Annotated in this window: 35 protein-coding genes, 2 tRNA genes, 3 pseudogenes and 1 riboswitch (1 of these 41 running past the window's edge); of the genes and pseudogenes, 27 read left to right on the top strand and 13 right to left on the bottom strand. The window is 45.7% G+C overall.

Annotated features, from left to right (window positions below):
- The 12 genes from RID53_RS29950 to RID53_RS29895 form a co-directional block, all read left to right on the top strand.
- On the top strand, positions 1-500 hold the 3' portion of the coding sequence (locus RID53_RS29950; RefSeq protein ID WP_446391565.1) for a two-partner secretion domain-containing protein. Its footprint begins 6,523 nt before the window's first position; the window shows 500 of its 7,023 coding nt (coding positions 6,524-7,023); the start codon falls outside the window, past its left edge; its stop codon occupies positions 498-500.
- A 710-nt stretch (positions 501-1,210) separates the two neighbouring features.
- Complete coding sequence (locus RID53_RS29945) at positions 1,211-1,471, top strand: DUF4278 domain-containing protein (RefSeq protein ID WP_446391564.1); 261 nt, start codon at positions 1,211-1,213, stop codon at positions 1,469-1,471.
- Between the two features lie 172 nt (positions 1,472-1,643).
- A complete protein-coding gene (locus tag RID53_RS29940; RefSeq protein WP_446391563.1) occupies positions 1,644-2,102 on the top strand; it encodes a helix-turn-helix transcriptional regulator in 459 nt (152 codons plus the stop codon).
- 43 nt (positions 2,103-2,145) lie between these two features.
- The gene (locus RID53_RS29935) at positions 2,146-5,754 is read left to right on the top strand and encodes a sister chromatid cohesion protein PDS5 (RefSeq protein ID WP_446391562.1); all 3,609 of its coding nucleotides are present in this window, start codon (positions 2,146-2,148) and stop codon (positions 5,752-5,754) included.
- Between the two features lie 451 nt (positions 5,755-6,205).
- A complete protein-coding gene (locus RID53_RS29930; RefSeq protein WP_446358732.1) occupies positions 6,206-6,421 on the top strand; it encodes a hypothetical protein in 216 nt (71 codons plus the stop codon).
- Positions 6,422-6,738: 317 nt separating this feature from the next.
- Positions 6,739-7,875 carry a trypsin-like serine protease gene (locus RID53_RS29925; protein ID WP_446391561.1) on the top strand — a complete coding sequence of 379 codons (1,137 nt, stop codon included), beginning with the start codon at positions 6,739-6,741 and terminating at the stop codon, positions 7,873-7,875.
- A gap of 310 nt (positions 7,876-8,185) precedes the next feature.
- Positions 8,186-8,344: a hypothetical protein gene (locus RID53_RS29920; RefSeq protein WP_446391560.1), complete on the top strand. Its 159-nt coding sequence runs from the start codon at positions 8,186-8,188 to the stop codon at positions 8,342-8,344.
- Positions 8,345-8,621: 277 nt separating this feature from the next.
- Positions 8,622-8,840 (top strand): hypothetical protein, encoded by a 219-nt coding sequence (locus tag RID53_RS29915; protein WP_446391559.1) that lies wholly within the window; start codon positions 8,622-8,624, stop codon positions 8,838-8,840.
- A 484-nt stretch (positions 8,841-9,324) separates the two neighbouring features.
- Entirely contained in the window at positions 9,325-9,561 is a 237-nt protein-coding gene (locus RID53_RS29910) for a bacteriocin (RefSeq protein WP_446391558.1), read from the top strand.
- Positions 9,562-9,685: 124 nt separating this feature from the next.
- Positions 9,686-11,131 carry an NHLP bacteriocin system secretion protein gene (locus RID53_RS29905; RefSeq protein ID WP_446391557.1) on the top strand — a complete coding sequence of 482 codons (1,446 nt, stop codon included), beginning with the start codon at positions 9,686-9,688 and terminating at the stop codon, positions 11,129-11,131.
- Positions 11,132-11,883: 752 nt separating this feature from the next.
- Positions 11,884-14,094: an NHLP family bacteriocin export ABC transporter peptidase/permease/ATPase subunit gene (locus RID53_RS29900; protein WP_446391556.1), complete on the top strand. Its 2,211-nt coding sequence runs from the start codon at positions 11,884-11,886 to the stop codon at positions 14,092-14,094.
- Positions 14,095-14,364: 270 nt separating this feature from the next.
- Positions 14,365-17,061 (top strand): NHLP bacteriocin export ABC transporter permease/ATPase subunit, encoded by a 2,697-nt coding sequence (locus RID53_RS29895; protein WP_446391555.1) that lies wholly within the window; start codon positions 14,365-14,367, stop codon positions 17,059-17,061.
- 172 nt (positions 17,062-17,233) lie between these two features.
- Here the strand turns inward: RID53_RS29895 and RID53_RS29890 are convergent, their stop codons facing one another.
- Positions 17,234-17,536, bottom strand: coding sequence for an STAS domain-containing protein (locus RID53_RS29890; RefSeq protein ID WP_446391554.1), 303 nt, complete (start codon positions 17,534-17,536; stop codon positions 17,234-17,236).
- A 306-nt stretch (positions 17,537-17,842) separates the two neighbouring features.
- On the opposite strand from RID53_RS29890, the gene RID53_RS29885 reads away from it, so the two are divergent.
- The 3 genes from RID53_RS29885 to RID53_RS29875 all read left to right on the top strand — a co-directional run bounded on the left by RID53_RS29885 (position 17,843) and on the right by RID53_RS29875 (position 24,247).
- A complete protein-coding gene (locus RID53_RS29885) occupies positions 17,843-18,016 on the top strand; it encodes a hypothetical protein (RefSeq protein WP_446391553.1) in 174 nt (57 codons plus the stop codon).
- Between the two features lie 42 nt (positions 18,017-18,058).
- Complete coding sequence (locus RID53_RS29880; RefSeq protein ID WP_446391552.1) at positions 18,059-18,781, top strand: peptidylprolyl isomerase; 723 nt, start codon at positions 18,059-18,061, stop codon at positions 18,779-18,781.
- Positions 18,782-19,594: 813 nt separating this feature from the next.
- Positions 19,595-24,247, top strand: a complete 4,653-nt coding sequence (locus RID53_RS29875; RefSeq protein ID WP_446391551.1) for a two-partner secretion domain-containing protein — start codon at positions 19,595-19,597, stop codon at positions 24,245-24,247.
- Here RID53_RS29875 and RID53_RS29870 read toward each other — a convergent pair.
- Positions 24,222-24,353, bottom strand: a complete 132-nt coding sequence (locus tag RID53_RS29870; RefSeq protein WP_446391550.1) for a hypothetical protein — start codon at positions 24,351-24,353, stop codon at positions 24,222-24,224. The genes RID53_RS29875 and RID53_RS29870 overlap by 26 nt on opposite strands.
- Before the next feature lie 825 nt (positions 24,354-25,178).
- On the opposite strand from RID53_RS29870, the gene RID53_RS29865 reads away from it, so the two are divergent.
- From RID53_RS29865 to RID53_RS29835, 7 genes and pseudogenes are all read left to right on the top strand, one after another.
- Complete coding sequence (locus RID53_RS29865; RefSeq protein ID WP_446391549.1) at positions 25,179-26,918, top strand: ShlB/FhaC/HecB family hemolysin secretion/activation protein; 1,740 nt, start codon at positions 25,179-25,181, stop codon at positions 26,916-26,918.
- Positions 26,919-27,324: 406 nt separating this feature from the next.
- The gene (locus tag RID53_RS29860; RefSeq protein ID WP_446391548.1) at positions 27,325-30,810 is read left to right on the top strand and encodes a caspase family protein; all 3,486 of its coding nucleotides are present in this window, start codon (positions 27,325-27,327) and stop codon (positions 30,808-30,810) included.
- Between the two features lie 115 nt (positions 30,811-30,925).
- Complete coding sequence (locus RID53_RS29855) at positions 30,926-38,044, top strand: nSTAND1 domain-containing NTPase (RefSeq protein WP_446391547.1); 7,119 nt, start codon at positions 30,926-30,928, stop codon at positions 38,042-38,044.
- A 46-nt stretch (positions 38,045-38,090) separates the two neighbouring features.
- Complete coding sequence (locus tag RID53_RS29850; RefSeq protein ID WP_446391546.1) at positions 38,091-38,336, top strand: hypothetical protein; 246 nt, start codon at positions 38,091-38,093, stop codon at positions 38,334-38,336.
- A gap of 127 nt (positions 38,337-38,463) precedes the next feature.
- A pseudogene (locus RID53_RS29845) lies at positions 38,464-38,919 on the top strand (filamentous hemagglutinin N-terminal domain-containing protein); the annotation flags it as partial.
- 125 nt (positions 38,920-39,044) lie between these two features.
- Positions 39,045-40,190 (top strand): annotated as a pseudogene (locus tag RID53_RS29840) (IS1634 family transposase).
- Positions 40,191-40,577: 387 nt separating this feature from the next.
- Positions 40,578-41,204: a type I restriction endonuclease gene (locus RID53_RS29835; protein ID WP_446391545.1), complete on the top strand. Its 627-nt coding sequence runs from the start codon at positions 40,578-40,580 to the stop codon at positions 41,202-41,204.
- A 218-nt stretch (positions 41,205-41,422) separates the two neighbouring features.
- On the opposite strand, the gene fba is transcribed toward RID53_RS29835, so the two are convergent.
- The 4 genes from fba to RID53_RS29815 form a co-directional block, all read right to left on the bottom strand.
- Positions 41,423-42,502, bottom strand: coding sequence for a class II fructose-bisphosphate aldolase (gene fba, locus RID53_RS29830; RefSeq protein ID WP_446391544.1), 1,080 nt, complete (start codon positions 42,500-42,502; stop codon positions 41,423-41,425).
- A 178-nt stretch (positions 42,503-42,680) separates the two neighbouring features.
- Positions 42,681-42,752, bottom strand: a tRNA-Lys gene (locus RID53_RS29825).
- Positions 42,753-42,820: 68 nt separating this feature from the next.
- Positions 42,821-43,690 carry an aldose epimerase family protein gene (locus RID53_RS29820; protein ID WP_446391543.1) on the bottom strand — a complete coding sequence of 290 codons (870 nt, stop codon included), beginning with the start codon at positions 43,688-43,690 and terminating at the stop codon, positions 42,821-42,823.
- A 358-nt stretch (positions 43,691-44,048) separates the two neighbouring features.
- A complete protein-coding gene (locus tag RID53_RS29815; RefSeq protein ID WP_446391542.1) occupies positions 44,049-44,264 on the bottom strand; it encodes a hypothetical protein in 216 nt (71 codons plus the stop codon).
- A 943-nt stretch (positions 44,265-45,207) separates the two neighbouring features.
- Here RID53_RS29815 and RID53_RS29810 point away from each other — a divergent pair.
- Complete coding sequence (locus tag RID53_RS29810; protein ID WP_006103541.1) at positions 45,208-45,519, top strand: DUF6679 family protein; 312 nt, start codon at positions 45,208-45,210, stop codon at positions 45,517-45,519.
- A 273-nt stretch (positions 45,520-45,792) separates the two neighbouring features.
- Here the strand turns inward: RID53_RS29810 and RID53_RS29805 are convergent, their stop codons facing one another.
- The 5 genes from RID53_RS29805 to RID53_RS29785 form a co-directional block, all read right to left on the bottom strand.
- The gene (locus RID53_RS29805; protein WP_446391541.1) at positions 45,793-47,430 is read right to left on the bottom strand and encodes an MBL fold metallo-hydrolase; all 1,638 of its coding nucleotides are present in this window, start codon (positions 47,428-47,430) and stop codon (positions 45,793-45,795) included.
- Between the two features lie 388 nt (positions 47,431-47,818).
- Entirely contained in the window at positions 47,819-47,968 is a 150-nt protein-coding gene (locus RID53_RS29800; protein ID WP_446391540.1) for a hypothetical protein, read from the bottom strand.
- 55 nt (positions 47,969-48,023) lie between these two features.
- A tRNA-Thr gene (locus RID53_RS29795) sits at positions 48,024-48,095 on the bottom strand.
- A 181-nt stretch (positions 48,096-48,276) separates the two neighbouring features.
- Positions 48,277-49,452: a cysteine desulfurase family protein gene (locus RID53_RS29790; RefSeq protein ID WP_446391539.1), complete on the bottom strand. Its 1,176-nt coding sequence runs from the start codon at positions 49,450-49,452 to the stop codon at positions 48,277-48,279.
- Between the two features lie 183 nt (positions 49,453-49,635).
- Positions 49,636-50,016, bottom strand: a complete 381-nt coding sequence (locus RID53_RS29785; RefSeq protein WP_006101069.1) for a DUF7682 family zinc-binding protein — start codon at positions 50,014-50,016, stop codon at positions 49,636-49,638.
- Positions 50,017-50,351: 335 nt separating this feature from the next.
- Here RID53_RS29785 and RID53_RS29780 point away from each other — a divergent pair, with 335 nt between their 5' ends.
- A complete protein-coding gene (locus tag RID53_RS29780; RefSeq protein WP_446391538.1) occupies positions 50,352-51,980 on the top strand; it encodes a phospholipase D-like domain-containing protein in 1,629 nt (542 codons plus the stop codon).
- A gap of 20 nt (positions 51,981-52,000) precedes the next feature.
- Positions 52,001-52,597, top strand: coding sequence for a tetratricopeptide repeat protein (locus tag RID53_RS29775; protein WP_446391537.1), 597 nt, complete (start codon positions 52,001-52,003; stop codon positions 52,595-52,597).
- Positions 52,598-52,651: 54 nt separating this feature from the next.
- Here the strand turns inward: RID53_RS29775 and smpB are convergent, their stop codons facing one another.
- Positions 52,652-53,119, bottom strand: a complete 468-nt coding sequence (smpB, locus tag RID53_RS29770) for an SsrA-binding protein SmpB (RefSeq protein WP_446391536.1) — start codon at positions 53,117-53,119, stop codon at positions 52,652-52,654.
- Positions 53,120-53,252: 133 nt separating this feature from the next.
- A riboswitch (Glutamine riboswitch) is annotated at positions 53,253-53,346 on the top strand.
- A 35-nt stretch (positions 53,347-53,381) separates the two neighbouring features.
- Here smpB and RID53_RS29765 point away from each other — a divergent pair.
- The gene (locus tag RID53_RS29765) at positions 53,382-53,726 is read left to right on the top strand and encodes a DUF4278 domain-containing protein (RefSeq protein ID WP_446391535.1); all 345 of its coding nucleotides are present in this window, start codon (positions 53,382-53,384) and stop codon (positions 53,724-53,726) included.
- Here RID53_RS29765 and RID53_RS29760 read toward each other — a convergent pair.
- A complete protein-coding gene (locus tag RID53_RS29760; RefSeq protein ID WP_446391534.1) occupies positions 53,723-53,926 on the bottom strand; it encodes a hypothetical protein in 204 nt (67 codons plus the stop codon). The two genes, RID53_RS29765 and RID53_RS29760, sit on opposite strands and share 4 nt — an antisense overlap.
- A gap of 142 nt (positions 53,927-54,068) precedes the next feature.
- On the opposite strand from RID53_RS29760, the pseudogene RID53_RS29755 reads away from it, so the two are divergent.
- Positions 54,069-57,092: pseudogene (locus RID53_RS29755) on the top strand (HEAT repeat domain-containing protein).
- Positions 57,093-57,671: the final 579 nt, after the last annotated feature.

Below are 57,671 nucleotides of genomic sequence, written 5' to 3'. Positions count from 1 at the left end.
ATGGCAAAGGGGGCGATATCACCTTCAATACTCCCGTCTTCTTCGGTTTTGCCTATGCTCCTGCCCCCAAAGGCACTGATCCTGATACCCTGGATCATAATGGTCGAGTGGATATCAATGCTACAGGTGCAGTAGAAGGCGTGATTACCCTACCCGACACCAGCGCAGTTCGCAACAGCCTCACCCCCTTATCGAATAATCAAATCGATACCGACAAACTAATTGCCGAAAGTTGCATCGCCCGTCGTCATGAACCAAAACGGGGTAGCTTCTTTATTACGGGTACGGGGGGTATCCCGTTTCGTCCTGGGGATCTTTATGTTACACCGTATCAGACCGGAACCGTGCGGTCAATTCCCAGTCAGGGAGATGGGGAAGCTGGGGAAGAATCTTCCTCAACTCGTCGCCCTTGGAAAATCGGTGATCCAATTATCGAGCCCACGGGGATATATCGATTAGCCAATGGGGAATTAATCATGGGTCGTTTATGTGGGGAGTAACGGTAAAAGGGTAGTAGTTCGGCACACCTGATTTGAGGAATTCCGAAACCGTAGGGGCGCACCGACGTGCGCCCGACACACCGACGTGCGCCCAACACGCCCCGTGCGCCCGATTCAATGGTCAAATCTGTTCCACAATTTTGGCTGTGTCATAGCAAATAAATACCCCCTGAAGAGAACTAGATCAGGGCACGATACTATCGTGCCCCTACCGAATCAATTATCCCTAAGCCGTGCCCGATTTATCTATCTCCGGCTAAATTTCACCAGAGGTTAAATTAGGGGGATAGGTAAATTTATCCAATCACAATTTATCACATTATGGTATTCCCCAATAAGATGAGGGCGCACGTCGGTGCGCCCCTACATCTTATGTGTATTTGTATAATCCAACCCACCCTGATTGCACCGCCACAAACATCCTTGCCCAATTTTTAACTGCCCAACCTCTCCAAACATTAATACTTGCGATCGCTCCTTCCTCAAACCTAGTGTTCAAGGTGCGTTACGCTGCGCTAACACACCCTACAAATAGAGGTTTGGCGTATTAATTTGCAGTTTTCGGCAAGGGCGGTGACAGGATTGCGCCATAATGTTGTCTAATTCTTACCATCAACTTGGCAGAAACAGTGAATGCATCGCTTCGTTTCTTTCCGTATCGTATTAATTAAAGAGCAAATTTTTAGCCATTCCCAGGAGAAACCAAGCCAATGCAACTCTGTTATCGTGGCGTTCCTTACCAGAAAAATCCCACTGCAATTCCTAGCACTGAATCCGCAACAATTGGCAATTATCGAGGGAAGCCTTGGCACAAATCTATCCTGAAAAACGCCCTTTCCGTGGCAGGATTTCGACAACTTAAGTATCGCAGCATTTCTTATATCAGCCCTGTCTGGGGCTTAAAACCCACGCCTTTACCCTTCAACCCTAAACCAAAACAAGGGGTTCAAAGTCGCGCATCATCTCGATGATATAGCAGTAGACACATCGATTAGGACAAGCGAACTGTTGTTCCAGACGTTCCGGCGGAACGTCTCTACGATCCGGATGTGTCCTAACCGCTATGGCGGTTGCTATAGCTGCTACCCATTCCCAATTTAAATCGTCCTAGACTTCAAATTAAAGAACAGGATCAGGTTTCTAATGAAAACCATTCTAATCATTGAAAATGATACCCAAACCCGAACTATTGTTAGAGAATTTACGGCACACACCCCTTCATCAACCAACCATTCAGTTGTCTTTCCCTCCATTCCCAAACTCAGTGAATGCTTTAACTTTATCGAAGCGAATTATCACCAACAAATTAGCCTGCGCGATGTCGCCCAAGCCGTGGGTTACTCTCCCGCTTACTTAACCGACTTAGTGCGACGCCAGACGGGACAGTCGGTATGTCGCTGGATTATCAAGCGCCGCATGGCAGAAGCCCGTCGCTTACTTCTCGTCACCAGTCAATCCGTGCAAGCGATCGCAGAAGCTGTGGGCTATTTCGATACTAGCTATTTTATTCGACAGTTTCGCCAACTTAACGGCATACCACCCCAAGCCTGGAGAAAAGCGCATCAATCCCATGGCAAACCCTATCAACTTACTTCTGATTAGGTTTTAGACGTTCAATAGTTTACCCTTAATTCATTGCTCTACCATGGAAAACTCAAAACGACTTCATGCTTCAGGGATTACACCCAATCCCTCCCTAGCCAAATCTCATCGCTTGGTTGTCAGCGACACCCCTAGTGCAGCGCTGCGGAAATACTTGAGCAGCTTCGTAGATACAATGAAGCAGGGGAAGCAGGGGAAGCAGGGGGAGATATTAGCTGTTCAGTTATTTCTGCCTTCTTGCACTAGTAATCATGAGAGCCCCCCACAAAATCAGATATCATTACCAGCAAGGCTTCAGTCGAACCAAGGATGGTGTTTCAGTGGAAAAAAAGCCTGGACAACCCAACTCGCGATCGCAACGACTATTCTCTGTCTTATTCCCCTATTCGGAGTAACCCGTAATACTTGGGCGCAAGAACCCACAAAGGCGGAAATTGCATCAGAAATTGAAAACTTAAAAAAAGCGGATGAATTTCTAGTTGAGGACGCTGTTGATGCGTTAAGAAAACTGGGTTCACCCGCTATCCCCCAACTCATTGAAGCCTTACAGTCAGAGAATTTGCAAGTTCGTCAAGGTGCCGTTAATGCCCTGGGAAGAATTGGAAAAGCAGCTATCCCGGATCTACTCGAAGGGTTAAAATCAGACAAAGAGCAAGTCCGTTGGAGTGCCGCGAATGGGTTAGGGAATATCGGTTCTCAGGCTCAAGATGCTGTTCCTGACTTAATCGTAGTGCTTAAAGACCCAGAGCCACGAGTTCGCAGCAGTGCCGCTGATGCGCTGGGGAGTATCGGTCATGACGCTCAAGATGCTATTCCCGATTTGATAGAAACCCTCCAAGATACAGATGCACGAGTACGCAGCAGTGCCGCTTCAGCACTGGGCAATATCGGTCATGATGCAAAAGACGCGGTTCCCGATTTGATCCAGGCACTCCAAGATACAGATGCACGAGTACGCAGCAGTGCCGCTGATGGGCTGGGGGGCATTGGTGCTGATGCCAAGGAGGCGGTTCCTGATTTGAGGGCAGCACTTCAAGACTCCGACAAGGATGTGCGTCGCAATGCAGCTTGGGCTCTGGGAAGGATTGGCAGTCATGCCAAAGAGGTAGTTCCTGATTTGATCCAGGCACTTCAAGACTCAGACAAGGATATTCGTAGAAGTGCGGCTTATGCTTTGGAAATGATCGGTCATGATGCCAAAGAGGCGGTTCCTGATTTGATAGTAGCGCTCAAAGAGGATAAGGAGGCGCAGGTGCGAAGCTGGGCGGCTGATGCGCTGGGAGCTATCGGCGCTAAAGAAGCGGTTCCCCAATTGAGAGTAGCGCTCAAAGAAGACAAAGAAGTACAGGTTCGTAGAAGTGCGTCTTTAGCTTTGTATACCATTGGTGTTGAGGCTCAAGAAGCTTTCCCCGACTTAAGAGCGGCTCTCAAAGACTCCGATAAATACGTGCGTGGAAATGCGGCTTATGCTTTGGGGGAAATTGGTGCCAAGGCAAAAGAGGCTGTCCCCGACTTGCAAGCCGCTCTCACAGACTCAGAGAAGTACGTGCGCGGCGGCGCCGCTTATGGTTTGGGAGGTATCGGTGCTGATGCCAAAGACGCTGTTCCCGACTTGCAAGCAGCACTCAAAGACTCCGATACAGATGTGCGATCAAATGCGGTTAGTGCTTTAGGGAAAATCGGTGCAGAGGCTAAAGAAACTGTTCCGGAGTTAAGAGCAATTCTCAAAGACAACGATGAGGATGTGCAGGTGCGTCGCTCTGCCGTTTATGCTCTAGGGCGCATCGGCGCTGATGCCAAAGAGACAATCCCCGACTTAACAGCAGCGCTCGAAGACCCAGATAAGGATATTCGTAGCAATGCAGCTTCGGCTCTGAAGCTGATGGCTGATAGCCTTCAGGACAACGTAAACACACTATCTCCGAAAGAATTAGCGTCTACAAGATCTGAATTGGAGAAAGCCCTAAAGATTCTGGAAGCCAATCAAACGGAGTTCTCAGAGGAAGAGACTAACGCTGTACGTCGGGCGATCGCAGACCTGAAAGACCAACAAAACGCTCACGTTTCCAATTTGATTCGCCAGAATCCCTGGGCAATGGGAGTAATAGTCTACCTGATCTGTGTTCCCTCCCTTTGGTCAATCCTCCTCTGGCTGCGCCCCTTGTGGTTGTTGAATCTCAACCAAATCCTGAAACACACCGATGTTATCGAATTGCCCCCAAACCTGGGCGGTTTTAAGATATCGCTTCGCACGGCTCTGATGATCCAGTTTTTTCATTATCACCCCAGAGTCCTAGATGCCTGGGTCAAAGCACATATCCAATCCGCTCAAGCTGAATTTCAGGACAAAGAAACCGTCAAAAACCGCCAAGTCTATATTTCCATGCCCGTTACTCTCAATGGTAAAACCCTCCCCAATCTCACCGGTAAAGAATTACGCTCCACCTTTAAAAAACAACGAGACTGCTTACTCATCTGGGGAGAAGGAGGAGCCGGAAAAACCAGCCTCGCCTGTCAAATTGCTCGCTGGGCAATGTCAGAGGATGAAACCGAACGTCTGTGCAAACACCAGATGTTACCTGTACTCATTGAACAGGATCTCAATGTTGAAGCCGCCGATAAATCACCGCAATCCCTACTGTTAGACACCATTAATGGGCAGTTGCAAGACCTAATCGACATCGAAGAAAAAATACCCGATAAACTCCTGGAACGTCTGCTACGACGTCGGCGGATTTTGGTGATTGTGGATCATCTTTCAGAAATGAACGAAGACACCCGCCGTGCAATCTGTCCGGCTCAGCCTGATTTCCCAATTAACAGTTTAATTGTCACCTCCCGATTTGCAGAAAAACTGGGTGGCGTGACCAAGACAAAAATTCAACCGATGCGAGTTGCTGGTAATCGCCTTTCCTCGTTTATGGAAGCTTACCTCACTCAACAGGGTAAGCGGGATTTATTTGACGATGCAGAATACTTTGATGCCTGTCGGCAACTTTCTCTGATGGTGGGACAACGTAATATTACAGTGCTGCTGGCAAGGCTGTTTGCTGAACAGATGATTGCGGCTAAAGAAGGCACAGGTAAACAGGATTTACCCGACAATATTCCTGAATTAATGCTTTCATACTTGAATGAACTCAACCAAAACGTTGTGAGCGATACATTGGATAACTGTACAGTACAGAAAGATGCCAAAATCATCGCTTGGGAATGTCTAAGACTCAAATATCGACCCACACCAGCCAAACGCCAAGATACCCTCAATGCCCTAGGAGGTGATGAACCCGAAATACACCTCAATTATCTTAAAGAACGTCTAGGTTTAATTCAAATTATTGGTCCGGCTCAAGACCAAATCCGTTTTGCGGTTGATCCCATCGCCGAATATTTAGCGGGTTTGCACTTAGTTGATATTTACGGTAGCGATGAGCAAAAATGGCGCAATTTCTTAAACAAAGCCGACTATGTGGAAGGAACCCCCGCTGCGATTCAAGGCTTCCTGCTGGCGGTGCGGGATTGTTGTCTGGCTCAAGGTGGAGTGCCTAACTTTGTGGTGGAGGAACTGAATCAACGAACGGGTGTGGCTGCAACTGAGATTCAAATAGAGAGCCAGTCTATAGCATTTCCCCAGCAGATACCATCCCATTAGAGTTGAGAGTTCAGATACAGCGCTTTTGGTAGTATAGCAACCGCCATAGCCGTTAGGACACATCTTATGGTAGAGACGTTCCGCCGGAACGTCTGGAACAACAGTTTGTTTGTCCTAATCGATGTGTCTACTGCTATAAGTGAACACAGACAGATCCCCGACTTTTTAGAGAAGTCGGGGATCTCTTTACCCACTTACTTGAAAAGCGCTGTAAACCGGATTGTCAATAATTGCGACACCCTTGTCGTGCGACCATCTTGGTCGCTACTTATACTTTTCTGCCAAGCTAGTTATCACTTTATGTAACTGAATAATCTGATTTCAGTCATAGAGTTTACCGAAAATACAAGTACATCATTTTTTTGTTTTTGTAGAGTATAAATCAAGTGGACATAACATAAAAATTGTTTCTAAAATCCAGCATCTGCTCATTTCAGGTTTAGGTGGTAATATGCTATCGATTCGTGATTTAGTTCAAAAGGCATTGACAATTGGTTATCTAACCTTAGCCGCTGAAGAACAACTGCGGCAGCGTTTACAAAGCAAAACTTATGAACCAGACGAACTCAATGCCTTCATGAAGTTGCAACAAGCCGCAATGGAAGGAGATGTACGACAAGAATCTCGCGAACTGTTCCAATTGGAATTACGTTCCCAAACCCTTTAATTGATAACAGTTTAACTAACTTGCGTGAAATCGTAGGTTGAGTTGACGCGCCGAAACCCAATCAATAGTGCCACAGTTCAGATGCAGAAAATCCTGATTGCTCTCCTCAAGTGTAGGGTTTGCAGTTTTCGGCAACGGTGGTGACAGTATTATGCCATTGACTTGTCCAGTTTCTACCATCACCTTGGCACAAACAGGGAATGCATCCTTAAGTTAGTTTCCTTATCGTATTAATTAAAGAACAGGTTTTCACCCGGATAGATTACCGCTCAAGGATAGGAACAACAGGAAATTGTCGTTTTGGAGATAAAGAATCAATGTCAATTCTCAAGCAAGCATCAATCGCTGTACTGGGAACAGCATTCGTCACCCTAGGCACAGGAGAAGTCGCCAAAGCCATTGTTACTCCGGATGAGTCAGTTAATGCTTTGGTTGATCCTTTCGATTTTAGTGGCGTTGCCGCTCTAACAGAAGCTGGAAAATTTTATTGTAGTAGTTCACTTCTACCTGGAGGGTTACACCTGCTCACAGCTGCCCATTGTCTCATAAACCAAGATGGAGAATTTTATCCAGATACAGTGGGAAGTACGACAGCAATTTTTAATCTTGATAACGAGCCAATTTTTTCTTCAGATTTTGCGATTTTACCCAATACAAATGCAATGTTTGAGGAAATCGCCGTTACTGATTTTTTTGTGTTTCCAGATTTTAATACATTCTCTGTAGAAGGTGACATTGCTATATTAAAGCTGGCAAAACCAGCTCCCACAAGTATTGAACAATATGATATTTATCGAGGGTCAGATGAAATTAGTCAGATTTTTACAATAGTAGGATATGGCAATACTGGCATTGGCTCTGAAGGATTCGATGAATCATTATTTGATGGCAGGAAACGCTTTGGACAGAATCAATTTGATGCATTTATTGATATTTTTCAAGGTGCTTCTCAGCTACCTGAAGAGTTCTTTCCTAAAGATACTACAAGCCAGTTGTTGTTTGATTTTGACAACGGCAATCCGGAAAATGATGCCTTTGGTGTCCACTTTGGTATCCATGACTTAGGGTTAGGATTCAACGAAGTTACTCCAGGACCAGGTGATTCAGGAGGACCCTCATTCCTCCTCGACGACGAAGGGAACAAGTTGATTGCCGGAATTACCTCTTTTGGTTTTTCTGACGTTTGGGATACTGATGGAGATGGCATTATTAACATTCGCCTGTTCCCAGACAATCCAATTACAGATGTTGTCATTGAAGGAGTCGCTAATGCTAGTTTCGGTGAATTTGCTGGTGTTACACGAGTATCCACTTATGCCAGTTTCATCGATGATGTGATGGCGGGTAAAGTTCGCCCTACGGCTTCGGTGCCAGAACCCTCTTCTATTTTGGGGATTCTTATCTTTGGTACTTGGGGAGCAAATACTCTGCGGAAACGCAAGAATAAGCAATAATCATGGACTTTAATCAACAACTTGATTTCTTGATCTGTTGAGATACTAAAAAATCAACTTATATCTGCATTACTCTTAAATGCCTAACTTCTATAAAAAGTTGGGTATTTTACTTTGTCAAAACCTTACATATAACAGGTATTTGTCTAAATTAATTAGCTAAATTTTGTCCTATTAAACCTGTACTTATAACCCTTAAGATTATTAATAGAGCAGAATTAAAGCAAAAATGAAAAGATTATCTTTTCAAAACCCAAGATAGCTTTAAGTTCCCAAATGCTCGATGCCAAACTACAAGAGGAAAAATATCATGTCTAACATCAATCAATTTTTGACCAATAAAGTCGCCATTACGGGCTCCAAAACAACAGTCTTTGCCCGACCTATCCAAGAGGAAAAAGCAAAAGAGTTATCCGACCAACAATTGGAGACTGTTGCCGGGGGTCTATTTTTCTGGTGGTACAAGTGAAGCTGTTATGACATTTTAATTGGTATACAGCTTAATCGCTTTAAAAGCGACTGAATTTTTGCAAAAGCAGAGGGTAGTTTATACCCTCTTTTTCTAGTTATTCACATTTGTTGAAAATTTCAACCCTAAAAAACATCCTATTTCACCGAAAAACAATACTACTCAATCAGACTAGATTACGATTAGTATTAATGTAGTAGGACGCCAATAGATAGAACAGTCTATCTTTTGTAATACAAGAGTCCTTATAAACCAAAAAAACAACGGAGAAAAGTAAATGTCTAACATCAATCCATTTTCTGCCAAGATGTCTGAATCTCAAACTCAGCAACAGTCGTTGTCATTAACAATGGGAGGAAAAAGCTTAGATGAAATCCAAGCCATGAAATCTACCCAAAATTTGACAGCTAGCCTTGGGGCGGAAGAACTATCTGATGAACAGTTGAAAACTATAGCTGGTGGTTCATCTTATCCTTATTGGATTGCCTTTTGGTAACCGAAATTTAGCCAAATTTAAACGAACACAATTAACGTATCTACGCAATCTATAACGGTAAGGTAATGATACGTTATGAGCCGCTAACAATGGACTATAGCTTAATGCATAATCCTGACCCTAACTAGATTGTAATTAACACTCCCCCGACCTCAAATCGGGGGATTCTTCTGAATCAATCATGCTGACTCAAAAACACACGCTATTTCAAAAAAAATTGCTAGAGCGTTTATAATTTTCTGAAAAATAAGCCAAGTTAGGGAAGTCGGCAGTTCCAGAAAATGATCGGCTTTTATTTTGTGTAATTTATTTTTTAAATCAATATATTTATTCAAATAAATATCCTATTTTACCAAAAAATAGTACTACTCAATTAGAATAGATTGCGATTAGTATTAATGGAGTAGGACACCAAAAAATAGACTGTTCTATTTTTTGTAATAAAAGAGTCCTCATAACCCGCAAAAATAACGGAGAAAATCAAATGCCTAACATCAATCCATTTTTTGCCAAGATGTCTGAATCTAAAACTCAGCCACAATCGTTGTCATTAACAACGGGAGGAAAAAACTTAGATGAAGTCCAAGCCATGAAATCTACCCAAAATTTGACGGCTAGCCTTGGGGCGGAAGAACTATCCGATGAACAGTTGGAAACCGTATCTGGTGGATGGTATATTGCAAAACCGCAGTTCAGTAAATACCCTTATACGCTGTTCTGAAGCCCAGACTCCTTCAAGATTTTCGGGTCAAAAAACTAAATGCATAACAGCTTAGTCCTGACACTAACCAGATTGTAATTAACACTCCCCCGACGTCAAATCGGGGGATGCTTCTGAATCAATCATGCTAACTCAAAAACAAACTCTATTTCGAGAAAAATCTCTAGAACGTTTATCCTCTCCCGAACGGCTAGACCAACTTATGGAAGTCGTCAACCCCAAAAGTTGGCTTCCTTTACTCTCCTTAACCTCTTTAGTCGCCGCTGCGGGATTCTGGAGTATTTACGGACGCATTCCCATCACGATTGAAGGGCGCGGTGTCTTGGTTTACCCTAGCAACGTTGTCCCACTTCAATCCAAAAATTCCGGGCAATTATCCGATTTAACTGTCGAAGTAGGAGATACCGTTAAAAAAGGTCAAATTCTGGGAACTATTAACCAAACTGAACTCCAAAAACAACTCCAACAGCAACGAACTAAACTCGCCCAACTCCAGTCCCAAAACCAAGCCGTTAGTTCACTGCAAGCCCTGCGAATTGAACAGGAAAAACACTCGATTCAACAGCAACGCCAATACCTCCAGCAACGGATTCAGGAACTCCAATCCTTAACCCCATTACTTAAAACTACCAGTAATGAATCTCTGAAACAACAACGCCAAAGCCTGCAACAAAGCTTACAGCAAGTTCAGGGGATGACTCCTATTTATCAACAGAGATTAGACATCCGTCAGCAACTTTTTGCCGAACGAGTGATTACTCATGATGTTCTGCTGGATGCTCAAGTGCAAGTTCAAGAGAACCAGGATACCATCTCTAAACTCCAAACCCAGTTAACAGAACTCGATGTTACAGCAACCGAGCAAGAAAAAGCCTATCGTGATAACCTAAGTACTATTACTAACTTGCGATCGCAACTCCAAGCCCTCGAGAGTCGCCAAGCCAATCTCGCCCAAGAAGACTTAGAAGCCGTCACCCTGCGCCAGAAAGAAATTCAAGCGGTTCAGCGCGACATTGCCCAACTGGAAGTACAATTAAATGAGAATAGCCAAATTATCAGCCCCCACAGCGGACGCATTGTCGAACTCGCGGTTAATCCTGGACAAGTGGTCAACCCTGGAACCCGTTTGGCAACCCTAGACGCGGCACATCCCGACAGCGAAATGGTGGGAATTACCTATTTCTCCGTTGGCGACGGCAAAAAAATTAAACCCGGTATGACGCTACAAATCACACCCCAAACCGTGAAGCGGGAACGCTTTGGCGGTATCGTCGGTACCGTTAAAGATATTTCCACCTTTCCCATCACCCAAGCCGCCGCCGCGAAGGTTGTCGGTAATCCAGAAATCGTCGCCGATTTGGTATCCAATCAGCCAGCAGGACTGATGCAAGTTGTCGCTGACCTCCATCCTGATTCTACAACATTTAGTGGTTACAAATGGTCATCTTCTAAAGGACCTGAACTCAACATCTCTTCGGGAACCACCACCACCGTTCGCGTGACGATAGAAGAACGAGCGCCAATTACGTTTATTCTACCGATTCTTAGGTCGAGTAGTGGCATTTATTAAAGAGAGTAATGGTGTGGCACACCTTATTTGATGAATTAACCATTAGCCCCGAAACCGTAGGTTAGCACCGACGTGCATCCGTGTCAACTTAAGGTCGAAAACCAATGCTGGCAAGGTTTTACACCGTGTCTATCTATTCCTCAACATTTCCCCCTCATCCCCTAACCCCTTCTCCACCCCCCTCGTTCCCCCCTACAAGAGGGGGGAGGACAGCAGATGCTTCGCTTTTGTTGCACGGGAGAAGGGGGATCGGATGCTCTTGCTCCCCTCTCCCCGGCGTGGGAGAGGGGCTGGGGGTGAGGGGTTAACCTTAAGTTGACACCAATGACCGACGTGCGCCCGATTCAATGGTGAAATCTATTCCACAATCTTAGCTGTATCAAGCCAGTAGGGGGATAAGAGGGGATGAGGGTATGAGGTCAATTGTAGGGGCGGGTTTAGCCATTTAATGTTGATATTGACCGATAACCTCTCAACAAAACCCGCCCTGATGGGAATCTTACTGTTACTGTGCCACACCATGACAAAGGTGACATAATCCCGACGTAAACGAGGGTGGCAGTTTTCGGTAAGGGCAATCACCGGATTGTGTAATTAATCTGTCCCCTTCTTACCATAACCTTGGCAGAAACTGGGACTGCATCGAAAAATTTATTGGCTTATTGTTTTAATTAAAGCCCAGTGATGAGTTATCCATCTGGCAACCGATTCGATAACCCAGGGTGAGACTGGTAGCCTATAAAATTGGAATCATGACGACTGTATTCGTGACATTCATTACCCCTTTTCAATCCCTTAAAAAACGGCTAAAACGTCGCCATAGGCGGGTAAAAACGCCCACACTTTTGCAAATGGAAGCCGGGGAATGTGGTGCGGCTGCTTTGGGTATTATTTTAAGTTACTATGGTCGCATCGTCCCCCTACCTGAATTGCGGCAAACCTGTGGTGTGTCTCGCGATGGTAGTAAAGCGGCGAATATTCTTAAAGCGGCTAGACTCTATGGACTCGACGCCCAAGGCTATAAACAGGAAATCCAAGACCTTCCAGATTTGCGCCCGCCTTATATTATTTTTTGGAATTTCAATCACTTTTTAGTTGTAGAAGGAATTGGTAAGCGACAGGTTTACGTAAATGACCCGGGTACAGGTCCACGAACGGTGTCTTTCTCGGAATTTGATGCCAGTTATACAGGTATCGTCCTGGTGATGACACCCAATTCTGATTTTGTCAAAGGGGGGCGCAAATTTAGCACAATTCTCGCCTTGTGGGAACGGCTACAAGGTACAGTGGGCGCTTTAATGTACTGCATAGTGGCAGGATTTTTATTGACCCTCGTGGGCATGGCAATTCCCGTCTTTAGCCAAATCTTTGTTGATGAAATCTTGATTCAGGGACGCCAACAATGGCTGCGTCCGTTACTTATTGGTGTAGGAATTACAGCGATTCTGCAAGGACTGTTGACTCAGCTACGCTTGCGGTATTTGCGCCGCCTGAAGGTGAAACTGTCTGTGGGAATGTCCAGTCGCTTTCTCTGGCATATCCTGCGCTTACCGGTTGATTTTTATGCCCAACGATTTGCTGGAGAAATTACTTATCGTAGTCGTCTCAATGACCAAGTGGCGGAGGTGCTGTCGGGACGGTTGACGACGACGGTAATTGATGCCGTGATGGTGATTTTTTATGGGCTAGTCATGGTACAGTATGACCCAATTATGACGGGAATTGTTGTTGGTTTTGCGGCGGTGAATGTTTTTATCTTACAGTCCGTCTCCCGGAAACGCAAAGATGCGAATCAACGCTTAATTCAAGAGCATGGTAAGGCAGCGGGGGCGTCTATTGCGGCGCTTCAAAGTATTGAGACGGTTAAAGCTTCGGGTTTAGAGTCCGATGTATTTTCTCGTTGGGCGGGGTACTATACGAAAGCGATTAATTCTCAGCAGGAATTGGATGTTACTAATCAGATTTTCTCGGTATTACCCACCGTTTTATCAGCGCTTTCGTCCCTAGTTTTATTAGTGGTTGGCGGGTGGCGGGTGATGGATGGATATCTGAGTATAGGGATGCTGGTGGCATTTCAAGGGTTAATGCAGAGCTTTTTGTTGCCTGTGAATAATTTAGTCAGTTTTGCTAGTATGCTTCAGGAACTGGAGGGGAATTTAATTCGCCTTGATGATGTTTTGTGTAACCCAATTGACCCCCAGGTTGCGCCAAAACCTGCTAAGTTCAAGAGTCAATATCCCAAGTTACAAGGTTATGTTGAGTTACAGGCGATTACGTTTGGCTACAGCCGAGTTGATCCCCCCCTGATTGAAAACTTTAGTCTCAAGGTTTTACCGGGACAGCGCATTGCTTTGGTGGGTAGTAGTGGTTCGGGAAAATCTACTCTGGCTAAACTGATCAGTGGACTGTATCAACCCTGGTCAGGAGATATTTATTTTGATGGTCAACTTAGAACTGAAATACCGGATCAAGTTCTCACTCATTCTGTAGCAATGGTTGAGCAGACGATTCAGTTATTTGGTGGCACGGTTCGGGATAATTTGACCCTCTGGAATCCCACAATCCCGGAAACAAATCTTGTTCGCGCTTGTCAGGATGCGGTTATTGATGATGTGATTGTCTCGCTACCTGGAGGATATGATGCTCAATTGATCGCAAATGCGGCTAATTTAAGTGGCGGTCAACGGCAGCGGTTGGAAATTGCTAGAGCGTTGGTGAATAATCCCTCTATTTTGATTATGGATGAAGCGACGAGTGCTTTGGATGCTGAAACGGAACGGATGATTGACGAGAATCTGCGGCGGCGTGGCTGTACTTGTTTGATTGTGGCACACCGATTAAGTACGATTCGAGATTGTGATCAAATTATTGTTTTGGAACGGGGAAAGGTTGTGCAACAAGGGACTCATCAAGATTTGTGGCAGGTGGAGGGTGTGTATTCAACCTTGATTCAAAATCAATAAGTTGGTCATTGGTCATTTGTCATTGGTCATTTGTCATTGGTCATTTGTCATTGGTCATTTGTCATTGGTCATTTGTCATTGGTCATTTGTCATTGGTCATTTGTAAAGGGTTCCTTCGCAACGCTTTTTGGGCAGGATGTATCTGTAGGGGCGGGTTTCACAACTATCTTTTTGGTTGCAACTAAATGCGACTAAACCCGCCCCTTTTGCCGAGTTTATGACTTGAATTTATTCAACCGTTAACTTTAAAATCAATTTACTTCAAAACCCATGATTTCACCAACCATTCGAGAATTACCGGGACAAGTTTACAAAATTAACGGAAATCAGCCATTCTTATTAGATGACCCGCAGACGGTTTGGCTGGTGCAGTCGGGTTCTGTTGCCCTATTTGCCGTTAAGGTAAACCAAGGTGTGATAGAAGGAATTCGGCGTTATCTATTTAGTTGTGACTCTGGCGCGGCACTTTTTGGCACCGCTTCTGGGTCTTTTCGCCAGTTGTTGGTTGTACCGATTGGGGAGACCGAGCTGCTAAAATTGGACGGGACATGGTTTCGCCAGTTAATTACCACGGGGGATGATAACGTCAGGAACTGGATAGCGGGTTGGCTTCAACAGGTTTATACGGTATACTGCGATCGCGAAACCGAGAGCCGATGTCAGGGAGTTGCCGAAATTACGTCTAAACCTGATGCGCTGGTGGAAACGTTATCCCAGGTTCATGGTCAGTTATTTGACCAGATTCAGCGCCAGGAAGAACGCGAGTACCGCGAACACCAGCAACGCCTGGAAGCCGAGGAATGTCTGAATCGTCAGGTAAATGCCCAAGCCATCGGGGAATTGGCATCAACCTTGGCAACCCCAGCCACCTCCGATTCCCTGAACCCTTCACCCTTGTTAGTGGCGGCGGGTGCAGTGGGAAAAGCGTTGGGTGTCCCCATCCGCCCTGGGAGTCAATCGGAAGATGTCCAGCGGCTGAGGGAACCGTTGGAGGCGATTATGCGAGCCTCTCGGATTCAGATGCGGCGGGTGTTGTTGCGAGAGGATTGGTGGAAAAAGGATTGTGGGGCTTTAGTTGCCTACAGACAGTGTGATAATCAGCTTGTTGTGCTGTTGCCCAGGAAAGCCACGGGCTATGATATCTTTGACCCCGTGCTGGGGACTCGTACAGCGGTAACTGCCCGGAATGCCTCAACCTTGACGGCTTTTGCCTGGATGTTTTATCGGACGCTGCCGGATAAGGTGCTGACGGCGTGGGATGTCTTGCAGTTTAGCATAAAGGGGCGGGTTCAGGACTTGCCCATGGTTCTTGGCACCGGTATAGCCGCAACGGTGTTGGGTATGCTGACGCCTCAAGCTACGGCTATTTTAATGGATCAGGCGATTCCGAATAGCGATCGCACTTTATTATGGCAAGTTGGGGCGGGACTGTTGGTGGCGGCGATGGGAATGGCGTTGTTTCTGTTTGCTCAAGGGTTGGCGCTGCTGCGAGTGGAAACGGTGGCTGATACCTCTACCCAAGCGGCTGTCTGGGAGCGATTGCTGAATTTACCGGTCTATTTTTTCCGCCGCTACAGTGCGGGGAACTTACAGTCTCGTGTCGCCTCCATTAGTCAAATCCGCCGCCAACTCGGTGGTACGACGGTGATTCATTTTATTGGCGCTGGGTTGGCATTGCTGAATTTGGCGCTGTTATTTTACTATAGTGTACCATTGGCTTGGGTGGCGGTTGTCGTGGCGGTGGTAGCAATTGCCTTGACTCTCATCGCGAGTTCCTTGCTGGTGGGTAAAACCTATCGACTGCTAACCCTGCAGGGGACAATTTTCGGACAGACGGTGCAGTTGATTAACGGTATGGCAAAACTCCGCATCGCCGGTGCCCAAGGGCGGGCGTTTGCGACGTGGAGTAACAACTATAGTCGCCAAGTGAAGCTGAATCTGAGTACGCAGCAGATTAAGGATAGTGTGACGCTGTTCAATACGGTCATGCCTACCCTAGCATCGGGATTACTGTTTGGGTTGACGATGCAACGGCTGGAGGCGGCGGAAACCCCAGGGAATGTGGGACTCTCCATTGGCACGTTTTTGGCGTTCAACACTGCATTTGGCACGTTTATTAAAGGGGTTACGGATTTAAGTAACACAACGCTGGACGTTTTGCAAGTGATTCCCCAATGGCAACGTCTCCAGCCGATTGTCGAGACGAGACCTGAGGTGAGTTTAAGCAAGGCAGATCCTGGTAAACTGATGGGTAGAATTAGGGTGAATCAGGTGAGCTTCCGCTACCGGGATGATGCTCCCCTGATCCTGGATAATTTGAGTATTCATGCCGAACCTGGGGAATTTATTGCCATTGTCGGGCGTTCTGGGAGTGGGAAATCGACGCTGTTTCGATTATTGCTGGGATTTGAAACCCCGGAGTCGGGAACGATTGATTATGATGGTCAAGCCTTATCGGGGCTAGATATTAACGCCGTGCGCCGACAGTTGGGTGTGGTGCTGCAAAATGGTCGGATTTTGTCCGGGAGCATTTTTGAGAACATTGCCAGTGGGGTTCAAATTACGTTGGATGAAGCCTGGGACGCGGCGCGGATGGCGGGGTTAGCGGATGATATTGCAGCAATGCCGATGGAAATGCATACGGTAATTAGTGAGGGGGGCGGGAATTTGTCGGGGGGACAACAGCAACGGTTATTGATAGCCAGGGCGTTGGTCTTGAAACCGCGAATTTTACTCTTTGATGAGGCGACCAGTGCGTTAGATAATCGCACTCAAGGGATTGTCAGTGCAAGTTTGGATCAGTTACAGGTGACTCGGCTAGTGATTGCCCATCGACTCAGCACGATTCGCCATGCTCACCGTATCTATGTTATTGAAGGGGGGCGGATCGTGCAACAGGGAACGTTTGAGGAGTTGGCGGCGGTGGAGGGGTTATTTGCTCAGTTGATGGTTCGGCAAATGGTTTAGGGCTGGTGGGGAGATGGGGGGAGCTGGGGGAGTAGGGGGAGTAGGGGGAGCTGGGGGAGATAGGGAAGTTAACTCAAAACTCTACCTTTTTCCCATTCCCTATTCCCCATTCCCCATTCCCTAACAAATGACGAATGACGAATGACGAATGACCAATGACGAATGACACTTATCAGCTTAAATTCTGCAATTGTTCTTCTAAAATCATCCGCGTCACGGCGTCCACAAATTCTAAAGATAGGGTTTTTCCCAATGCAGCGGCTTGTTTCATCCCTGCAATTAGGCTGCGAATTCCTTCGGCTTTAATTACGTTGACGGATAGTAAATCTACAATCACGGTATCCGTTGCTAATTCTAAGGCTTGTTCTAGAGACTTCCTAAACGCGGGACTGCGAGAACTATCTAGACAACCACTGGGTCTGAGTACTACGGTGCTGGGTCGTAGGGTTGAGGGAGTAGTGGGTTTAAATTGCATCATATATTTGGCTGAATGGTTGAGTTGGGTTTAAATTATTAGGATTCATTTGATAATTACAATAAACAACTCGTTGAGGTAAGGGATTAAGGTTTTCTACCAGGTTGAATGCCAGGTTGAGAACCAGTAATTACAGGATTTAGCCATGGCTATTGCAGTTTTCGGCAAGTCGGTTAACACAATTGTGTCAGGAAGTTGGCAGAAGAGGGGGGTGTCTAATCCAGCTCTTTTTTTTATTGTGTTAAGTAATGAACGCTGTTGAAAGCCGGAAACGCAGGAAGCCAGGGAGTTGAGGAGACAAAAGCCATGCACATTCATTGGAAGAAGCTCGTTTTTACTACCACACTCTGGCTAGTCACGGAAATTATTCTCAACCTTTTAGGACTTGATAATTTAGCTGATTACAGTGAATTTGTGTTTGGGCGAAACGGGAATCTAGGACAGTCTTTGAATTCAGCCTTGATGATTCTGATTCGTTAAATACTTTGTTAATTTTACCTGTTTTTTTAGGGTTTAAGCAAGATGATGACCACCTTTTTACACCACCCAAACCGCCGCAGTACGGATAAAAAAGTTACGCCTATGGTTGTTCGTGCATCGCTGATTCCGCCAGGGTTACGGGAGAGTTTGATTAATCAGGCGATCGCGCCCTTTGATTGTACGGATGAGGATGTCCGTAAGGCTTGTCAGTTATTCTGTCAACGCAATAATTTGAAGGGGGAAGATGAATTCCAAGCGTGGTTAAAGCGTTGTGGGATGGGTCAGACTGAATTAGAAGCGGTGTTCAAGCAGCGGATTCGATTGGAAATGTTTAAACAAGCCACTTGGGGACATCAATTGGAGTATTATTTCCGTCAGCGGAAACGAGAGTTAGATCGAGTGGTTTATTCCTGTTTAAGGACGAGAGAGTTTGCGGTGGCGTTTCAACTTTATTTGAGTCTGAAGAAAGGGGAACAAATCTTTGCTGAATTGGCTCGTGAATTTTCTCAAGGGTCAGAGGCGAAATGGGGGGGATTGATTGGTCCGGTTGAGTTGGGTAGTCTGAGTCCTAATTTAGCGGGATTACTTCGCAGTAGTCAATCGGGTCAAGTTTGGTCGCCTCAACCGGCAAGAGATGGGTATACTGTTGTCCGATTAGAGAAGTTGATTCCAGCACAGTTGAATGAAGCGATGCGCCAGCGGTTGCTGAATGAATTGTTTGAGGCGTGGTTATATGAGCAGTTGAATCAAGCAGGATTGACGTGAAAGGATGCTTCGCTTTTGTTTTATGGGAGAAGGGGAACTGTTAAGGGAAGTCTAGAAACCTGGGTCGGGGCGGGTTTAGTCACATCTGGATGAAACCGACAAGATAGTCGTGAAACCCGCCCCTACACAATCTCCCACTCTCCCACTCAAAACTTACCTCCCTTCGTTACGCCACATACTGTGAAAGTTAGTTAAATAAAGACGTTTTTGGTATCACGCAAAGGAAAGCAACATGGTTCCCCTCTTGCTCCCCTCTCCCGTGCAAAAAAAGCGAAGCATCCTCTGTCATCCCCCCTCTTGTAGGGGGGAACGAGGGGGGTCGGGAGAGGGGCTGGGGGTGAGGGGGTTGTGGCTTAAGTTGAGTGGTGTTGTTATTTTATACCTGTGGGTATTGGTGTGGGAAAATTGGGTTATTGAGGTGGATTTTATTCGTAGCTACTTTTTTTGTCAAACTATGGGATAATTCGGTTTATAGTATAAAAATCTATATCAACAGGGCTTGGTTCCCTTAATTTGTGTCAACTCAACCTTGCTGGTTTGCCCACTGTTGGTTTTGGGGTTATTTGGTAGTATCCGATACCTAAGCTGTCATGCATTTAAATTGGGTATTAGTAGCGAGCAAGATGCTCAATGTAGCGAGCAAGATGCAAAGCCTGCGGCATGGCTTCGCTAAAGCCTGCGGCATGGCTTCGCTAAACGCACTACGGCAAGGATTTCGTCATGATTGACATTAAGGTTTAAATGCCGAACAGCTTAATTTTCCCTCGGCTGAAGTTGATAACAATCCCCTTACTCGCTCAGGAGACGTTTACTATGATTACTCTAGACTGGTTCACTCGCCGTTGGCAGTCTTTGGTTGTCGGTAGTGTGGTGTTGGTGGGGATGTTCTCAACTGGGGGAAATGAGGGAGTCGTCGCCCAGGTGATACCGGATGATACCCTGGGGGCGGAAAGTTCTGTGGTTACCCCTGATGTAATACGAGAGATACTCAGCGACAGAATTGATGGGGGCGCCACTCGCGGCGCGAATCTGTTTCATAGTTTCTTAGAGTTTAATATTGCCGAAGGCAGAGGGGTTTATTTTGCCAATCCTGATGGGATAGAAAATATCCTCTCCCGTGTTACTGGGGATAATGTCTCGACTATATTGGGCAGGTTAGGGGTATTGGGTGAAGCGAATCTATTTTTACTCAATCCCAATGGGATTTTATTTGGGGAAAATGCCAGTTTAGATATAGAAGGGTCTTTTGTCGCCACCACAGCATCAGGGATAGAGTTAGGGGAGGATGGGGTTTTTAGTGCGACTCAACCGAAGAGTAGTCGTTTACTCTCAGTAAGTCCTGGGGCGCTATTTTATAATGCGGTAGAAGCGGCGGGGGGTAAGATTACGAATCGGGGGAATTTAACCACGGGACGAAATCTGACCTTAGATGGGGAGAATTTGGATTTACAGGGACAGTTAGGTTCGGGGAGAGATTTAACCCTACAAGCACAGGATACAGTAACGATTCGGGATAGTCAGACCAATCCGTTTATCGCCGATGCTGGGGGAAATCTGCTGGTAACGGGAAATCAAGGGATTGATATTTTTGCCTTGAATCATCCCGATTCGGGGTTGTTTTCCGGTGGGGATATGGTGCTGCGAAGTGCGGCTGATGTGGGCGGGGATGCTCAGTATTGGAGTGGGGGAAGTTTTCGGATTGAACAGTTGAATGGGAATTTGGGGCGTTTATTTAGTCCTGGAGATCCCATTATTCGTGCCAGTGGGGATGTAAGTTTTGATAGTTATCAAGGAGCTTCTCTGCATATTTTAGCGGGGGGGAGTGTCAGGATTACGGGGGATGTGGAGATTACGGGGACAGATACTTCTGATAATTCGATTCAGGAGACGGTGATTTTATCGGATGAGACACGTATAGAGATTGATGGTTCAAAACAGCCAACCCTGGATATTCGGGCGGGGACAACTGCTTTTGATACAGTGGGGGTGACAGGGGAAACGGCTGGTTTTTCGCCCATGGTTCCCGGTACAGGGGGGATGGGGATGAGGGGAGATATAAGGATTGATGGTAATGTGACGAATCCTGGGGGAGTGGTATTTTTAACCAATCAGTATCAGTCGAATTTAGCGGGGGATATTCGAGTTAGCCGGATTGATACGATGAATAGAAGCGGGGATGGGGGCGCGATTACGATTGATAGTCGGGGGGATATTTTTAGTACAGAACTCTTGTCCGCATCCGGTGCTGTTGTTAAAGATGAATTTGGTTTTATTGAGCCTGAACCCAATTTTAATCAGAATGCCGCTAATGGGGGAGCAATTATTCTGATGGCACAGGGGAATATTGTTTCCCAAGAGATAGTTTCTGGTTCCTACTCGGGTGGGGGTGATACCGGAAATGGGGGAGAGATTCGCTTGAGTGCAGGTAACGATATCACGTTTGGCGATGACTCATGGGTTTTCTCCTACTCTTTCTCTATTGAAGGCAATACTGGAGATGGGGGAGATATCAGCTTCATCGGCGGCGATATCTCTTTTGGCGATGACTCATGGGTGATCTCCGCCTCTGCCTCTTTTGATGGCAATGCGGGAGATGGGGGAGATATCAGCTTCATCGGCGGCGATATCTCTTTTGGCGATAACTCATGGGTGGACTCCAGCTCTTTCTCTTTTGGTGATGGCAATGCTGGAGATGGGGGAGATGGGGGAGATATCAGCTTCATCGGCGGCGATATCTCTTTTGGCGATCGCTCATGGGTGTACTCCGGCTCTTCCTATCGTTCTGGCAATGGAAATGGGGGAGATATCAGCTTCATCGGCGGCGATATCTCTTTTGGCGATCACTCAGGGGTGGACTCCAGCTCTTCCTCTTTTGGTGATGGCAATGCAGGAGATGGGGGAGATATCAGCTTGGGCGGCGGCGATATCTCCTTTGGCGATGACTCACTGGTTGACTCCAGCTCTTCCTCTGATTCTGGCAATGGAAATGGGGGAAAAATCAGCTTGAGCGGTGGCGATATCTCTTTTGGCGATGATTCACGGGTGAACTCCTACTCTTACTCGAGGGAGGGTGATGCCGGAAATGGGGGAGAGATTTCCCTCATTGCTAGAGATGGCGATATTATCGGCACTTCTGCTAACTTACTCCTAGCTTCCTTTGCCCTTTCAGAAGCAGGAGAAGCCGGAAATGGTGGAAATGTCACCTTAAAAGCTGGAAACGCTATCACCAACCTGGAAATTTTAACCCTATCGTCTTCAAATCAAGCTGGAACGGTTGAAATAACAGGGTTTGGGGATTTATCCGTGACCAATACCCGCATCCTCACTAGCAGGCGGGTGGAAGTAGATGTACCATTTTCTAGTGTATCCACAATCTTAGATGTTGGCGGTGAAGGACAATCCGGCGATGTCACCGTCACCAGTTCAGGCAATCTCACCTTCAACAACAGTTCTATTGAAAGTGACACCAATGGTAGCGATAATGCTGGTGAAGTCAAGATTACTAGCCCAGGTCGAGTCACGTTCAATAATAGTCAAATTATCAGTAACACCAGCAATAGCGGAGATGCAGGAGATATCTTCATCAATGCCGGAAATGGCATAACGTTCCAAGGCTTATATTCCTACCAAGACACACCTCAACGCGGCGGTTTATTTGCCGAAACCATCCCAGAAGAAAATAGCGATACCCAAACCCCCCCAGAAACCTTTGGCAATGCTGGAAACATTACCCTCACCACCCCCGAATTAACCCTAGAAAACGGCGCTCAAATAGCCACCACCACAGAAAGTTCTGGCAAGGCGGGGAATATTACCCTTCAATCCCACCCCACCCAAGAAAACCTCACGATTAACCTGGCACCAGAAACCTCTATTTCGGCTTCCACTAATTCCCCCTTCACCCAAGCCACCGGGGGAGACATCCAGATAAAAGCGCCAGATGCGATCACAATCCAGGGAGAAGGCAGGATTACCACAGAAACCAGAGGAACTGGAAACGCCGGCACGATTACCCTAGATACCTCCACCTTAACCATTGCCCAGGGAGCAGAAATCTTCGCCTTCACCGAGGGGAGTGGCGATAGTGGCACCATCACCGTTAATGCTACCACCGCCGTAAATCTCGGTCTGGGTGTGGATGATTTTTCCCCGGTTCTGTCTGTAGAAACAAGTAACACGGGCAAAGCCGGCAATATTATTGTGAATACCCCCAGCCTCACCCTCTCCGACACCGCCCGCATCACCGCCACCGCCACCCAAGACGCGATGAATCCCGAAGGCGGGGGTAGTATCACCTTAAACGCCTCCACCATGAATTTAGCCGGAATCGTCGGTGTCTTTGCCGACACCCAAGGACAAACCCCCGCCGGCACTTTAACCCTGAAACCTTATGAGAATCAATCCACCCTAGACATTACCCTAGCGCCCCAATCCCGCATCTCTGCCTCCACCTCTGGCAGTGGTAGAGGTGGAAACCTGGAAGTAAGCGCACCGGAAGCCATCACCATTCGCGGACAAGGTACACTTGCGGTGGAAACCACGGGTGAGGGTGCAGCAGGAAACCTGACGATTGATACCAAAAATCTCACCATTGCCGATGGTGCAACCATCTCAGCTTCCACCGCCTCCCCTAACTCATCTGGCTTAGGCGGTAATCTCACCATCAACGCCACAGAATCCTTTACCCTGAATCAAGCCCAGTTATCCGCCCAATCGACGGGTGTTGCTAAAGCTGGGAATATCACGATTAATACCGGACAACTCACCGCCACCAATGGCACCATTGCCACCTCAACCGAACAGTCGGCGGGGGGGGCGATTACGATTACCGCTGCGGATATCCACCTGTTTGAAGATAGCGATATCACCAGCCGCGTTGCCTCAGGTGCTGGCGGTGGCGGTAATATTACCCTCACGGCTGACTCGATTATCGCCCTGAATGACAGCGATATCCTGGCATTCGCCCAGGATGGAAAAGGCGGCGATATCACCCTCACCACTCCCGCTTTCTTTGGTCAAAACTACAAACCTGCGCCCAAAGGCACTGATCCTCGTACCTTAGATCATAACGATCGCGTGGATATCAATGCCACCGGTGCTGTTGAAGGCGTCATCACCATCACATCCGACACTGGCTTTATCGAGAACAGCTTCATTCAGTTATCGGGCAATGGAATCGACACCGACGAACTAATTGCCGAAAGTTGCATCGCCCGTCGCCATGAACCGCAACGGGGTAGCTTCTTTATTACGGGTACGGGGGGTATCCCGTTTCGCCCTGGGGATGCTTATGTTACACGGTATCAGATGGGGACGGTGCGGTCAATTCCCCGTGAGGGAGATGGGGAAGACTCTTCCTCCTCAACTCGTCGCCCTTGGAAAATCGGTGATCCGATTATCGAACCCACAGGGATATATCGACTCCCCAATGGGGAATTGATCATGAGTCGGGAATGCGATCAATAATATTGGCAACAGATTTTTGCCGTTTATCCACGTAGGGGCGCACCGACGTGCGCCCAATCCCCACCGACGTGCGCCCAATCCCCACCGACGTGCGCCCAATCCCCACCGACGTGCGCCCGTCAACTTAAGGTGAACCCCTCACCCACGCCAGCCCTCACCCCCAGCCCCTCTCCCAAGCTTGGGAGAGGGGAGCAAGAGGGGAGCAAGAGGGGAGCAAGAAAATCTGCTTCCCCTTCTCCCGTGCAACAAAAGCTCTCGCATCCTCGCGCGATCGCACCACCCCACCAACTCTGATAATTTAGTTTGTTGGGGCGCTGTCTTCCTTTTTAACTTAGCTTCATGGTGACGAAGCCCCTCTATATAAGTAAAACTTTTAATTTTGACGTTTAGGTTTTAATAGTCTAAAGATAAGCGGAATTCGGGCAGGCAGAAAATGCCCCAGGCAAATCCTGATTTGACTTGGGTTTGAGGGTGTAGTATAACGTTATTGTTATGCTGTATTGGGTTATTTTTGTAACCATTTTTAACCAACTATTCCGGAAACGCCTTGATCATGCGTTATTTTATTATCCCTAGCGCCGGAAAAATTAAAATACTACAATCAGGTTTCATTACCCAATTTGATCGACTCATTTCGAGGCATATTTGACAAAAAAGCTGTTTAATGCATCTACTTCCGGCTCAAAAGGGAATGGGGATGCAATTATCCACCCGTCATATCAAAATTGTTCCCATCAGACAGACAGGATGTCATGTGGGTGATTACTTTGTCCAATTGAGACCAGTACTTTGGCACAAACTATTTATCATTGAATGACTTAACGGGATTATCCTGATAGTAGAGTTCAGTGCGATCGCGCCGTTACCGTTTTGCCCGATTCCACGGAAAAACAAGAATACAGAAGCTGACGCCTTTTATTAGGAGGCTTTTATGACGGTCAATTCAACAGTAAGATGGATACTTATACCAATCTCGATCCTGACTCTCTCAACCTGCCTAACCCAGAATACCCTAGCCCAATCCCTACCGCCACCGGGCGTCACCCTTCCCCCAGAAACACCCGAAACCATCGAACAAATCCAACCTCAACCCCCCGCCTCACCCTTCCCCTCAGAACCCCCGACACCCCCTCCCCAACCGCAACTGCAAACCCCACCCTCCCAACCCCCACCAGATATTACCTCCCCAGAAAGCGATCGCGATCGCATCTTGATCAAAACCATAGAAGTTCTTGGCAATACCGTCTTACACCCAGAAATTACCGCCTTAATCGAACCCTATCAAAACCAAGAAGCCAGCTTCGAGGACTTACTCAACCTCCGCTCAAGAATCACTCAACTCTACATTGAAAACGGCTATGTCACCTCTGGCGCCTTCCTCGTCAATAATCAAGAACTTAGCCAAGGTGACGTTCAAATCCAAGTCGTCGAAGGGGAAGTCGAACAGATTGAAATCACTGGATTAAACCGCCTCCGAGAAGGCTATGTCCGCCGTCGCCTAGAACTTGCTACTCGTCCCCCCTTAAACCAAAAACGCCTCGAAACCACCCTGCAACTGTTGCAACTCAATCCCCTCTTCCAACAAGTCAACGCTGAATTAACTGCTGGAAGTACCCCAGGGCGAAATATCCTCCAAATCCAACTCCAAGAAGCCCCCACCTTTGGCGCTGGTATAGCTACCGCCAATACCCAATCTTCCAGCCTGGGTTCTGTGCAGAATAGTATTAACGCCAGTCATAATAACCTCTTAGGATTTGGCGATCGCATCAGTGCCACCTACGGCATCACCTCAGGAGTCAACCTCTACAACCTGAACTATACCCTACCCCTCAATGCCCGCGATGGCACTTTAACCCTAAGTTACAGCAATACCAACAGCCAGATTATTGAAGAACCCTTCGAGGACATAAAGATTAGAGGCGAAAGCCGCAACCTTTCCGCCAATTTCCGCCAACCCCTGATCTACACCCCAGAACGAGAATTAGGGATTGGTGTAGCCTTCGACTTGCGTCGCAGCCAAACCTATATCCTAGATGATATTCCCTTTTCCTTCTCCGAAGGTCCCGACGATGGGGAATCGAAAGTAACGGTGATTCGATTTTATCAAGATTGGGTCAATCGTAGTCCTGGACGAGTCTTAGCCGCGCGATCGCAATTTAGTTTTGGCATTGATGCCTTTGATGCCACGATTAATGATATCGGCATTGATGGGCGATTTTTTACCTGGATTGGACAATTTCAATGGGTTGAACAATTATCCCCCCGCGCCTTACTCGTCGCCCGAATCAATACCCAACTCACCCCCGATGCTTTACTTCCCCTAGAACGCTTCACCATCGGCGGTGTGGATACCGTCAGAGGCTATTCCCACAATCAACGGGTGGGCGATAATGGGATTATGGGTGCTGTGGAGGTTCGCCTGCCTGTGACCTCAGATCCTAATATACTCCAATTCTCCCCATTTTTTGAAATTGGCACCGTTTGGAATAACCAAGGCATTACCCTTGAACCCGCCACGATTGCTGGCTTGGGACTGGGGTTAAACTGGTTAATTACACCCGATTTATCGTTACGTCTCGACTATGGCATCCCGTTAATTGACGTTGATGACGAAGGGGACTCGCTGCAAGACAATGGACTCTACTTTTCCCTGCGTTATCAACCCTTTTGAGATATCGAGAACTGCCAACGATAGGTAGGGTTAATCAGAATAGACTTTACCCTTAAATCGGGCGCAACGCTTTGCACCCCTACAGTTTTCGGACATAAGCTTAATTCATCAAATCAGGTGTACTATGCCACGACTGGCGCGTCACCCTATTTTTTTGTCTTCTGTCTTGCAGATTTCTGCAAAGACAACTGTATTAAAAAGAAACACAAAATACAGAATTAAGCAATTTTGTTTACACAAAGCAGCATGATGTTAGAGATTTTCTAAATTATTGTAGTAATTAAGTGGCTAATGAGGTGCAATATTAGCTAGACAAAAAAATACGAGCTTGATTCATTTGTTTAAGCAAAAACACTAATTTTTGTGTTTTTCTAATACTCTGTATTTTTGATAAGGAGAAATTTAAATGAGTCGCCATCTTTATGCGCTGCTAGTGGGAATTAACGAATACCCTAAACCCATCTCTAGCTTATCTGGCTGTGTGAATGACATTAATGCCGTAGAAGAGTACTTGAAAGAGCGGATTGCTCAACCAGACGGATACAAGCCTCATATACGCAAGCTCTTAAACCAAGAGGCTACCCGTAAAGCAATTATTGATGGCTTTCGACAGCATTTGTGTCAAGCAGGAAGCGAAGATATTGTTCTGTTCTACTACAGTGGTCATGGTTCTCAAGCAAAAACGCCCAAAGAGTTTTGGCATTTAGAGCCAGACCGACTGGAAGAAACGTTAGTTTGTTATGACAGTCGTGCTGAAGGTTGCTGGGGTTTAGCGGATAAAGAATTGGCATACTTGATTGCTAAAGTTGCCGAGAAAAATCCCCACATTTGTATTATCTTGGATTGCTGTCATTCCGGTAATGGAACAAGAGACTTGTTGCAAGAAACGGGGGTGCGTCGCTTCTGCAAAGATGAGCGCGAACGCCCACGGGATAGCTACATCTTTTCACCAAAAGAGTTAGAAAGTTTATCAGTGAATCGTGGTGACGCCAAAGATCACCTGAGTGGTTGGAAGATACCCAAAGGACGCCACATTCTCCTAGCCGCTTGTCAGGACTGCGAAACAGCAAGTGACGCCGTAGATGGCAAACAGCAGGGAGCCTTTTCCTATCTCTTGATGGAAACCTTGCGAAACAATGGCAAGTTGACGTATCGGGACTTATTTAAGCAAGCCAATGCCTTAGTCCGCAGCAAGGTTTCAGCTCAATCCCCTCAGTTTGAAGTAACCCATCCAGAGGATGAAACCCGATTTTTCCTAGATGGTGCGATCGCAGAACGTAAACCCTACTTCACAGTTCAGTATACCAAAGACCATGGTTGGGTGATTGATGGGGGGGCTGTCCACGGTGTTAAAGGTTCTGCTAAAGGGGAAACAACTCTCCTAACCCTGTTTCCACTTGATTGTCAAGACTTGCATGATCCGTCACAATCTGTTGGTGAAGCTAAAGTAACTCAGGTGTTGCCATCGCTGAGTAAGGTGAAAATCAGCGGTATTGAAAACTTGACCAAAGAGCGAACGTTTAAAGCCGTTGTTACCAGCGTACCACTACCACCTTTAGGCGTTTATTTTCAGGGAGAAGAAGCGGGAGTTAATTTAGCACGTCAAGCTTTGCAGTCAGCAAGTTTTGGCAAGCCCTCAGCCTATGTGCGTGAAGAACAGGAACTCGCTGAGGCAGAGTTTCGCCTGCTGTGCTGTAATGAACAATATTTAATTGTTCGACCCACCGATGATCGCCCTCTAGTAGAGCAAATTGACGGCTATACGAGTGAGAATGCAGAAAAGGCAATTCAACGCCTCGAACATATTGCCCGATGGAATGCAATTGTTAAACTTCACAGTCCTCCTACCAGTTCAATAAAACCGGATGATGTAAAGATGACGTTCTTGTCAGAGGAGGGTGAGGAATTATCTCAATCCAAGGAAATTCGTTTGGAATACAAGTACAGTGACAGCTACGGTGAGTGGGAACAGCCTGCATTTAACCTCAAACTCACTAATACAAGTAAGAAAACACTTTACCTTACCTTAGTTGATCTTACAGACCTTTTCGCTGTTCAAGCCCTGTTTTCTGACACAGGTAGTGTGCGGCTTCAGCCGGAGGAGGAAGTTGTGGTTCTAGAAGAATACGGTGGTATAGCGCCCAAAGTGCCAGACGAGTTATGGGAGCAGGGGATTACCGAATTCAAAGATATCATGAAATTAATTGTCAGCACCACTGAGTTTGACGCCCGGTTAATGACTCAGGAGGCGCTTGACACTCCTCGACTGACAAAAAGAGATGTATCATCTCCGAATCAAAGTACTCTTGATCGTTTGATGAATCGGGTTCAAAGTCGTGATCTGGAACCCAGAAGCAAAGGAAGGTTTGACAATTGGTACACAGAGGAAGTTGTTATCACCACAGTTCGTCCCCTGGATGCGATTAAAGTTTTTAGTAAAAAACCGCAAGAATTAAAGACAGGTGTCCAATTGCAGCCGCATCCTAGCTTACAAGCTAATGTGCGTTTAACCACCGCACCTCAGGTAAGTCGGGATGTGGGAAATAAGATTGTGCCACCTATCTTTCAAGACGATCCCCATGTGACTCAATCCTTTAAATTTGCCGTTAGTCGTGGCACGGCTCCAGAGTTGAGTATCCTGGAACTAGATAATGTAGAAAACCATACAGTTGTTACCCCTGATGCCCCGCTGAAATTAGTTGTTGACACTCCATTACAGGACAATGAATATGTTTTGCCAATTGGCTATGACGGTGAGTTTTTTATGCCATTAGGTTTAGGAAAAACCACTCAAAATGGCAAGACAGAAATTGAGCTAGAGCGATTACCAGAACCCGTGAGTCAAGGAAAACGCGATCTAAAAGGGGCGATTCGGATCTGTTTTCAGAAAGTGGTGCGAGAGCAGCTAGGTTTGGAATTTCAATATCCTCTCCTCGCCATAGCTGAAGTCGGAGATGATCAGAAAGTAACGGATGAAACCGATGTCGCTGAGGTTAAAAAGCGAGTTGCCCAATCCGAGCGAATTGTTCTCTACATTCATGGGATTATTGGCGATACGAAAAGTTTGGTATCTAGCCTGCAACAGACCCTAAAAGTAGAGGATAACAACCGTTCTATTCGGGAGCTTTACGATCTCGTTCTAACCTTTGACTATGAGAACCTAAACACGCCAATTGAAGAGAATGCTCGATTGTTGAAAAAGCAACTGGAAGCTGTCGGTTTAGGAGCCAACCATGGTAAAGTTCTGCACATTGTTGCCCATTCTATGGGCGGATTAGTGTCCCGTTGGTTTATTGAACAAGAGGGAGGCAATAAAGTTGTCCAACATTTGATTATGTTGGGGACACCAAATGCTGGTTCTCCTTGGGCAACGGTGAAAGAATGGGCAACAATGGTTATGGCTGTAGGTATAAATAGTCTTTCCCAAACACCATTGCCAGTGAAAGCGCTGGGTAGTCTGAGTGAGGCGATGATGAACACCGTTGAGGTAGCGCTCGATCAAATGCAGCCCAACTCTCAATTTATTCAGGCTCTAGCTACCAGTAACGATCCAGGTATTCCCTATTCCATTATTGCCGGGAATACATCGATTAGTCCAGCAGCGTTGCAGGAAGACGGGGAAAAAGCGACTCTGCTCAAACGGTTAATGAAAAAGCTATTTGATAAAGCCGTTGCTTTACCGTTCTTGGGTGAACCGAATGATATAGCCGTAACGGTGCATAGCATTAAGTCTCTTCCAGATGGATGGAGTGTTTCTCCCTTTATCCAAGAAGTCGCTTGTGATCACTTGACGTATTTCAATCATCCAGAAGGCTTAAAGGCTTTACTGACAACTTTGACGCAAGAGTCTAAATCTCACATCTTGCCAAATTTAATGGTAACCCAAAGGTAGCCAAATGTAACCAAATGTAGGGTGCGTTAGCGAAGCGTAACGCACCATTCCCAAGCTCAGAATGATACGTTAGAGGGCGAGCCGAGCAAATTGAGTGAAATAGAGTTTCTAATTAGTGCAAGCGGCTCGCCCCTACACAGATCCCACAGGTGTTTATTTTATCCGTAACGGGTGTGATATCCGTGGGCAAATCTTAATTTATTGGCATTCTTATCAGAGGGCTGTACCCATGCCGAAATCGAAAAATTTTCAGCGGAATTTTGCTATCGTTATCGGAATCAATACCTATCACAATCGCATCCCACCCCTACAGACTGCCGCTCCTGATGCTGAAGAACTTGCCCGCATTCTCAAAGAACAACATGAGCGGCTTACTGAAAAGTATCAAAAGCAACAAAAGTATGAAGTTTTGCTTTTGTTAAACGAAGATGCAACCCTTGACAAATTCAAACAACTTCTTGAGGACTTTAAACGTAAACAAATAACGCTTCCTCAAGGGAAAGTAGATGTTAGTGAAGACGATCGCATCCTTTTCTACTTCGCTGGACATGGAATTGCCTCAGATGCTCTAGAAAGTCAGGATGGACCAGCAGGCTACCTGATTCCTCAAGATGCCATCTTAGACCAAAACAACACGTACTTACCCATGCAGGAGTTACACGATGCTTTACTCGAACTTCCCTGTCGGCATTTGCTAACCATTCTAGACTGCTGTTTTGCTGGAGCATTTCGCTGGGCAAGCCTCAGTCGCGATCTTGAGCCGAGAGTCAAAATCTATAAAGAACGTTTTGATCGCTTCATTAGCGATCGCGCATGGCAAGTCATCACCTCAGCCGCAGACGATCAAAAAGCCTTGGATTCCTTGGCGCGACGCGGTAAAACCTCAGATGGCAAACATTCTCCCTTTGCTCAAGCTCTGTTTGAGGCTTTACAGGGAACCACTGATGAAAATTCTAATCTGAATTTTGATCTCAATCAAGATCACATCCTCACGGCGACTGAGATTCATTATTACCTACGGGAAAAAGTTGAGACAACCACAGAAGAACATTACCAGCGCCAAACCCCAGGATTGTGTCCGCTGAAAAAACATCAAAAAGGAGAATTCTTTTTCCTTTTGCCCGGATTTAACCGAGATAATTTAGAGGATGCACCACCCCTTAATCTAGAAAATAATCCCTACCGAGGATTGGAATCCTATGACCAAAAAGATAGTAAATTATTCTACGGCAGAAGCAAACTAATCGATAAACTTTGCGCTCACGTTGCTTCTGAAGAGCAAGCCTTCACCGTCATCTTAGGGGTTTCTGGCACTGGGAAATCCAGCTTAATGAAAGCTGGATTATTACCGCGTCTGGTGGCGGATCATAAGTATAAAATTTTAGAGATGCGCGTGGGGGACAGTCCCCTAACTGCTTTGGCAAAGGTTTTGCCAACTCCCGATAAAACGAGTCAAAATGCAACTCAAATAGCTGAAGAGTTTGCCAAAGACTCACAAGCTCTAGTAATTTGGATTAAAGACTGGCATAAAAGGTATCCAAACGACCAATTATTGCTAGTCATTGACCAGTTTGAAGAGTTGGCAACTCTTAGTCAAAGTGATAGTAACCCAGAAAACAAAACGGGTGATAGTCACACAGAACAACAGCAATTCCAGGAACTCCTCAAAGAAGCGATTAAACAATGTCCAGATTGCTTCGATGTCGTGGTTACATTGCGGCTTGACTTTGAAGCACAGTTTCAAGAGGGTATCCTCAAAGAATTCTGGGAAAATGCCAGGTTTGTCGTGCCACCGATGACTCAGGATGAATTGCGGGAAGTCATTGAAAAACCTGCATCGGAAAAAGTATTATATTTTGAGCCTCCCAGTCTGGTTGATGATCTGATTAACGAAGTTGTACAGATGCCAGGAGGATTACCCTTACTTTCCTTCACGCTCAGTGAATTATACCTGAAGTCTGTGAAAGAAAGAAGAGAAAACCGAGCCTTAACTGATGCGGATTATAAAGCATTAGGAAAAGTCATTGGTTCTGTAACCAAGCGTGCCGATGAGGAGTATAAAACTCTGGTTAAAAAAGATAAAGCCTACGAAAAAACAGTGCGTCAGGTGATGCTACGGATGGTTGCTGTGGGTGATGAAGCTCGCCGTCGGGTACTTTTATCGGAACTAGAGTATCCAGATGAGGCAGAACATCAACGTGCGGAAAATGTGATTGACAAATTTTGTGAGGTACGTTTATTGGTTCAGGGAACGAATTCTGAAGGTAAATCCTATGTTGAGCCAGCACATGATGCTTTAGTACAAAACTGGGCTCAATTGCAGAAGTGGAAAAATGAACAGGAAGAAAATTTAATTTTACAACGCAAGTTAACTCCTGTAGCGAATGATTGGCATGAAATCAATCAGCCAGAAAAAGATAGCAAAACTAAAGCTAAATTTAGAATAAAATACTTTTTTTATTGCTTGGAAAAAGTTGAAGCTTTTCTCATTGCTCAAGCCCAGCATCCAATCCGCAAGGTTAAAAAGGCTCGTCTAGCTAAACAGCAATCCAGTGGGCTCTCAAAAAATTACCTTTGGCACAATGATCCTCGACTGGCTCAGTTGGATTTATTCCTGGATTCCCAAGACAATTGGTTCAATAAAACCGAAGATGAGTTTGTACGGGAAAGTGTCATCCACAAAGGGAGAAATACGTATCGGGTTTGGTGTTCTTTTGCTTTGATAGGCGCAGGATTATCCATTTTAACCATTGTTGCAGTTTGGGGACAAAGACAGGCGAAAATTGAAGAAATGCTGGCGTGGAGAGAATCCGCAGAAGGCAATTTAAAATCCGATCGCGATATCCGCGCCTTTCTCGATATTTTACGGGCAGTCAAGATTTCTAAACACCCACTGCTGTGGCTTCCCTCACCTGATACCGCGTTAGCCGAAGTTCAAGAAACAATGTACAAGGCTTTTTATACGGTAAAAGAACGCAACCGCATAGAGAGCGATCGCGCGACGTTTGAGCAGGTATCTTTCAATCCGAAAACTAACCAATTGGTAACCATTGGTGATGGCGACACAATTCGACTTTGGGATAAATCAGGCAATCAAGTTGACCAATTCTCAACAGGTCAAACTCGGCTCTATAGTGTAGCATTCAGTCAAGATGGCAAACGATTAGCAACGGGGGGCGGAAATGGTACAGTTAAGCTGTGGAATCTGAAAAAAGATGGCATCGTAGATTACAATTCAAACAATACAATCTGTTCAATTGCGAACCAAGCCAATTCTTCTGGAACTAACCCAACCAATACTTCTGAAGCTAATCCAACCAATACTTCTGGAACTAACCCAGCCAATCCTTCTGGTGCTAACCTAGGGAATATCTCTGGTGTAGCCTTTAGTCATGACAATAAGCTATTGGCAACCCTTATAGAGAGAAAAGACGCTCAGAACAATCCAACCACCACCGTTAATCTATGGGATATTAAACAGGGTAAGTGTATCCCAAGAAATATCGCCAACACACCACTGGGTCAAGAAGGTCAACTTCCAAACAACCAACAGACAGCAACTCGTCAAAAAAATCAACTCACAGTACCTACTCAAAACAACCAACTCACAGTACCTATTAAAGACATAGCATTCAGTCCTAATAAGAATATTATCGCCACTGTTGGACAAAACAATACTGTCAGATTATGGGACATCTCAGGCAACAAACTGGGAGAATTTCCCACTGATAAAAGAAATGTCTATAGCTTAGCCTTCACCCCTGACGGGAAATTGGCAACCAGTGGTGATGGCGGCACAATTAAACTATGGACAATTCAAACGAATGGTAGAACAGCTACCCTCGCCAACCCAACGCCGCAGGAAATTCAAACAGAACAAACCCTTGTCTACGATATCGCCTTCAGTGAAGATAAAAACTGGTTAGCCACCATTGGTGAAGATAGTACGATAAGGCTACACGATAGAACTTGGCAGTCATTCATCAAACGGATTTTTGACAAGCCTATTGTAGAAATACCACCAATTGAAGCCAGTAATCAAAGGATAACCGCTACGAGTGCAGTTTTTAGTCCTGATGGCAAGACAATGGCAACTATTGCAGGAGACGATACTGTAAAATTTTGGAATAATTTGGGTCAACAAACTGCCCGATTTAAAACAGATGCAGGAGATATTAAAAGTATCGCCTTTAGTCCAGAAGGGAATCTCTGGCTAACCAGTGGAGAGAATAGTGAGATCAGTATCCGAGATACATCAGGTGAGGAAATTGATACAATTTCACTGCCAGATATGCCAGTCTGTGATGAGGAAAACAACAATACGGATGAGAACACCGAATCATTACCCAATCCTATCACTCAGATTGTGTTCGCCTTCATCGATACCAATGATGGGACTGAACCGGATGAAGACAACTGGCGATATAATAAACTTGAAGACGACGAATATGCTGGAATGATGACTATTTTTGAAGATGGCACGACGCGCTTTTTCCCCCTTCACGAGGGAGACTTCAAAAAAACAGCATCGGGTAAACATTGTACCGAATCTTTTCCCAAGGATTTAGGACTGATTAAAGGTTTAGCCAGTAGTCCCGATGGGGAACATCTCGTCACCGTGGGAAAAGACGGTGACACTATCAATCTTTGGGATGAAGAAAGTGATCAATTTCAGCAACTTCCCATTCCAAAAACAGACAATGAGACATTCACCAGCGTAGCATTTAGTCCAGACGAAAAACGACTCGCGATCGCAAGTGCAAGTGCAGCGGAAGATGAGACGGGGTTAGTCCGGATATGGGATATCACCCAGAACGCCATTGTCGAACAATTTGACACCGGACAAGGACAACTTTATAGTGTAGCCTTTAGTCCCTTAGACAGCAGGCAATTGGTGACCGGGGGAGGAGATGGTACGGTCAAGGTATGGGACATATCTAGTAACCGTCCGGCTCAATTCTCGACTACACAGGGGACGATTCAACGTATGGAGTTTAGTCCGAGTCAGGAACTCCTCGCCACGATTAGTAAAAACAATCAACTCAATCTCTGGAATGTCCGAGAGGATGGTACAGTAAGCTTAAATCCGGCTACTGAAATCGTCCAACAGCAACAGGGAGGGGTGAAGAATGTAACCTTTAGTCCGGATGGTGAGACGTTGATTATTGTGGGCAACGATGATACGATAAAATTCTGGACTATCTCCACTAACCAAATTAAGTCCTTTGCCACTCAGCAACAACAAATCCAGAGTCTCGCTGCTAGTCCCAATAAGCGGAAATTAGCCACAATTGGCAGTAATGGTAAACTCAAGCTGTGGCAAATTCAGAATGACACTCTCAATCCTATAGATATCTCCAATAGCCAACTAAGTCGAACACAAATCAATGGTTTAGCGTTTAGTCCAGACGGGAAACAACTGGCAACCGCACAAGGTAATATCCTGAACCTGTGGACTGTCTCATGGGGTAAACTATCCAATCAGTCAGTGGATCAATTCCAAACCCAGCAACCCATTCAAAGTGTAGCGTTTAGTCCCAACAATAAGAAAATAGCAACGGCTGGAAATCAAGGGTTGCTAAAACTGTGGGACACAAAGGGGAACTTACTTGACCAAATTCCCACACAGCAAACCAGTATTACCCGTTTAGTCTTTAGTCCCAATAGTAACATCATCGCTACCATTGGTCAGAATGGCACACTCAATCTATGGGATACATCGGATAAATCTGAAGCGAAACTGTCCCTAATTTCCACCCATCAGGCTCAAGGTGTTGCAAATGTTGCCTTTAGTCAGGATGGCAAATTCCTAGCAATTGGTCGAAACAATGGCTCGATTGAACTGCGGCAAATAGGTAATGTAGACGCTCTCAAGGCAGGAATCTGCAATACAATCGGAGATTATTTTCAGAATAACCCTAATCGCCAACTTTGTGGTGGAATTGCTGTATCCACCCAGAGAATCCTAAGTCGGGGGGGTGATAAACTCTTAGTTCCCAGCCTCACCAATCGGGACAAGCAAGCCGGAGTGCAAGGAATCGCCGCTGGTGCTTTTCCCACCGCGATTGATGAACTCACCACATCCCTACGGGAAAACCGCAATGATCCCGAAGCTTTAATTTACTTGAATAATGCTCGCATTGGCACTCAAAAATCTTACACTATTGCCGTATCGGTTCCCCTAGGGAATACTGTAAATCATGGATTGGAAGTCTTGCGCGGTGTGGCTCAAGCTCAAGATGAAATTAACCGAGAAGGGGGGATTAATGGTGTATTCTTGCGGGTATTAATTGCTAATGATAATAACGATCCCAAAGTCGGGAAACAAATCGCCCAAGAATTGAGCAAAAATCCGGACGTGCTTGGGGTTGTCGGACATTTTGCCAGTGATGTTACTCTAGCGGCGGGAAAGGTTTATCAAGCCCAAAAATTAGCCGCCATTTCTCCAGTTAGTACCTCGACGCAATGGTTTAAACCCCGTTGGTATTCCGATCAATATAGGTTCCGCACCGCACCCGACGATAATACCACGGCGACAACGTTGGCTAAGTCTATGCTAAATAAACTCCAGGAGAAAAACGCGGTTGTCTTCTATAATTCTCAAAGTCAGTATAGCCAATCCCTGAAGTCAGCATTTGGTGATGCTGTGCGTTCAGCAGGAGGGCAAGTTTTGCAAGACTTTGACTTGTCTGATCTTAATTTTGATGCCCAACAAACGGTTCAAGAATCCACGCAGCAAGGCGCTAAGGTGCTGGTATTGTTGCTCGACAGGGAGGAAATCGACGACGCGATTGAGATCATTAAACAAAAGCGGGGGAACCAAATTATTTTAGGGGGAGATGCGTTCTATGGTACGAAACTCTTGGAGGTTGCTCAGGACGAAGAAAATGTCAAAGATATGATGATTGCCGTTCCCTGGCATATTAGCAATTCTCAGTCCAATTTTGCAGAAACATCAAGAAAGCTTTGGTGGGCAGATGTAAGCTGGCGCACCGCCTTATCTTATGATGCCACCCAAGCCCTGATTGCGGCACTGAAGCAGAATCCGACTCGCCAAGGGGTGGCTGAAACCCTACGTTCAGAAAGTTTTAGTGTTGATGGGGCAACGGGTAAGGTACAATTCTTACCATCAGGCGATCGCAAAAATCAGTTAACCAATCCTTTGAGTCAACTTGTCACGATTGAGCCAGGTTCTCGTTCCGGTTACGGCTATGATTTTGTTGCTGTACCTTAACCACTGGACTTTAGAGTACGACAAATTAACCTAGCTACAACCTGAAGTGGAGAAAGAAGGAAAATTACTGGGTAAAGGTATCAGATTATACGTAAAATTAGCCAATGATTTTGATCAGATTCTGGAACTAGCTCAACCGAAAACGTTTCGCTCTCCTGAATCCAGCCAGGGGGGATGTTGGGGAAAGTTGGCAGACTGTTTAATTATAGAAACTCATGTAGCACAGAAGACAGAAACAGGTAAACAACGCGGTAGGATTAAGGTTTATGAAGTCAGTTATTCCCTATCTTAAAGTCGTCAGTCGCATGGTCTTAGAGTGTCTAGGGCAGCGCGGCTTCAACCACCCAACTGTTAAGAATAGATTAAACGCCAACACCAGAAACCAAAAAGCCTTCTGTTCTCTACCTTCTGCCTTCTGGCTGCTTGTACTCATCACCCCAAGCGCGGTGCGGGCGCAAATTGTCCCGGATAATACACTCCCGGTTAATTCTCAGGTGACGGGATGTCCGGTTTGTTTGATAGAAGGGGGAACAGTGCGGGGAGTGAATCTGTTCCATAGTTTTGAGGAGTTTTCCGTACAGACGGGGGGTGAGGCGTTTTTTAATAATGGGTTGGATATTGAGAATATTTTGGGGCGGGTGACGGGGACTAATATTTCCGATATTGATGGCTGGATTTGGGCAAATGGTACAGCGAATCTGTTTTTAATTAATCCCAATGGGATTGTGTTTGGTGAGAATGCGCGGTTGGATGTTGGCGGTTCGTTTGTGGCGAGTACGGACAATAGTTTTACGTTTCCTGATGGGAGTGAGTTTAGTGCGACGAATCCGCAAGCGCCGCCGTTGTTGACAATTAACCCACACTCCGCACTTCAAAACGTAGTACGATAGGTTACAGACTTGTCTCTGAGAACACTAAGCATAAATACTTACTTTACTAAGAATTGATACCTTGAGATAATTAGCCAGTTACCTGTGGCTATTTAAAAGAGAGATTTACCTTGTCTACATCAACAACAATAGAAGTCAAAAACCTAGACCATTTGGGGATTATAGCTGGATTAATTGATGAAATAGGAATAGTGGATATCATCAATGAAAAATTAGGAATAGACAAGCGAGAAAAAATCTCATCGGGACAAGTCGTTAAAGCGATGATTCTCAATGGTTTAGGGTTTGTCTCTAAGCCTTTATACTTATTTAGCAATTTTTTTGAAGACAAAGACATAGAAAAATTATTAGGAGGTTCAGTCAAGGGTGACTATTTAAATGATGATAAACTCGGTCGAGTGATGGATGAAATCTATAAATATGGATTGACTCAACTCTTTCTAGAAATAGCAATTGCTTTAACGAAAACATTTAAGATAGAGGTAAATTTCAATCATGCAGATATCACATCATTTCATCTTCATGGGGAATATAATTATAAGTATGGGGAGTTAGGCAATCCTTCAGAAGGTTTAATTAAAGAAATAAAAAAAGAAGAAGAAAAAGCCGCTAAACTCATCAAGCAATTAGAGAAAGAAGAGTTTGAGCATCCCAGTCAAGCCAAGTATAAGTTAAAAGAATTAAACCGAAAACTGAAACTGTTTAAATTAGCTGAAGTCCAGATCGGCAAGGAAATAATTAAGTCGGGTCAAACCGCTTATAAAATCAAAGCCAAGCCAGAAAGATAGGAGCAAGAAATTACCGCGAGAGAAAAACAAGCCGGAAGATTTATCCTAGCGACGAATGTTCTCGAACAAGACGTTCTGAATTCAGCCGAAATCCTTTTAAATTACAAAAATCAACAATCTTGTGAAAGAGGATTTAGATTTTTGAAAGACCCGGTATTTTTTGCCGATAGTCTATTCGTCGAAAACCCCCAAAGAGTAGAAACGATGCTCTTTGTTATGACCTTGTGCCTCTTAGTCTACAACTTAGGACAAAGAGAAATCAGGAAGAATTTACAAAGAGCTAAAGTTGGGATAAAAAATCAAGTGGGTAAATTGATTAATCGCCCAACATTACGGTGGATATTTCAATGTTTTCAAGGGATTCATGCAGTAGTTATCGATGGAGTCAAACAGATAGTTAACTTGACGGACGAACGTCAATTTATTTTGGAATTCTTGCCATCTTCTTGTCAAAAATATTATCTGTGATTTTTTCTTGACTCACATTCGTGGCAATTGGGGGATTTTTGGATAATGGATAAATCCGTGTCAGGAGAGTAGATACTCTTCAATTTCTGCTGCTTAAAAAAGCTCATAAGAATCTCCCAAACAATTACGGTTTCCTGAAAAGATATTCAAGTGTTTAATTTTTCAGACTTTTTCCCTTGATTGGATATGTAGCTTCTTGTACTTCAAGTTGAAGTGCGGAGTCTAGGCAAGTTAAGGTGGATGTCATGCTCCTTAAGGCTGGTGGGTTTCGACTTCGCTCAACCCACCCTACGGTATATTAAGGGTTTTGATGCTCCCTAAATGCTTATTTCAGTGTCATCCAAGTTTATGACGCGATACAATAAGAAATCTCTACAGGGTTGATCCATGATCAGAAGTCTAGCCATTGGAGACGATATTACGACATTCCGTCAAGTCCAGGAAAAACTGGGGTTAACCTTGACAGAAGATAGCCAGTTTTTTACCGAATGGATGGCTGAATTCCCTGCATTGAGCGAGGTAGAACAATCTCGTTTAGATCAGGTACGTCGCAACTATCTCTACCAAATATCCGATGGTATTCTGCTGGAAGAAACAATTAAAATGGTTGTCCTGTCGCCATTGCTGGAGTTAGCAGGTTTCTATCAATCACCTTACAAATTCAAGACAGAAGTTTCCGTAGAAATTGAGGCAGAAGGAGACAACGAAGAAATTTTACGAGGACGAATTGATGCGCTGGTATTGCAGAGTAAACTGTGGATTGTTCTCATTGAATCCAAAAAGACGACGTTTGATTTAGAACTAGCGATTCCGCAAACATTGGCTTACATGGCAGCACATCCAGAGCCGGAACAACCGCTCTATGGTATGGTAGCCAATGGTAGCAGCTTTTTGTTTATCAAAACATTAGGCAAACAGTATGGAATTTCGGATTTGTTCGCCACGCGATCGCACTATCGTAACAATCTCTATGAAGTGTTGAGAATCTTGAAGCACTTGGGGTGTTTAATTTAGGAAACCTTGACAAAATGAACAGAATGTGTAGGTAAAGGCAAAATCGTGATGATGACGCGATCGCATGGTGATTCATCCTGCGATTATTCCCTTCCCAGTAGAAGATTTCCTCTTGTTTTCTTCCCCAGCTTCCCCTGTTCTCTCAGCTTCCCCAACCAGCAAAATCCCCCGCCTATTAACGGGGGATTCGCTATAAATGGGTGTTACCCGGTTAACGATTAAGCCTTTACAGTTTGCTTAGTAACAGCCGCTAACTCGCCCTTGGCATACTTAGCCGCAAACTCATCCAATGTGATTTGCTTAATCTTGCTCGCATTACCAGCCGTACCGAATTGCTGATAACGATCCGAGCAAACCTGCTTCATGTACTTAATAGAAGGCTTCATGAAATGGCGCGGGTCAAAGTTTTTGGGATCTTTGGCAGCCGCTTCACGGATTGCTGCTGTGATTGCCAAACGGTTGTCGGTATCAATATTAACCTTACGCACACCGCTCTTAATGCCCTTTTGAATCTCTTCTACAGGCACACCGTAAGTTTCTGGAATTGCACCACCATATTGGTTGATCATATCCAGCCACTCTTGGGGTACAGAGGAGGAACCATGCATTACCAAATGAGTATTAGGTAGACGGTTATGAATTTCCTCAATCCGACTAATGGCAAGAATTTCACCCGTGGGCTTACGGGTAAACTTGTAAGCACCGTGGCTTGTGCCAATGGCTACAGCGAGAGCATCAACTTGGGTGCGCTCAACAAACTCAACCGCTTGATCCGGGTCAGTCAACAATTGTTCGCGGGACAGCTTACCTTCTGCACCGTGACCATCTTCCTTGTCACCCATACCCGTTTCCAAAGAACCGAGACAACCCAGTTCCCCTTCAACGCTGACACCGACAGAGTGAGCAACTTTTACCACTTCAGCCGTGACATTCACGTTGTACTCGAAGCTAGCTGGAGTTTTGGCATCTTCCTCCAGTGAACCGTCCATCATCACACTGGTGAAACCATTGCGGATAGCTGAGTAGCAAGTCGCTGGACCATTCCCATGGTCTTGGTGCATAGCAATGGGGATATGGGGATAAGTTTCCACTGCTGCCGTGATCAAGTGGCGCAGGAAGTTCTCACCTGCATATTTGCGAGCGCCGCGAGAGGCTTGTAGGATCACGGGGCTGTCAGCTTCATCAGCAGCCTGCATAATTGCCAGGATCTGCTCCATGTTGTTAACGTTATATGCTGGAATGCCATAGCCATTCTCTGCCGCATGATCTAAAAGCAGCCGCATGGGTACGAGCGCCATAAAAAAGTCCTCCTAACTTTAGGTGTTTTGTCAGCTAGTCGTTTCTAGAAACTTAATTCTTAGAATAATCTTAAGATATTTTTCAGTTTATAGGAAATTATCTTGTCAAGATTCTAAAATTAGTCTTCTTGATCAACTCCACAGTGCCTGACTATAAAGAAAAATAAATATGACAGAATGGGTCGCCTGGGATTCGAACCCAAGACCAATCGGTTAAAAGCCGAGTGCTCTACCGCTGAGCTAGCGACCCAAAGTCATGCGCGTTTTCAAGCGCCGTTTTCTACAATAGCAGAAATCACCAAAAATGTAGAGGGTTTTTCAAAAAAAAGTGGCGCTGAGTTGGATCGAAGTCTCCAAACTCTCTCCAGGAGGCAATTTGGTGAGATGGTCTCCTGTGTTTAAGGCGTTACGGGGAGCGCTCCAGGGTTCCAAACAGTAGTAGTCTTTGCCTTTAACCGTCCAGAAGACGAGAGTTGAGTAGGGTTCACCGTAGGTCAGGGTTAGTTTTAACCGCCGTTGCTGGTCGGTCACCGTTGCTGATTGACCCGTGAGTGGGCGAAAGGCGACATCAATTTCATCCTTACTCCAATCAAAGCCGCCCGTGAAGGGGGAAACTTGTCCAGTTAGCTGATCCTGATACTCTGAAGCCGGAATCTCAAATTGGAGTTGGGTTTTATCTGAGGTTAAGAAGTACGGATGCACTCCTGTCGAAAAGGGCATCACCTCAGCCGACTGATTCGTATAGCGCTGGATTAGTGTCAAGGTATTGCCCTGAAGTTGGTACGTGAAGGAGAGTTGCCAGTCGAAGGGATAAACAGCGCGAGTTTGGTCATTACTATTCAAGACTAGGGTAAGGCTAACCAAATCATTCGTCACTCGTTCTGTGACCTGCCAGGGCAAATCACGGGCGAAACCATGCTGTTTGAGTTGATAGGATTTGCCCTGATGGGTGTAGGTATTGTCCGGTAAGTTGCCGCAGATGGGAAACAAAATCGGGATACCCCCCCGCACACTCAAGGTCGGGTCTCGAAACCGTTCGGCATCAAAGTAGAGGATGTCCTGACCTTGAACACTCCAGTGAGAAATCAGACCGCCGCGTTCGGGAACGACTTCCAGCCGAGACTGAGAGTCTTGGGCAGTGAGGATATAGGTTGAGTATTGCTCCTGTTTCAGGGCGATCGTAAACATCTGTCTGTTGATTTCCTTAATAATTGAGCGGCTGGAGTTAGCGGCACGACTAACTTTAACAAACTCTTCTCAAAAAAACGGTGCTAATTTTACAAATTCTTAACAAAAAGCCTTTAGGATAGTACATAAGCAATTCTTGTAATTTTAGGGTTCAGGGGTGCCTACAGGCGATAAGTTGGTTTTAGAGTGACACACATCACTCTAAAATGTGTTGAGAATCACATCAAGCAACTGACACTTATCAAGGTCTTTAGCGGGAAGATCGTCGATAGTGTTAGAAGTACCCCCTATGATTACAAATGCTTGGTTACCATGATTCTTCGCACTCTTGTCCAATCGGCTCTTAAAACTGGCTGCCTCAGCGTTGCTTCTGAGGGGCTAATTCGCCAAATTCTGGAAATAAAAGGGTATCAAACATCAGACCTTGAGGCTTTGACTGTTCTTTATGAGGCGGTGAAGTCGGGTCAAATAGAGCGGGAGGCTCATGATACTCGTTTTCTGTCATTTCCTGAGCTGCACAGGCAAAGCGCTGCAACAAGCGTGTAAATCCCCCCGATTCAACCGGGATCAGCATAGAGTGATCAGTAACTAAGAATTTACAGCAGGTTTGACCTCACGTTTCAGGGAAAGATTGAAAATCGGCTGGGCTGGAAGCCAATCAAGGGAGTCGTCGGTTAGCAAAAATCTGGATTTAAGCACCGCGAAACGGAATAGCGTTAGCTGACTTGTCCGGCGATTCATCTCACGGCGTGGTTTTTCCATTGAGTCAGTTAACGGAGTGAGGCTCAATTCCCCTATAAATCACCAGTTTAATGTGCTAAAATGCGACCAAAGGGTTAATTCCTTTCAAGTGTGATTTGTCAAGCAACAAAAGGCTGGCAAGTCAGCGGTGAAAGTAAACCCTTAACACAACCCTTAACTAAAGGTGGGGGAAGGCTATAAGTCTGGCGCTGTAATTAAAGATTCAGCGCCGGGATATATGGACATTCGCCCAAGCAAATTTTACTCAGTCGATCCTGATAAAATTTACATTTTTCCGGGCATGTCTAAACTTCAAACACCTACATAGTACCTATCAACCAGGATGTATAACCTGGATTAAAGTGCGCTAGTCTCAATGGCGAAATACACGGTTTTCTTCCCTTTGTGTGGCTCTTTACCAATGCCAATCCCTCAACTATCGGTTATTTGCTCACAGGTGAAATTGCTCTCCACCTTTACCTTGAGCAAAATTATAGCCAATGTTGTCCCGATTCCGTTGAAGATCTCAAGGTTTTTTCTGTCTAGTGAAAAATATCCTGAATTGATGATCAAAATTCCGGTGAAATGCCAGCTAAACTTTTAAGGATTGACCGAGAAGTATAACAATAGTAGGGATATCGTCGTTGACGAGGGAAAACTGAGTCACCTTATCCGAAGTTAAGCTTGGATAAAAACTTTCCCTGAATTATCCTAAAGACCGGGGCGACTTGCTCCCAGACGTATTGGAAGAGTTATCTGCTTAGGAGAAGCCAAATATGCTACACCGCAAGATTTATCAACTGTGTTGCGATGGTCGTGAGGTCTGTATTTTCTTGCGGGATCAGCAACGTTGGATTGAACGCGCTCATATTGTTGATATTGAAGGGGATTTAGTCACCATTCGCTACGAAACTGACGAAGAAGACGAAATTTGCTCCTGGGAGGAAATGGTTCGCTTAGAAAGCATCGGTTCAGTTACTCAAAAACTGGCTTCTGTGACGCGAGGAAATTTTGACCCGCTCGTGTCTGACGATTGTCCAGAAGCGGAACAAATTCATCCACGTTTCCCTGAGTCAAATCAAGAGTAAAAAATTAGGTGTCACTCGTCAGGGAACAGGGAACAGGGAACAGGGAACAGGGAACAGGGAACAGGGAACAGGGAACAGGGAATAGGGAATAGGGAATAGGGAATAGGGAATAGGGAATAGGGAATAGGGAATAGGGAATAGGGAATAGGGAATAGGGAATAGGGAATAGGGTAATAGACTACAGAAATTTGGTCTCCCATCTTCCCTATCTTCCCCATCTTCCCCATCTTCCCCAGCTCTCTACTCCCACCGCTTTCACTGATTCAGCAAACCCTAAGTTTCTGTGGGAGGTGCGGTCGGCTCAAACACTGGACAATATCCCTCTGGTGTAACTTTAAAGGAGTAGAGGGGAGAGGCAGAATTCCAGCAGCGCTGACCCCGTTGATGGCGACAGTTGGCACAACACTCGATATTAGCAGGCATCTTTACCGAACTGCCCTGATTGAGCAGTTCACGTTGGGACAAACCCCGTAAGACCAGTTCCTCTCCTTGCCAACGCGCTTCCACTAAACCTGTATCCGCAAAATCTTGCCAGCGCGGGTCAGCCGCAATTGCCTCGGGTAACGTGATAGAAACCACCGTACCCAACTCAGTTAGCTCTCCTTCGTAATTAGTTTCTGGTGGTGGTGCTGGCTGTATAAATGTCTCTCCAATTGGCAGTTCGATCAGAGTTCCTGATGATGGGGTATGGAGATGGTAGCGATTTTGTAACTCCTCCAATCCAGTTAAGTCAGCTAGATACGTGGGAGAGCCATGAACAAAAATAATATGTTGAGGACGAAGATTATGGATTAACTGAGTGGTTCCTAAACAATCGCTATGCTCAGTTAATAGATAAGTTTCTATATCCGTACTACCCAAGTCATGGGTTGGAGGCGGATATCTCAGGCGTTCAGGTTGCAGCACTGTCCAAGATGTGGGGTTAGGATGACAGTAAACCCTCAAGTCAGCCGTTTCGTCCGTTAGAACAATGCTGGTGTTTTGAGCGATCGCCCCTCGTTGCTGCTCATCTAAGCGGCGTACACGCGGTTTCACCCGTTCATCCCAAAACAAGGGTTGATGGCGAGCAAAGTTTTGTACGGATGGGGGGAGATGAGGTAGGAGTTCTAAGTAGGCATCGCATCCCTTGGCAACCGTACCATCTACCCAAATATCTAGATTGCGTCCCGTAAACTGATGATGACTCCGCAGCAGCATCAAGATTTCTTGACCCAAACCCAAGGTAGGTACAGGTAGCAAAATAGAGCGATTTGCCGCCAATGCTTGATCAATTCGTTCGACAAGTTGATTCTCTTGTTGGCGCCGATGGGGGTGTCGCGCTGTACCATAACTCCCTTCGATAATCAAGACATCTAGGTTTGTACCTCGTAAGGCTTCAATGGACAACCCTTCGACCAACCGCGAATTTGAGATAAAGAAGTCACCTGTATACAGGAGTCGATAGGTGCGATTTGGACTGGTATAGGTTAATAAAAAAGCAGCGGCTCCCGGTAGATGTCCCGCAGGAAACAATTGCACGCTTAATCCTTCGCGGAATTCAATCGGCGATCGCCAAGGAAGTGCTTGACAGAATCCGGGAATCTCCTTGGGAGGTAAATGCGTCCAGTTTAGGGGTAAGAGTTGAGTTGTGACTTCACTGGCGTAAATTGGTAATTGCGGAAAGGCTTGGTGTAGTGCTAGCAACCCCTGGGCATGATCGCTATGGGCGTGGCTACATAAAACCACATCCGCCGGCAAATTAGCTTGAGCTTTTAGCGGCGAAAGGTCTTCTAACCCACAATCGATTAGGATGCGGTGGGGTCCCATTTGCACCAGCAAACAAACTCCCTCTGCACCATGACCAACACCATAGGCAAAACAGGCTAATTGATCATCCTCTGCTGAGGATGTCACTGGGCGTTGATTGCTCATGAACTTTGAGAAGACGGTTCTGCGCTTTGCCAGTTGCTTGACAACCAACTCACTTGAAGAACGATAAATACATCGACAATGCTTCTAAACCTTATTCCTCAGCATTTTTAGCCTAATCTTTTCGGTTAACTGTCTAGAAAAGCTGATTCTATCAACGAGTGTATTGACGGTATACAAGCAGACGGTATATAAGCAGCATGCTACTGCTCAATATGATGTCGTAAATATCTGGGCTAGCTTATCCCAGATTAGTGGGCTGAACCGTTGCCGTGATAGTTATCTGAATCGTAGAACCCGTTCTTAGTGCCAAAAATGAGAGAGGATACGGTAAAAAGAATGGTTAAGACCACTAAAATCAGTTTGATATCCATCTATAGTTTACTTACTTTTATCTGAAAAACAGGATCTGAAACTCTACTGAATACTTTTGAGCGATCAGTATTTTGGTCTGTTCAGTACAGATACCCATCTTACCACGAAATTTCTGGTCAGGTTGAATCTGCTTTTCATCAACCAGCAGGGTAAATTGGGTAGCCACGAGGAACCCACTTAGCCATCTTCGTGCAACCTATCTGCATCTAGAAATAGTACTAAGCTGGTGACAAGATTTGAACTTGCGACCGGCTGATTACAAATCAGCTGCTCTACCACTGAGCTACACCAGCAACTTTGTTTAGCATAACAAATTATATCAGCAGTGGGAAAGGATTGACACTCCCCAGCAAGAGGAGGCGATTGAAATCACTGCTACACAAATGTATGCGAAGCTTCCCGAAGGGTAGTCCGCCTGCGCGGACTGGGTTATAACGGGGGTAGCGTTCCCCGGATTTGGTATCACAACCGGAGTCAAACGTTTAATAGTACGGGTTTTGGCAATAACCGGGCTAGAACCTGCTTGAGTACCATTACTGTCCAATCCACATCAGCTGCCGTGGTTTGTCGTCCCAACGTCAAGCGAATACCTCTCAATGCCTCTGACTCACCATAACCCATTGCCAATAAAATCGGACTGGGATTCAGTTTGCCACTATCACAGGCAGAACCCGCACTAATGCCAATCCCTGCCAGATTAAGTTGACGCACCATCGTTTTGCCTGTTACTCCCTCCAATTGAGAGGCTGGGATATTGGTTAGGCAAAAACTAACATGATGAGGCAAGCGGTGTCGCAGCGAACCAGTGGGTTTTAAGTAAGGGATGTCGCTGAGTTGATAAAATAGGCGATCGCGCAACTGAATTAACCGAGGTGTTTCTGTTGTTAGTTCGGCTGTTGCTAATTCAGCGGCGACACCAAACCCAGCGATGGCGGGAACAGCCTGTGTTCCTGAACGCTGTTGCATTTCCTGTCCCCCACCCCACAACAGTGGCACTAATTCAAGTCTAGGACGTACATACAGCGCCCCCACTCCTTGAGGTCCATAAATCTTGTGACTTGACATTGACAGCAAATCCACAGGCAACTGTCGCACATCAATGGGCAATCGTCCAGCTACTTGTACCGCATCGGTATGGAACAGTACCCCATGATCCTGAGCAATTTGACCCAATGCTTCAATGGGTTGTAACGTCCCCACTTCACTTTGACCATAAATTACAGAAACCAATACCGTATTCGGTTGTAGGGCGTCTTCCAAGTCACGGGGATTGACTCGCCCCTCACTATCCACCGACAATCGAGTCACTTGCCAGCCCCAGGTTTCCAACCAACGCACAGGTTGAGCGATCGCGGAATGTTCCACGCTAGAAACCACAATATGCTGGGGTGTCCTGTAATTTTTGGCAATCCCCATAATGGCTAGATTATCTGCCTCTGTGCCACCTGAGGTAAAAATCAACGCATCTGCTGGCGCATTAATTAAGCCAGCCACTTGCATTCTCGACTGTTCCACGACAGTGGCAGATCGTTGTCCCCACTCATGTAAGCTAGAGGGATTACCCCACTGCTGAGTCAATACCCCTTGCATCGCCGCGATCGCTTCTGGGCGGGGGGGTGTCGTGGCGCTGTAATCGAGATAGATTTGCATAGTTATAGTGTCATTTGTCTTTCGTCTTTCGTCATTTGTCCTTCGTCATTTGTCAGGGAACGGGGAACAGGAAGTGTTTTGAGTTAAATCCCCCATCTCCCTCATCTCCCTCATCTCCCTCATCTCCCTCATCTCCCCCATCTCCCTCATCTCCCTCATCTCCCCCATCTCCCCCATCTCCGTCTACTCACCGGGTTTATCCACATTGTAGTCCTCGTGGGACAAGACAGCGTAGGGAACCAACAAACTCCCGTAATCATGACAAATCATTCGGTAGTTACGGGTAACCGGGATACTGACAATCCAGCGATTGTGGCGTAGTCGCTTACCGCCAAACTCTCGGTAGTTCTTTTGTTCTTCCAATCCGGCAATAATCGCACGGGCTTTGACCACGACATGGGTGGGCAAATCCTTTAAATCAATGGGATCGTTGTCAAAAGTAGACTCCCATTCTTGCTTTTGTTGCTTTTTAGCTTCCCGTGCTTTGTTTTCTTGCTCACATCGGTGGCAGGTTTGACCATACCCCTTATGACCGCACGGAAATGTCTTTTTTCGTCTCGACATAGAACGGTGGTATGGGTTCAAACCCTAGACTTGACCATGTTATCTTCCTGATAGTGATTTCCCCCATTCAGGTTGTGGAAAACGTGATTTAAGTTGTCCATTGTATTTTTATGTTAGTTCAATAGGGACAAATCCTTGAGCCTTATTTTCAACTAAATCAGAAAAACACCGATCAGCCGTTTTAGCCAAATGCCTCAGAGTCCCCTGTACGTTATACTTTCCTAGCTTCTCCGGCTTGTCTCAATCGATCAATTTCCATGGACAGCCTACTAGGTTTGTGTCCCCGTAGATGATAAAAAATAATCAAAGCAATAAATGAATCTAATCGAGATTCAATGACACAATCATACTGGCATCAAGGTATCATCTGGCTTATTGTACTAACTCTGTCCGCTTGTCAACCTCCTCCAGTTCAAGTTCACCGTCCGCCTCCCTTACCGCAAGATCCCTTTGTTCAGGTCTACTTTAACCATTCCCCCTCGACAACCTACAAGGAACCCTATCGCTTAGTGACTCGACCGGGCGATAATTTAGAGCAGATTATTGCCCAAGCGATCGCGACGGCTCAATCCACGGTCGATGTTGCTGTCCAAGAATTGCGCTTGCCACAAATTGCTCAAGCTTTGGTCAACCGACATCAAGCGGGGGTTAGGGTCAGGGTGATCGTAGAAAATACCTACAACCGCCCTTGGAGTGAAGTATCGCCGGAAGAAATTGCCAAACTTCCGTCTCGGGAACGCGATCGCGCTCGAGAGAATTTACGGTTAATTGACCGTAATAACGATGGCAAGCTGACCCCTGCTGAAATTAATCAACGGGATGCTCTCGTTATTTTACGCAATGCTGGCGTTCCTATACTAGACGATACTGCTGATGGCTCTCAAGGTAGCGGCTTAATGCACCATAAGTTTGTTGTTGTGGATGGATATACGGTTATAGTGACATCCGCTAACTTTACCACCAGTGATATTCATGGCGATTTTCAAGCACCGGATAGTCGGGGTAATGCCAACAATCTCCTCAAAATTGAGAGTGTGGAATTAGCGAATTCCTTTACAGAAGAATTTAACCAGATGTGGGGAGATGGATCCGGTGGCGCACCCGATAGTCGGTTTGGTCTCAAAAAGTTACAACGTCCTATACAAAAGGTTACACTCGGAGATACTACCCTGGCGGTCAAGTTTTCGCCTACGTCACCGACTCAACCCTGGAGTCAAAGCAGTAATGGTTTCATTGAGCAAATCCTGCAAAGTGCCGCCCAAACTATTGAACTAGCATTATTTGTCTTTTCCGAACAGCGATTGGCAGATCAGTTACAAACTGCCCATGAACAGGGTGTCCAAGTGCAGGCGTTAATCGACCCCAGTTTTGCCTATCGCTACTACAGCGAAGGACTGGATTTATTAGGTGTGGCGCTGAGTAATCAATGTCGCTATGAAGCCCGTAATCGCCCTTGGCACGATCCGATCGCTACAGTCGGTGTTCCCCAGTTGCCATCAGGGGATCTGTTACATCATAAGTTTGGGGTGGTAGATCGGGAAATAGTGATTACCGGGTCTCATAATTGGTCAGCATCAGCCAATACTCAAAACGACGAGACGCTGTTAGTAATTGATAGTCATTTAGTCGCTGCCCATTTTGAACGTGAATTTCAGCGCCTCTACACGAATGCCATACTGGGGGTTCCGGTGGCGGTGCAGCGCAGTATTCAGAACCAGCAGCAATCCTGTCCCCAGATTACTCAGGCAGAAGATCCGAACGCTCCAAGTTTTAGGGGAATAGTCAACCTCAACACCGCCACCCAGGAAGAACTGGAAACGCTACCCGGAATCGGACCCAAACTGGCTGAGCGAATTATTACCGCGCGATCGCAAAAGCCATTCACGTCATTAGCCGACTTAGACCAAGTCTCAGGTATCGGACCTCATCTACTTCAGCAGTTAGATGGGCGAGTGACCTGGTAATCTTCACCCCTGATCATGCCATGAACTCTTTTTCTTTAAGTCTACTTTTAACAACAACAGCGATTTTGGCTCAATTCTCCCCGCCCTCGATAGCCGCCAAATTGCCCCAAATTAACCCTAAATCGGTGATCCCAGTTACACAATTACTGGTGCAAGAGGCGAATGACTTTGATTACTGGTTTGATCGCTGTTATGAACTCACAGGCGAGGAAGCATTGGAGGCTTGCGATAACGCGATCGCGATTAATTCCAATGATGCCTCAATCTGGTATAACCGAGGCACACTACTGATGACCGAACTACAACGATATGAAGACGCGGTAGCATCCTTTGACAAAGCTGTGGAGATCAACCCTAACTATTTAGCCGCCTGGGATAATCGAGGTGTGGCTTTAGGACAACTGGGGCAGTATAAAGACGCCTTAGCGTCTCATGATCGCGCCCTGGAAATCGACGATAAACAGGCCAGAGTTTGGCTAAATCGTGGTGTAACGCTGTATCTTTTACAGCGCTACGAAGAGGCTCTCACTGCCTTTGAGCGTGCCATTGAACTCGATCCCGACTATGAACAAGCACAACGAAACCGAGATCTGGTTCGGGAACAGTTAGGTAGATAGAGAAGATGAGGGAGTTAATTCACGCACTATGCCCTCAAATTCTGATCGGTGGGCTTAATAACTCTTAACGACTCGTGCCATTCTACGCTCATCGTCACGCCGCTTAATGGTCTCGCGCTTGTCGTATAATTTTTTCCCTTTACCCAGACCCAGGCTCACTTTCACCAAACCTCGCTTCAAATACATTTTCAACGGTATCAGGGTCAACCCCTGTTGTTCGACTTTGCCCACAAGTTTGCTGATTTCCTGCTTGTGCAGCAACAGTTTACGGGTGCGAAGCGGATCGTGATTGAAGTAGAGACTGCTACTGGTATACGGTGAGATGTGTACATTCAGCAGCCAAGCCTCGCCATTGCGAATCAGGGCGTACCCATCTCGCAAATTGACCCGACCCTCGCGAATGGACTTAACTTCTGTCCCTTTGAGTTCGATGCCCGCTTCGTAAGACTCTAGAATATGATAGCGGAAGCGTGCTTGCCGATTATCGGCAACAACTTTGAATCCTTTACTTTGATCACTCATACTAATCACCTTAGCGCCTGATACTGGAAATTGTGGCGTTAGACAATCACCCAGGAAACCCTCAAAAGGTAAAGTTTTGTTAAAAGGTTGACAATTCCTGAAAAAACCGTAACAATAGATACAGAACAAATGAATCGTTCATCTCTCTAGACATCAGTCAGTTAGCAATTAGCCGTGAAGGATGATTAGGGAGACGGAAGTAGGGACAACTCCCGAAGGAACGCGCCTCATCTCACTACAGTTACATTACGAGGCGAATACCATGAAACTTACTTATCGCGGTAACAAATACGAATACAATGCCCCTACGGTAGAAACTGTCGAATCAAAGGCTGGTGGTAAGTACCGGGGTTGGGACTGGCGATTCCGCAATTTGAAAAATCCGCCAGTGTTACAACCACGAGTCAACCTGCAATATCGCGGCGTTCGTTATCAAACACCGGGGACTGTTGCTAATAATGGTGTTGCACCAGAAACAGCACCCACTTTAGTTTCCAGTCAAGATAAAGCTCGTTCGCGGATGAGCAAGCAACAACGAGTCCTCAAAAACCGTCAGCTTTCGATGTTGTACCGTTCAGCGACAGAAGTTGGACTGGCAACTCATTAACGACTGATGGCATTCCAACTGAATTGAAACTTGAGTAGAGACGTTGCATGCAACGTCTCTACTGTTTGTAGTTGGCTTTGAAGCTTAATCTCTAAGATATTGCAGTTATTTAAGAATACAATAAATACCCACGCCGTACATGTAATTAGGGCTTCCTGCACAACTCCCAAACCCTTAGCTATCAAGGCTTTGAGTTGCATTGATATTTGCTCCTGTTCAAGGAAAAAGGGTTAAACCCTTTTATACCCTTGCACCGCTATCAGGGAAAACGTACTATGGCTGATCATCGTATATCCGAAGGGGTGTATAATAAACCATAAACCATCCTTAAGTCATAGCAGCATGGTGGAACTTTGGACAGCGCTGGGCGTTTCTATCCTCAAAGATTTAGTCCTAAAGGAGATCCTTCTAAAACTGGGTAAGGAAGCGCTGGAAGACTATGTAAAAGATTTTTTCAAAGACAGCATTAAAGCCGGAGTGCAATCCGCCCAACCCGATGTCCTGAAAAAAGCGCTGGGTGAAGCCTTACAGCAATTCCTGAAACTCATCGAAGATGAATTATTATTTGAATGTGAGTTAACCGAAGCTGAAGTCCGAGACACCTATCAAATAGTAATTGAACGGTTTATCAAAGACGATGACGTTAAACCCCTCTTAGGAAAAGCCTTTGAAAAAGATTGCCGAGTCATAGACGCCAATCAATTAAGGATAATCTGGGTACAGCGCTATTCTCCCGATATGCCAACTGGGTTTAACTGGGAGGAGATTACTAAGCCCTATCTCAAAGAATTTAAACGCATTGTCCGCAATTCGCCAGAGTTAAAGGCGATTTTAGAATTAGAGATTCTAGAATCCATAGAACAACAGGTTCGAGACCATGCCAGAATTCCTCCCGATTTTAATTTAACCAAATATCAAGAAGGCTTACGGGAACGCTACAGTCATTTAAATTTATCCAGTTTAGATACAACAGGCTGTGCCTATAATGAACTGAAACTCTGGCAAGTCTTCATTCCCCAAAATGTGTGACAAGTTCATCAGGTATTACCCCAAGTTTATGAACTCCCCAAAGAACATCAACGGCGACTGCGAGAGAGTAATCAACTTGACACAGATATATCTCTAGAAGAGTTAACCGACTATAAACAGGTTTATTCTCAACAGCCGATTTGTTCTATCAGAGAAATTATTCAAGATAACGATAACTATCGCTATCTGGTGATTCTCGGTGATCCGGGTTCGGGTAAGTCTACCTTATTGCAATATTTAGCATTAGATTTGTTTGATGGCTTGGATGAGGTATTTGATCCGGGAAAACGGGAGGATGTGATTACCGATATTCATCGCTTCACCAATGATTATCCTGATGTGCGGGTAATTGTTACGTCTCGCGTGATTGGCTATAAGCCGCAGCGGTTACGAGATGCCCAGTTTGATTATTTTATGTTGCAAGATTTGGAGGAAACTCAGGTTAAAGAATTTATTAACCGTTGGCATGATTTAACGTTTACGGATCAAGTGGATAAACAGAGGAAGCGGGAACGGCTGCAACGGGCAATTGATACCTCAAAAGCGATTCGCGAACTCGCCGGAAATCCGCTGCTATTGACAATGATGGCAATTTTAAATCGCAATCAGGAATTACCCAGAGATAGACCCGAATTATACAACCAAGCGTCGCGGGTATTGCTGCATCAATGGGATGTGGAACGGGCGTTAGTCGAACATCAGCAGTTAGAAATTCAAACGATTGATTATAAAGATAAGCAGGCGATGTTGCGTCGGGTTGCTTATCAGATGCAAGCAGCAGAGAAAGGGTTAGCGGGTAATCTGATTGCGGCGGATGAGTTAGAAGGAATTTTGACGGATTATCTGAAAACTCTCGATATCAATAATCCCAGGGCGGTGGCTAGGGTGATGATTAAGCAACTGCGGGAACGGAATTTTATATTATGTTTCATGGGGGCAGATTATTATGCGTTTGTACATCGGACATTTTTGGAATATTTCTGCGCCTGGGAATATGTTTGGCAGTTTGAGAAAGAACGAACCATTTCTCTGGAGGAGTTAAAAACAGAGGTTTTTGGCAAGCATTGGCAGGATGAGTCTTGGCATGAAGTGTTACGGCTGATTGTGGGGATGATTGAACCAAAGTTAGCTGGGGAGATTATCGATTATTTGAGGAATCAGTCGGGGGAAGCGGAAAAGTTTATTAATGTGTTTCTAGCGACGGCTTGTCTGAATGAGGTGAGGAATCGTTCGGTTATTGCATCAACAGCGACTCAATTACTGAACCAGATTAAGGGGTTAATTCAGTATGACTTCCCTTATTATTATGAACCTTATGAAGAGGAAGCCAAGTTAGTTCGGGAAATTCGCACCCAAGCGGTTACGGCAATTGCGACAACCTGGCATGATTCTCCAGACACCTTACCTTGGCTGAAACAAAAAGCACAATCTGATGACGATTCGTCTGTGCAATATGCAGCGGTGCAAGAATTAGCTAAAGGCTGGAAAGATGACCCAGACACCTTGCCTTGGCTGAAACAAAAAGCCCAATCTGATGACGGTGTTGCTGGGCGAATGGTAGCAGTGGAAGAAATAGCAAAAGGCTGGAAAGATGACCCAGACACCTTACCTTGGCTGAAACAAAAAGTACAATCTGATGACGATCATAACGTGCGACGTGTAGCAGTGAAAGAAATAGCCAAAGGCTGGAAAGATGACCCAGACATCTTACCTTGGCTGAAACAAAAAGTACAATCTGATGACTATTGGCTTTTGCGAATGGTAGCAGTAAAAGAAATAGCCAAAGCCTGGAAAGATGACCCAGATACCTTACCTTGGCTGAAACAAAAAGTACAATCTGATGACAATAGATTTGTGCGAAGTGCAGCAGTAAAAGAAATAGCAAAAGGCTGGAAAGATGACCCAGATACCTTGCCTATGCTCAAACAAAAAGTCCAATCTGATGACAATGGGTTTGTGCGACGTGAAGTGCTTGAAGAAATAGCCAAAAGCTGGAAAGATGACCCAGATACCCTACCGATTCTCAAACAAAAAGCCCAATCTGATGACAATAAATATGTGCGATATGCAGCGGTGCAAGAATTAGCCCAAGGCTGGAAAAATGAGCCATGGCTATTTGAATTATTACGCGATCGCGTCCTCAATGACCCCTTTTTGCGAGAGGAAAATGGGCAAGATAATCCTCGGCAATTAGCAATTGAAATCCTTATCAAACAATATCCTAACCATCCCCAGACTCTACCCTTGCTGCGCGACAGATCCGAAAATGATCCTGATGAGCAAGTTAGGGAGTTTGCTCAGAATAAATTGGCACAATTAGAGAATAAAAGGAGTTAGATATGATATAATATCAGCCGTAAAATCAATTGACATTATCCAATTGAAACCCTTTTAAAATTCACATATTGCACCATTTTCAGTCAGCCCCAGCATCCGCCAAGAATTCAAATTCTTGGCTCATCGCTTAAGTCTATTAAAATGGACTAAAAGTTGTACCCTCCTCCAGTAGGTTGGGTTGAGCGACAGCGAAACCCAACAGAAACTTATGGGCGTTGAGTTTCGTTCCTGATGCTGTTGGCGAATTCGGACAACCTAACCCCCCAGCCCCCTTCCCTTTTAGATCCCCCTCTGTTTGGGGAGATCACTTTTGACTGGATGAAGCTGTGATTCAACCGCTAACGGATATCGGCGAAGCCCGAAGCCCGAAGCCCGAAGCCCGGAGTTCAAACTCCGGGCTAATAGCTCAAGTCCACTAAAGTGGACTAAAATCCATATTTAGGGCTTGCTGCATAAGCGTGTAAGGTAGACAAGATTTGGGTTTCCAGCCATTTTTCGACCCAACAAGTGCAAGGTTTTTACACTATAACCGTCTTGCATCCTGGAATTTTCGCCGACAACAGCACCAAATTTTACCTC

It is taken from the genome of Coleofasciculus sp. B1-GNL1-01, assembly GCF_040220235.1.
In the GTDB taxonomy this organism is placed as follows: domain Bacteria; phylum Cyanobacteriota; class Cyanobacteriia; order Cyanobacteriales; family Coleofasciculaceae; genus Coleofasciculus.
The sequence above is the reverse complement of the archived record's forward strand: the minus strand, read 5'-3'. Positions and strand labels throughout refer to the sequence as shown.

Bases quoted from the DNA above. Each gene is read 5' to 3' on its own strand.
- RID53_RS29860 (WP_446391548.1), top strand. From the start codon at position 27,325: ATGAGTCGCCATCTTTATGCGCTGCTAGTGGGAATTAACGAATACCCT.
- RID53_RS29760 (WP_446391534.1), bottom strand. From the start codon at position 53,926: ATGCAACTCAAAGCCTTGATAGCTAAGGGTTTGGGAGTTGTGCAGGAA.
- RID53_RS29810 (WP_006103541.1), top strand. From the start codon at position 45,208: ATGCTACACCGCAAGATTTATCAACTGTGTTGCGATGGTCGTGAGGTC.
- RID53_RS29865 (WP_446391549.1), top strand. From the start codon at position 25,179: ATGACGGTCAATTCAACAGTAAGATGGATACTTATACCAATCTCGATC.
- RID53_RS29790 (WP_446391539.1), bottom strand. From the start codon at position 49,452: ATGCAAATCTATCTCGATTACAGCGCCACGACACCCCCCCGCCCAGAA.
- RID53_RS29935 (WP_446391562.1), top strand. From the start codon at position 2,146: ATGGAAAACTCAAAACGACTTCATGCTTCAGGGATTACACCCAATCCC.
- RID53_RS29780 (WP_446391538.1), top strand. From the start codon at position 50,352: ATGACACAATCATACTGGCATCAAGGTATCATCTGGCTTATTGTACTA.
- RID53_RS29880 (WP_446391552.1), top strand. From the start codon at position 18,059: ATGATGACCACCTTTTTACACCACCCAAACCGCCGCAGTACGGATAAA.
- RID53_RS29925 (WP_446391561.1), top strand. From the start codon at position 6,739: ATGTCAATTCTCAAGCAAGCATCAATCGCTGTACTGGGAACAGCATTC.
- RID53_RS29785 (WP_006101069.1), bottom strand. From the start codon at position 50,016: ATGTCGAGACGAAAAAAGACATTTCCGTGCGGTCATAAGGGGTATGGT.
- RID53_RS29890 (WP_446391554.1), bottom strand. From the start codon at position 17,536: ATGCAATTTAAACCCACTACTCCCTCAACCCTACGACCCAGCACCGTA.
- RID53_RS29920 (WP_446391560.1), top strand. From the start codon at position 8,186: ATGTCTAACATCAATCAATTTTTGACCAATAAAGTCGCCATTACGGGC.
- RID53_RS29895 (WP_446391555.1), top strand. From the start codon at position 14,365: ATGATTTCACCAACCATTCGAGAATTACCGGGACAAGTTTACAAAATT.
- RID53_RS29815 (WP_446391542.1), bottom strand. From the start codon at position 44,264: ATGCTGATCCCGGTTGAATCGGGGGGATTTACACGCTTGTTGCAGCGC.
- RID53_RS29805 (WP_446391541.1), bottom strand. From the start codon at position 47,430: ATGAGCAATCAACGCCCAGTGACATCCTCAGCAGAGGATGATCAATTA.
- RID53_RS29945 (WP_446391564.1), top strand. From the start codon at position 1,211: ATGCAACTCTGTTATCGTGGCGTTCCTTACCAGAAAAATCCCACTGCA.
- RID53_RS29940 (WP_446391563.1), top strand. From the start codon at position 1,644: ATGAAAACCATTCTAATCATTGAAAATGATACCCAAACCCGAACTATT.
- smpB (WP_446391536.1), bottom strand. From the start codon at position 53,119: ATGAGTGATCAAAGTAAAGGATTCAAAGTTGTTGCCGATAATCGGCAA.
- RID53_RS29835 (WP_446391545.1), top strand. From the start codon at position 40,578: ATGATCAGAAGTCTAGCCATTGGAGACGATATTACGACATTCCGTCAA.
- RID53_RS29910 (WP_446391558.1), top strand. From the start codon at position 9,325: ATGCCTAACATCAATCCATTTTTTGCCAAGATGTCTGAATCTAAAACT.
- RID53_RS29765 (WP_446391535.1), top strand. From the start codon at position 53,382: ATGAAACTTACTTATCGCGGTAACAAATACGAATACAATGCCCCTACG.
- RID53_RS29875 (WP_446391551.1), top strand. From the start codon at position 19,595: ATGATTACTCTAGACTGGTTCACTCGCCGTTGGCAGTCTTTGGTTGTC.
- RID53_RS29900 (WP_446391556.1), top strand. From the start codon at position 11,884: ATGACGACTGTATTCGTGACATTCATTACCCCTTTTCAATCCCTTAAA.
- RID53_RS29905 (WP_446391557.1), top strand. From the start codon at position 9,686: ATGCTAACTCAAAAACAAACTCTATTTCGAGAAAAATCTCTAGAACGT.
- fba (WP_446391544.1), bottom strand. From the start codon at position 42,502: ATGGCGCTCGTACCCATGCGGCTGCTTTTAGATCATGCGGCAGAGAAT.
- RID53_RS29775 (WP_446391537.1), top strand. From the start codon at position 52,001: ATGAACTCTTTTTCTTTAAGTCTACTTTTAACAACAACAGCGATTTTG.
- RID53_RS29930 (WP_446358732.1), top strand. From the start codon at position 6,206: ATGCTATCGATTCGTGATTTAGTTCAAAAGGCATTGACAATTGGTTAT.
- RID53_RS29820 (WP_446391543.1), bottom strand. From the start codon at position 43,690: ATGTTTACGATCGCCCTGAAACAGGAGCAATACTCAACCTATATCCTC.
- RID53_RS29885 (WP_446391553.1), top strand. From the start codon at position 17,843: ATGCACATTCATTGGAAGAAGCTCGTTTTTACTACCACACTCTGGCTA.
- RID53_RS29915 (WP_446391559.1), top strand. From the start codon at position 8,622: ATGTCTAACATCAATCCATTTTCTGCCAAGATGTCTGAATCTCAAACT.